The organism is Kitasatospora sp. NPDC023118 (genome assembly GCF_055560875.1).
Map to the genome: position 1 here is coordinate 1 of NZ_JBVHHW010000017.1, position 57203 is coordinate 57203.

The window sequence follows — 57203 nt, forward strand, 5'->3', positions numbered from 1 at the left end:
GCCCGCCCCCCCCCCCCCCCCCCCCCCCCCCCCCCCCCCCCCCCGCCCCCCCCCCCCCCCCCCCCCCCCCCCCCCGGGCCCCAGAAGCGGTCAACGATGTGACCCGGATCACCACCAACGGGCGATGACTCCCGAACAGCCCCCCGGTCTTCATTGCGAACCCCCGAGCAAGCCGGCTAGCCAGCCCCCAGAGGAGCACCCCCAAATGCGCATCGTGATCAGTGAGTTCATCAGCCTCGACGGCGTCGTCCAGGCCCCCGGCGCCCCGCAGGAGGACACCGACGGCGACTTCGCCCACGGCGGCTGGTCCCACCCGTTCTTCGACCCCGACACCCTCGGCCCGTACATCAACGAGGCGGTGAGCACAGCCGACGCCCTGCTCTTCGGCCGCCGCACCTGGCTGACCATGGCCGCCGCCTGGCCCGGGCGGGCCGGTGACCCGCTCGCCGACCAGATGAACTCGATCAGGAAGTACGTGGTCTCCGACACCCTCGACGAGGCCGACCTCACCTGGGCGAACTCCACCCTCGTCCCCGGCCCCGGGGCCGTCGACTGGGCGCGCCGGCAGCGCGCGGCCGACGGCCGCGACCTGCTGATCATGGGCAGTCCGACCCTCGTCCGCACCCTCCTCGCCGAGGACCTCGTGGACGAGCTGCGGCTGATGGTGATGCCCGTCCTGCTCGGCGGCGGCAAGTCGCTCTTCCCGGCCGACGGCGTGCAGCGCACCCTGGAGCTCGCCTCCACCACGATCGGCAGGACCGGCGTCCACGCGGCCACCTACCGCCGCCCCGCCAACGCCCCCGCCTAGCCCCAACGCCCCCGCACGAGAAGTCGGCCCCGCCGACTTCTCGTGCAGACCCCCGGTCGACGCCGAAGGCCGGCGCCCCAAGGGCACCGGCCTTCTCGGTGAACCAACCCGGCCGACCCGGCCTCAGGCGGCGATCCCGGCCTCCTCCACATTCTGCGCAACCGCGCTCTCCCCCACCTTCCGGTCCCGCATCACCAGCACGGCCACCAGCGCCGCCGCCAGCACCCCGATCGCGCTGACCGTGAAGGTCGTCGACATCGCCCCGGTGAACGCCTCCCGGGCGGTCCGCACCAGCCCGGCGTCCCCGTTCGCCATCGCCAGCGCCCCGGCGATGGAGTGCTTCGCCTGGTCCGGCGTCCCGGTCGGCATCCGGCTCGCGAAGCCGCTCGACAGCAGCGAGCCCAGGATCGCGATGCCGAGCGCCGTACCGGCCTGCTGGATGGTGTCGTTCAGCGCCGAGCCGACGCCCGCCCGCTCCGGCGGGATGGTCCCCATCAGCGCGCCCACCGCCGCCGGCATCGCCAGGCCCGCGCCGAGGCCGAGCAGTCCGAGCGCCGTCGCCGGGACGGCGAAGCCGGTGTCCGCCGAGACGGTGGTCAGCAGCGCGAACGAGGAGGCCATGACGAGCATCCCGGCGAGGATCAGCAGCCGGTTGCCGAGCTTCGCCGCGAGCTTGGCGCCGACCCCGTTGCCGAGCAGCGCGGCGACGGCCAGCGGCAGGAACGCGAGGCCCGCCTTGACCGGCGAGTAGCCGAGCACGAACTGCAGGTACTGGGTGAGCACCAGCAGCAGGCCGCCGTTGCCGATCTGCACCAGGGTCAGCGACAGCGAACCCCCGCTGAAATTACGGGCCTTGAAGAGCGCCAGCGGCACCATCGGCGCGGAGGTGACGTTCTCCCACACCACGAACCCGGCGAGGGCGAGGACCGCGACGACCAGGGTGACCAGCGACTGGCCGGCGAAGGCACCGTGCTGCGGGATCTCGATGATCCACCAGACCAGCGCGGTCATGCCGACGGCGGAGAGCATCGCCCCGAGCGGGTCGGGCTTCTGCCACGGGCCCTTGGACTCCGGCATCAGCAGCAGCCCGGCCAGGATCGCCAGCGCGACGACCGGCACGTTGATGAAGAAGATCGAGTGCCACGAGAAGTGGTTGATCAGCACTCCGCCCAGCACCGGGCTGCCGACCAGTCCGAGCATCGCCACCGAGCCCCATGCGGCCATCGCCTTGTTGCGCTCGTCCCCGTCGAAGACGGTGATGAGGATCGACAGCGTCGAGGGCATGATCAGCGCGCCGCCGACGCCCATCGCGATCCGCGCCGCGATGACCTCGCCGGGGCTGGTACAGAAGGTCGCCGCGAGCGACGCGGCCCCGAAGAGCAGCAGTCCGATGATCATGACCTTGCGGCGGCCGAACCGGTCGCCGAGGCTGCCCGCGGTGAGCAGCAGTCCGGCGAAGACCAGGACGTAGGAGTCGAGGATCCACTGGGTGTCCTGGGCGCCGGCGCCGAGGTCGGCGGTCATCGAGGGCACCGCGACCGTGAGGGCCATGCTGTCGACCACCAGGACGAGCGAGCTCAGGCAGAGCACGATCAGGATCCACCAGCGGTGTGGATTGCGGCTCTCGACGCGGCCCTCGGCCGAGTTGCTGGCTGCCATCGGACACCCTCCCCTTCTGCGCACACCGTTCCCCCGGTGCGCACTGCGTTCCGTCGATGCGAACACTGTACGCACAGCGGAACGATGTGCGCAACACCCGACTCCTGTACGCTCAATGCGAACGGTGTACGCATCGCGCCGCCGACCGGCGGCACGACCAGCACCGAAAGCAGCGCCCGAACACCCACGCGCCCACGCCCCCGGCGAAAGCCAGCGGAAGCAGCACAAGGGCCCAGGAAGAGGAGCCGCCCATGGCCGCCCGAACGAACCCCGTCCCGTCCGTCTGGGCCCGCCCCCAGCGCGAGCCCGAGCAGCCCGCCCTGAGCCGCGCCGCGATCGTCCGCGAGGCGGTCGTAATGCTGGACGCCGAGGGCATCGAGGCCCTGAGCATGCGCAAGCTCGCCACCCGCCTGCACGCGGGCGCGACCTCCCTCTACCGCCACGTGGCGACCAAGGACGAGTTGATGGAGCTCGCGGTGGACGAGGTCTTCGGCGAGATCACCCTCCCGCCCGCCGACAGTCCCGACTGGCGCGCCGCCGCCGTCGAGGCCGCCCAGTCCTTCCGGGCGACCACCCTGCGCCACCCCTGGCTGTCCTCGGTGCTGGGCCAGGCCGGTCTCGTCTACCTCGGCCCCCACCTGATGTCCTTCTCCGAGCGGCTGGCCGCCCTCTTCACCGCGGCCGCGTTCCCCGAGCCGGCCCGGGCGATCGAGACCCTCATCTCCTACGTCGTCGGCATGAGCACCGCCGAGGCGGCCTGGCTCACCGCCGTGGCCCGCTCCGGCGAGAGCGAGGCCGAGTTCGTCGCCCGTCTGATGCCCGCCGCCCAGCAGGCCACCGTCGGGTACGAGCACCTCAACGGCGACTCCACCGCCGCCGCCGAGGACCCGGCCACCCTTCGCGACGCCAAGTTCTGCTACGGCCTGGAGGTCGTCCTGGACGGCCTCGCCCTGCGGCTGCCCCGCTGACCCGGCGGCCCACTGGACCGGGCCGCCCGGTTCCCCGCCCTGGAACCGCCGGGGAACCCGCGGGGCGATCCGCCGAAGAGTCCTCCGAGGAGTCCACCGAGGAATCCGCGGAGGAACCCGCAAGGGACCCCGCGTAGGAGCAGCGCCGCCCTCCCGCCCCGTGAAATACCGGCGGCAGCGGGATGGGGAGCGGGCACAATGGCGTAATGAGTTGGGCCGTCCGGTGTCGGGGGGCCAGGGATTGGAGGCCCCGGGTGAGCGATCTTCCGCGCAAGGCAGTGACCCGCACGGCACGGCTCGCCGCCCTGCCGCTGGGGATAGCCGGACGCGCCACGCTCGGGCTGGGCAGGCGGATCGGCGGCCGCTCCGCCGAGGTGGTCACGGCCGAGCTCCAGCAGGCCACCGCCGACCAGTTGTTCAAGGTGCTCGGCGAACTCAAGGGCGGGGCGATGAAGTTCGGGCAGGTGCTGTCCGTCTTCGAGGCCGCGCTGCCCGAGGAGGTCGCCGGGCCGTACCGGGCCGCGCTCACCAAGCTGCAGGACGCCGCTCCCCCGATGCCCGCCGCCAAGGTGCACACCGCGCTCGCCCAGCGGCTCGGGGACGGCTGGCGCGAGCTGTTCCGGGAGTTCGACGACCGCCCGGCGGCGGCCGCCTCGATCGGCCAGGTGCACCAGGCGGTCTGGCACGACGGCAGACGGGTCGCGGTGAAGGTGCAGTACCCGGGCGCGGGCGACGCGCTGCTCGCCGACCTGTCCCAGCTGGGCCGGGTGGCCTGGCTGCTCGGTCCGCTGATCCCCGGGCTGGACGTCAAACCGCTGATCACCGAGCTGCGCGAGCGGGTCTCGGAGGAGCTGGACTACGAGCTGGAGGCGCAGGCCCAGCGCCGGCACGCGGAGGAGTTCGCGGGGGACCCGGACATTCTGGTGCCGGGTGTGGTGGCGCAGGCCGACCAGGTGCTGATCACCGAGTGGATGGACGGCACCCCACTGGCCGAGGTGATCGCGCACGGCACCCAGGAGGAGCGCGACCGCGCCGGTCAGCTGCTGGCCCGGTTCCTGTTCGCCGGCCCGTCCCGGACCGGTCTGCTGCACGCGGACCCGCACCCGGGCAACTTCCGGCTGCTGAAGGACGACGGCCCGGCGTCGGGCTGGCGGCTGGGCGTGCTGGACTTCGGCACGGTGGACCGGCTGCCGGGCGGGCTGCCCGCGCCGATCGGGGCCTCGCTGCGGATGGCGCTGGCCGGGGACGCGGCGGGCGTGCTGGAGATGCTTCGGGAGGAGGGCTTCGTGAAGCCCTCGATCCGGCTGGACCCGGACGCGGTGCTGGACTACCTGTTGCCGATCATCGAGCCGGCCGCGGTGGACAGCTTCCACTTCACCCGGGCGTGGATGCGCGCCCAGGCGGCCCGGATCGCCGATCCGCGTTCGCCCGCCTACAACCTGGGCAAGCAGCTGAACCTGCCGCCCGCGTACCTGCTGATCCACCGGGTGACGCTGAGCACCATCGGGGTGCTGTGTCAGCTGGGCGCCAAGGCGCCGTTCCGCGCCGAGATGCTTCAGTGGCTGCCCGAGTTCTCGGACGGGCCGTCTGCGGAGCCGGCCGAGCCCGTGCGGCGCGCCAAGCCCGTGCGCAAGGGCTGACCGAGGGCTCCGAACGGCCGCAGGCCGCTCCCCGTGGACGGGGGGCGGCCTGCGGCACGACAGGGGCGGTACTACGGCGGTCGGCGCTTACATCAGCGCGACGGCGAGGGCCTTGCGGGCCCGCAGCGAGGCCCGCTCGGCCCGCTGCCGGAGCCTGCGGGCCCGGATGACCCGGCTGACGAGCCGTTGGTTCTCGGCCTCGTGCAGCCTGTCTTGCATATGGGCACGGGCCAGGGATTCGTGCAGGAGTTGCATCTCGAGGATCCTGTTCTGGGTCTGGAGTTCGGTGGTCTGCTCGGCGCGGACGGTCGGATCGATGGCGGCGGGGGTCATGTGGTGGTCCTGCTCGTGGTGCGTGCTCGGGAATGGGCGGGTGCGGGCCGCTGAGTCGGCCTTGGCTGCGGCGATCCGTACGGACCGGCGGAGGGCGGTGTCCAGCGGGGGCTGCTCTCCCCGGCGGACGGCCCTGGCGTGGTCGGCGGGGTTCACGCCATGACCTCGGTCTTGCGCGGACGGCCACGCGGCCGCTTGCGGGCCACGACGACGCCCTGGACGAAGAGCTCGCCACCCCAGACGCCCCACGGCTCGCGCCGCTCCAGGGCGCCGGCCAGGCAGGCCTCCTTCACCGGGCAGGTGCCGCAGAGGGACTTCGCGTACTCGACGTCGGCGGGCGTCTCGGCGAAGAAGACCTCGGGGTCGAAGGCGCGGCAGGGGATGGGGAGACCGAGTGCCTCGGCCTGCTCGATCGAGCTGATCTGCATGGAAGGAACCTCCGGGGGGTCGGCCTGGTCGGCCTTGGTGATCTGGCTTGTCGGCGGTACGGACGGGATGGGCGGCGTGATGACCGTGGACACTGTGGGCGTCTTCCTCGTCTTCTCAGTGGTTCCGGCCCAGTGGACTGGTGGTGCTGGGCCGGAGGCCCCGGGGGGCCTGGGTGGTCTTGCGTACCGGACAAAACAGAAGGGCCGCGGATCCCGGTGTGACGGGTTCCGCGGCCCTGGAGGTGCCGACCTGAGGCTGACTCAGGCTCGTTCTCTCCAGGGTTCAGGCCCGCGGAAGGCCCGCATCCGGATGGCCTTGGCGCCGATAAAGGCGGCCATGGCCTGCTTGATCTGCTGCTCGTTCTGCTCCTGGGCGTTTCCGGCACCGATGACCTGCGCATAGCCGCCATGCATGGCGGCGGCTACGGCCGCCTTCGGTGCCTGGATCGGTCGCTCATCGCACATGGGACGCGACGCGCCGACCGACGCCCAGTCACGGGACAGACCGGCCTCGACAACGGTGCCTTCGACACTCCTGCCGCCCGTGATGCGCAGATCAGTGTGTCCAAGACCACTGACAACGGAGGCGACGGAGACACCGGTGGTGTCGAGACCCAGACCGGTTCCACCGAGCTCGGCGAGCGCCCGCAGGCGGGCGGCACGCAGGGAGGCAGCGACAACGGTCTGGCCAGTCATTTTGGTGATCATGATGTTTCCCACTGTCTTCGCCTCCTCTCGGCGTCTCGCGGAGCCTGGTTCCCCTGGCTCCGAATGTTCGGATGTCTGTCTCGGTAAAGCTGTGGGGCGAGGGGAATCGGCACAGGTGTCACCCCGTGCGACCGCGTCCCCTTGACCGCTCCGGCAGGCTATTGCGCTCCCGGTATGCCGCGCAAACTATTTTTCACGCGAGTTCCGCGGCGCGTTACACGGCACGATCGACGGCGCGATCCGCGACACGTTCCGCGGCGGCTTCGAAGTCCCCCGAGCAGTCCCCTGGACCGCGCCCGCGCCGGCTCACACCGGATCGACCGGACCGTCGTCCTCGACGCCGTCCGGATCCTCCTCGGGCTCCTCCCCCGCGCACAACGAGAGCACGGCGGCCCCGTACTTGTCCAGCTTCATGGCGCCGACCCCTGAGATCAGGGCCAGTTCCCGGCTGCTGGAGGGCACGTCCTCGGCGATCGCCATGAGCGTCGCGTCGGTGAACACCACGTAGGCCGGGGCGCCCTGCTTCCTGGCCTGCCGGGCCCGCCACTCGCGCAGCCGCTCGTACAGGCCCTCGTCCATGGAGGAGGGGCAGTCCTCGCAGCGGCGCAGCTTGCGTTCGACGGCCTCGGTGAGGGCCTTGCCGCAGACCCGGCAGGTGACCGGGCCGCGGACCCGTCGGGCGGCCGAGCGCTCGCCGGTCTCGACGCTCCCCCTTCCGCCCCGCGAGCCGGTGCGCACGCCGGGGGCGGCGGAGCCGGGGCGCAGTCCGTCGAGGAAGCGGCTGGGCTTGCGGCCGGCGCGGCCGCCCGGGGAGCGGGCGAGGGCCCAGGAGAGGCTGAGGTGTTTGCGGGCGCGGGTGACGCCGACGTAGAGGAGGCGGCGTTCCTCCTCGACCTGTTCGTCGGTCTTGGCGTAGATGATCGGCAGGGTGCCCTCGGTGAGGCCGACGAGGAAGACGGCGTCCCATTCGAGGCCCTTGGCGGCGTGCAGGGAGGCGAGGGTGACGCCTTCGACGGCGGGGGCGTGCTGGGCGGCGGCGCGGGCGTCGAGTTCGGCGACGTAGGCGGCGAGGTCGGTGGTGCGGCCGTCGGCGGTACGGGTGCGCTCGAACTCCTCGGCGAGGCGGACGAGGGCGGCGAGGGATTCCCAGCGGTCGCGGACGGCGCCGGAGCCGGCGGGGGGTTCGGGGGTGAAGCCGCGGGTAGCGAGGACGGCGCGGACCTGGCCGGCGAGGTCGGGGGCGTCGGCGGTGAGCGGGTCGGCGGCGGCGCGGGCGGCCCCGCGCAGCAGGACGCCGGCGTCGCGGACCTCGGGGCGTTCGAAGAACCGTTCGGCGCCCTTGAGCTGGTAGGGGACGCCGAGGTCGGCGAGGGCCTGTTCGTAGACCTCGGACTGGCCGTTGGTGCGGAACAGGACGGCGATCTCGCTGGCGCGCACGCCGGTGGCGAGGAGGTCCTTGATGCGGCGGGCGGTGGTCTCGGCCTCGGTGGGTTCGTCCTCGTACTCGGTGTAGACCGGCTCGGGGCCGGCTTCGCGCTGGGAGACGAGTTCAAGGCGGTGGCGGGCGGCTTCGCCGCGGGCGAGGGCGAGGAGTCCGTTGGCGAGGTGGACGACCTGGGGGGTGGAGCGGTAGTCGCGGACGAGTTTGACGACGGTGGCCTCGGGGTGGCGGCTGCGGAAGTTGAGGAGGTAGTCGGGGGTGGCGCCGGTGAAGGAGTAGATGGTCTGGCTGGCGTCGCCGACGACGCAGAGGCTGGCGCCGCCGCCGGGGCCGGTCCACTGGTCGAGCAGGCGCTGCTGGAGCGGGGAGACGTCCTGGTACTCGTCGACGGTGAAGTGCCGGTACTGGGTGCGGACCTGGTCGGCGATGTCGGGGCGGTCCTCCAGGATGGCGGCGGTGAGGAGCAGGACGTCCTCGAAGTCGATGGTGCCGCGGCGGCTCTTGGTCTCCTCGTAGACGCGGTAGACCTGGGCGGTCTCGGCGGGGTCGCGGGGGGCTTCGCGGCCGGACTTGGCGACGGCGGCGGGGTAGTCCTCGGGGCCGGTCTGGGTGACCTTGGCCCATTCGATCTCTGCGGTGAGGTCGCGCAGTTCGGTGCGCTGGACGCGCAGTCCGCAGCGGCCGGCGGCTTCGGCGACGAGCTGGACCTTGCGTTCGAGGAGCTGGGGTACGGGGCCGCCGACGGCGCGGGGCCAGAAGTACTGGAGCTGGCGCAGGGCGGCGGCGTGGAAGGTGCGGGCCTGGACGCCGTCGGCGCCGAGCTGGCGCAGGCGGCCGCGCATCTCGCCGGCGGCGCGGGCGGTGAAGGTGACGGCGAGGACCTGCGCGGGCTGGTAGACGCCGCTGCGCACGCCGTAGGCGATGCGGTGGGTGATGGCGCGGGTCTTGCCGGTGCCGGCGCCGGCGAGCACGCAGACCGGGCCCTGCAGGGCGGTGGCGACGGCGCGCTGTTCGGGGTCGAGCCCGGCGAGCACGGCGTCGGGGCCCGTGGCGGCGCCGGGGTCGGCCCAGAGGGAGCCGTGGGGGCCGTCGTAGGGGCTGCCGCTCAAGAGGTCTTCCTGCATGCGTTCCATCCTCTCAGTCCGGTGCGACAACGGGGTCGGGGTTGTCCACAGGCCCGGTGTGATCGCAGGATGATCGCTCCGCATGCCGATCGATGGCATGGCGGAATGCCCGCCGCCCGGCGGACGTTTGGTCCTGGGACCGCGTGAACCTCTCTTTCGAAGGAGCCCCCTCGATGTCCGGCACTGTGACGATGTACAGCACGACCTGGTGTGGGTACTGCAACCGCCTCAAGAGCCAGCTGGACCGTGAAGGCATCGGCTACACCGAGATCAACATCGAGGAGGACCCGGCGTCGGCGGCCTTCGTGGAGTCGGTGAACAACGGCAACCAGACGGTGCCGACGGTTCTGGTGCAGCCGGCCGGCGGCGGCGAGCGGGTCGTGATGACCAACCCGAGCCTGCTGCAGGTCAAGAAGGCCCTGGCGGCCTGATCCGCCCGGTCCCGGCCGGGTCGGCGCGCGTCACGGCGCGTCGGCCCGGGCGGGGTCGACGGGGGCGGCGGGGGCGGGCAGGGTGGTGCGCGCGCCGAGGTCGCCGATGCCGTAGACGAGCCGGCTGCGGTCGGCGGAGTAGCGGGTCTCGATGACCCGTACGGGCCCGCGCCGGTCGTAGGTGACGCGGGTCTGCACCATGAGCGGGACGCCGGGGCCGCCCTGGAACCACTGGGCCTCCTCGGGGCCGGGCATCCGGGCGACGAGGTGGTCGACGGCGCCGACCTCGGTGCGGCCGAGGGCGGCGAGGACGGCTTCGTCGCCGCCGTCGACGGGGTCGGGTTCCATCAGCGGGGTGCCGGCGGCGAGTCCGGCCCGGTAGTGGCTCTCCTCGATGGAGTAGGGCTCGCGGTCGAGCAGCCGCAGTTGGCGGCGGACCACGATGGCCTCGCCGGGGCGCAGTCCGAGGCGTTCGGCGATGTCGACGCGGGCCCGGACGATCATCATCTCGAAGTCGGTGCTGAGTTCGCGCCCGGCGTCGGCGGCTTCGCCGAGGTAGACGTCGGAGGGCGCGCCCAGGCAGTCGCGGGGCGCGGGGGCCAGGGTGGGGCCGTAGGCGTGGTGGTCGAGGACGGGGTGTTCGCGCAGGTAGGTGCCCTTGCCCTGGAGGCGGACGAGTCGGCCTTCGTTGACGAGGACGTCGACGGCGAGGCGGACGGTGTTGCGGGCGACGCCGTACTGGCGTTCCAGTTCGCTCTCGACCGGCAGGGCGGCGTCGGCGGTGAACTCGCCCTCGGCGATCCGGCGGCGCAGGTCGGCGGCGAGGCGCTGGTATTTGGGGGATTGGGCGGTGCCCCGGGGGATTGTCACCCGAGTGAATGTAGCGAGCGCGGTGACGCGGTTTCAGCCGTTTCCGGCAATGTCGTCCGCGCGGGTTGACGGTGGGGGTAAGGGAGCTTCCCGCGGTAGCAGAACGGGCCCGTCCGGCCACGAACAGTGGGTCGTGGAGGGTTCGGGAAGGGCTGGAAAAGAAAAAGAGGGGCGCGCGGCATAAGCCGCACGCCCCCTTTTGCGCAGAAGCGCACCGGGAATTCGTACAGGATTACCAGCGCGCGGTCGCCGGCAGCGGCTCCCCGTACCAGAGTTCGACCAGGTGACGGGCGATCGAGATGCCGGAGGGCGGCAGGATCTCGCCCGCGGCCATCCCGGCCCGCAGCTCCTCGCGGGAGAACCAGCGCGCCTCGGCGAGTTCCTCGCCGTCCACGGTGATCTCGGTGCCGCCGGGCAGCGCCTTGCCCGCGAAGCCGAGCATCAGGCTGGACGGGAACGGCCAGGGCTGGCTGGCGACGTAGCGGACCTCGCCGACCCGCACCCCCGCCTCCTCCTGCACCTCGCGGGCCACCGCCTGCTCGATCGACTCCCCCGGCTCGACGAAGCCGGCCAGCGTGGACCAGCGGCCCTCCGGCCACAGCGCCTGGCGGCCGAGCAGGCAGCGGTCCTGCTCGTCGGTGATCACCATGATCACCGCCGGGTCGGTGCGCGGGTAGTGCTCGGCCGCGCAGGAGGTGCAGCGCCGCACGTGCCCGGCGCCGGCCTTCTCGGTCGGGTGCCCGCAGCGCGAGCAGAAGCTGTGCAGCCGGTGCCAGTGCTCCAGCGCGACGGCGTGCACCAGCAGCCCGGCGTCCCGGTCGGACAGCAGCGCGCCGACCTCGCGCAGCCCGGCCGGGCGGGCGTCGCCGTCCAGCCGGCCGGGCAGGCTCTCGCCGGCCAGCGCGAAGTAGGAGACGCCGTCCTCGTCGGTGCCGAGGAAGTACCGGTCCCCGGTCTGCGGCGCCTCGAAGGAGGGCAGCAGCACGAGTTCGGTGCCCTGCGCGGTGTCGACGACGAAGGCCTCGCCGCCGGCGATCGGCAGCACCCGGGTGGCGGGGTGGCTCCACGCGGCCGCCAGCCAGGGCTCGTCGAACCGGTGCTCGGCCGCCCGGTCCACCCCCGACCTGGCCAGGGCCAGGGCCAGTGGGCGCTCGGTCTCAGGCACGGTGCTCACGTCGTTCCATCCCCACGTGGTGAATCATCCGGATGAGTGATCTGACTGCCATGTGCACGGACCCGTGCACCGAACGAACTCATGCGCCCGCCTCGCTTCGCTCGGCAGGGGCATTCGCCCACGCGCACCCCTCAATGGTGAGCCCGCTCCGCTCGCTCACGTGCCGGGCCGGAAGTTCTCGGCCAGGTCGCCCCACAGGTACGCGGCGGTCTCCACGCCCTTGGCCAGCAGGTCCAGCTCGACCTTCTCGTTGACCGAGTGCCAGCCGTCCGAGGGCACCGAGATGCCGAGGAACAGCACCGGGGCGCCCAGCACGTCCTGCAGGTCGGCGGCGGGACCGGAGCCGCCCTCGCGGGTGAACAGGATCCGCTGCCCGAAGGCCCGGCCCATCGCGCGCACGGTGGACTGCAGCGCCGGGTGGTCCAGCGGGGTCAGGCACGGCCGGGTCGCGCCCGGGAAGACCAGCTCGTACCGGATGCCCTCGGGCACCCGCTCGGCGACCCAGGCCCGCACCGCCTCGCGGACCTTCTCCACCTCCATCCCGGCCACCAGCCGGAAGGACAGCTTCAGGTGCGCCGAGCTCGGCACGATGGTCTTGCCGCCGGGGCCGGTGTAGCCGCCCCAGATGCCGTTGACCTCGGCGGTCGGGCGGGCCCACAGCCGCTCCAGGGTGGAGTACCCGGCCTCGCCGCGGGTGCCGTACGACTTGGCGACGCGCAGCCACTGCGCCTCGTCGAAGGGCAGTTCGGCGAACAGCTCGCGCTCGCGGTCGGTCAGCTCCACGACCCCGTCGTAGAAGCCCGGGATCGCGACCTTGCGGTCGGCGTCGTGCAGGGCGGCGGCCAACTCGGCCGCGACCTGCGCCGGGTTGGGGACGGCGCCGCCGAAGGAGCCGGAGTGGATGTCGGTGTCCGGCCCGTACAGGTCGATCTGGGCGTCGGCCAAGCCCCGCATGCCGGTGCAGACGGTCGGCGTGGTCTCGGACCACATGCCGGTGTCGGAGATGACCACCACGTCGGCGGCCAGCCGCCCGGCCTCGCGCCGGACCAGGTCGGCGAAGTGCGGCGAGCCGGACTCCTCCTCGCCCTCGATCAGCAGCTTGAGGTTGACGGCGGGCGCGGTGCGGCCGGTGGTGGCCAGGTGGGCGCGCACCCCCAGGGTGTGGAAGAACACCTGGCCCTTGTCGTCGGCGGCGCCGCGCGCGTACAGCCGCCCGCCGACCACGGTCGGGGTGAACGGCTCGGTGTCCCAGCCGTCCTCCTGAGCGGCGGGCTGCACGTCGTGGTGCCCGTAGACCAGCACGGTCGGCGCGGCCGGGTCCCCGGAGGGCCACTCGGCGAACACCGCCGGCAGGCCGTCGGTCTCCCACACCTCGGCGACCGGGAAACCGGTCTCGCGCAGCTTGGCGGCCAGCCACTCGGCGGAGCGGCGCACGTCGCCGGCCCGGTCCGGGTCGGCGGAGACCGAGGGGATGGCCAGCCACTCGGACAGGTCCGCGAGGAACGCGGCCTGGTGCTGGTCGATGAAGGAGCGGACGGCGCTGTCCGGGGTTCTCGTCATACCGACGACTGTAGTTCGCCCGTGCGGGTGCCCGCCCCGGCCGTCCGGTTGCTGCCTCCCGTCGGGGCTGTAACCTCCGTCACCCCCGCCGCCGGGAAGGGCGGACGGGGGTGACCGGAAGGACTCCCGGAGCTCAGCCCGAGCGGCGCAGCAGCGAGATCCGCGAGCGGGTGAGCAGCGCGGCCAGGCCCGCCGCGAGCAGCGGCAGCACCACGACGGTGGCGGCGATGGTGGGCCAGGGGAAGACCACGATCGATCGGTTGGCGAGTTCCGCGGCGCTCATGCCGGGGTAGTCGGCCAGGCCCTGCACCTTGCGCAGGGCCACGGCCGGTACGACGCCGCAGAGGGTGCCGAGCAAGGTGCCCATGGCGGCGATCACCCCGCACTGGAAGCCGGACAGCGAGCGCCTGATCCGGGGTTCGGCGCCGATTGCGGCGAGGGTGGTCAGGTCGCGTTGGGAGTCGGCGGCGGCCAGTCCGGTGGCGATGCCGGCCGCGCCGAGGGCGACCAGGGCGGCGAAGCCGGACAGGCCGAGGCCGATGAGTCCGGCCTTGGACTGGTAGCCGCGCTCGACGTTCAGGACGCTGTGGTCGGTGAGCTTGGCGAGCGCGCCGTCGGCCTTCTGCTGGGCGCCGTCGGAGGGCGCGGCCTCGGGCAGCCAGACCGAGCCGGCCTCCTCGCTGGTGAAACCGAGCCGGGTGGCGGTGTCCGGGCTGATCACGGCCTGGCCGTGGGCCGGCAGCGCGGCGGGGGCGAGGACGGCGTCGACGGCGACCTCGGTGTGCCTGGGCTTGTGGTTCGCGCCGGTGGTCTCGGCGGTCATCGGCTCGGTGTATTCGAGGGCGAGTTTGCCGTCCTTGATGTAGCGAGGGTCGAAGACCACGGCCTTGCCGGCGGCAAGGGCCCGGCCGGCGGCCGGGTCGGTGACGCCGTACAGGTTGCGCAGCAGGGTGGCGTCGCCGGCCGTGAGGTTGCCGTAGTGGCTGCCACCGCGGTCGCTGACCTGGCAGCGCGGGTCGGTGTTCATGAACCGCTGCACCTCGCCCGGCCCGGGCTCGGTGTCGCGGTCGAAGACCGGGCAGCGCTGTTCCTTGGGCGGCAGGACCTCGATGTAGCCGCAGGGGCCCTCGGTGCAGTCGCCCTTGTAGTTGACCCGGGAGACGTCGGCGCGCGGGCCGAGGCCGGGGATGCTGCGTTCCACGGTGTCGCGCATCTGCGGCAGCAGCTTGCCGTCGCTGCCGCTGATCCAGCCGCCGAGCATGACGGCGCCGGGGGCGCCGGCGGCGACGTAGTCGCGGCGGCCCTGCTCGTCGTAGCTGGCGAGGTAGACGCTGACGGCGACGGAGCCGGCGACGGCGGCCATCACGGCGGCGACGGCGGGGGCGGTGCGGCCGCGGTGGCGGACGGAGTCGCGCAGGGCGAGCCGGGGGCCGAGCGGGAGCCAGCGGCCGAGCCGGCCGAACAGGCCGACCAGGTAGGGGGTGAGAAGGACCATGCCGAGTTCGGCGAGGGCCGAGCCGCCGATGACGGCGAGGCTGCGGCTGGTGATGCCGCTGGCGGCGCCGAACAGGGCGAGCGCGGCGCCGCCGGCGAGCATCAGCAGGCCGAGCAGGGCGAGTTTGCGGTTCGGGGGCTTGAGCGAGTCGCGGCCGGTGAGGGCGGAGACGACGTCCTGGCGGGAGGCCTGGACGGCGGGGACGACGGCGGCGAGCAGGCCGGTGACCAGGCCGACCGTGAGCACGCCGAGCAGGTCGAGCGGCTGCAGGTTGAAGTGGCCGAAGCGGGCGCCGGAGTACTCCTCGGCCTGGGTGCGCAGCAGGGCGACCAGGCCGATGCCGAGGCCGAGGCCGGCGGCGGCGCCGGTGAGGCCGAGGACGATGCCGCCGCCGAGGACGACCGAGCGGACGTCGGCGCGTTCACCGCCTGCGGCCGCGAGCAGGCCGAGCTGCCGCCGGGAGCGCCGGGCCCCGACGGCGAAGGCGGGGCCCGCGAGGAGGACGATCTCCAGCAGGGCCATGCCGACGACGGTGCCGAGGATGACGACGGAGGTGCGGTCGAGGAGGGCGGTGCCGCCGCCGCGGTTGAGCCGGTCCATCTCGACGTAGTACGGCACGTCGGAGCGGGCGGGCGGGTCGAGGAGGACGGCGCGGGAGGTGACGGTGAAGCCGTAGCCGTTGAGTTCGGTGACCTTGGCCCAGTCGAGGGCGGTTCCGGCGGGGAGCTTGACGAGCCAGCGGTCGGGGGCGTCGTCGGCGTGGTCCTTGCCGGCTTCGCGGGCGGCGAGTTTTCCGATCAGGGTGCCGGGCCGGGTGATGAGTTCGGTGTCTTTCAGTTCGCCGGGGTATTCGACGACGGCGGTGATGGTGAAGGGGGTGGACTCCAGGCCGCGGACGGCGGTGCGGTCGCCGAGCCTGAGGCCGGAGCGCTTGAGGAACTCGCGGGTGACGGCGGCTTGTTGGTCGTTGGCGGGGGCGCTGCCCTCGACCAGGTCGACCCGGCCGTGCCAGACCGGGTCGGTCAGGTCGGCTTCGCTGGTGCGGGTGCTGAGCAGGCCCTCGGAGCTGCTGGTGGCGGTGTAGGGGCCTTGGCGTTCGGGCACCAGGGTGGCGCCGGGCGGGAGCAGCTGCTGTGCCAGCTGGGCGGGTTCGGTGTCGAGGGCGCGCTGCTGGGCGGGGGTGTACTGCGGGGTGGCGCCGTCCTTGGCGGTGTACTTGGGGTTGTCGACCATGAGGCCCTGGTCGGGGTCGGGGGCCTGTTTGACGGAGGATCCGCGGTTGTCCATAGCCAGTTCGCCTCCGGCCTGGCCCATGATCCGCACGACCTTTTCGGCGGGTTCGAGGGTGGCGCTGCGGTAGAACACGTCGGCGCCGGTGACGCCGAGGACGGGCAGGGCGACCATGGCGATGACGAGGGCGCTGCGGCCCTTGGCGCGCAGGGCGTCGCGGCGGGCGATGCGCAGGGCGACCCGCCAGGCGCTGAGCTTCACTCGTCCACCTGCTTGCTGTTGGTGGCGGCGCTGACGAGCAGGCTGGCGGCGTCCTGGCTGACGGATTCGTCGACCATGCGGCCGTCGCGCAGGAAGACCACGCGGTCGGCCCAGGCGGCGTGGCGGGCTTCGTGGGTGACCATCATGGCGGCGGCGCCGGCGTCGCAGCGGGCGCGCAGGACGGCGAGGACGGCTTCGCCGGTGGTGGAGTCGAGGGCGCCGGTGGGTTCGTCGGCGAGGACGAGGCGGCGGTCTCCGATCAGGGCGCGGGCGATGGCGACGCGCTGCTGCTGGCCGCCGGACATGTCGTCGGGGAAGCGGTCGGCGAGTTCGGGGATGCCGAGTTCCTCCAGGGCGGCGAGGGCTTCGCGGCGGGCGGCGCGGGCGGAGCGGCCGTCGAGTTCGCGCGGCAGGGCGATGTTCTCGGCGGCGGTGAGGGCCGGGATCAGGTTGTAGTCCTGGAAGACGTAGCCGACGGAGCGGCGGCGGACCTGGGCGAGTTTCTTGCGGGTGAGGGCGCCGAGGGCGACGCCTTCGACGAGGACCTGGCCGCCGGTCGGGGTGTCGAGGCCGCCGGCGAGGGTGAGCAGGGTGGATTTGCCGGAGCCGGAGGGGCCCATGACGGCGACGAACTCGCCGGGGTGGACCTTGAGGTCGACGCCGCGCAGGGCCTGGACTTCGGCGGCGCCCTGGCCGTGGACGCGGGTGACGTTCTCCAGGTGCAGCACCGGTTCCTGCCGGGGCTGTCGGGTGTGGGACATGCTTCCCCCCTTGTTCTGGGACATGGTTCCCCCGTTGTGCTGGGTGCGGGTCCGGCGCCGGGGCGCCGGCCGGTGGACTGGGCTCAGGCGCGGGTGCGGCGGCCGAGCCGGGTGGGCTTCTCGGGTGTGGTCCCGGCGTCGCGGGCGGTTTCGGCGGCGCGGGCCCGGTGGAGTTCGGCCTGCTGGGCGAGTCGGGTCTCGCAGTGGTCGAGCCAGCGGATCTCGGCTTCGGTCTGGAAGATCAGCTGGTCGAGGACGAGCAGCCAGGCGAGTTCGTTGCTCTCGGTGGGCACGGTGCCGGGTCCGGCCTCGCCGGCGAGGGCGCGCCCCTTGAGCCGGGTGTAGTCCTGCAGTGCCTTGATGCTGTGCCGGCGCTGGCCCTGGACGACGGCGGAGACGTCCACTCCGGGGACGGTGACGGCCATGGCGAGTTTGATGGCGAGTTCGTCGCGCGGGGGGTTGGTCCGGGGCACCGGGGTGTCGAACCAGGCCCGCAGTTCGGCGCGGCCGGCGTCGGTGGCGGCGTAGAACTGGTGGCCCTCCTCGTCCTCGCCGGCGGGTTCGACCAGGCCGTCGCGCTCCAGTCGGGAGAGCGTGGTGTAGACCTGCCCGACGTTGAGCGGCCAGGTGGCGCCGGTTCGGGCCTCGAACTCGGTGCGCAGTTGGTAGCCGTAGCGGGGGCCCTGGTCGAGCAGGGCGAGCAAACCGTGGCGGATGGACATACTCGGTATGTATACCCGGTATGCCCTGATGCCTCAAGCCGCGCCCCCTCGGGTACCGTCGTGCGGTGTGAGCCAGTTGCGCATCGCCACCTTCAACCTGTTGCACGGTCAGCCGCTCGCCCCGGACGGCGCGCCGCGGCCCTACCCGGCCGACGCGGGCGCCCCGTTGGCGGAGGCGGTGGCCGCGCTGGACGTCGACGTGCTGGCCCTGCAGGAAGTGGACCGGCACCAGGCCCGCTCGGGCGGCACCGACCAGGCGGCGGTGGCGGCCGCGGCCATGGACGCCGGCGACTGGCGCTTCGCCGCCGCGCTGCACGGGCGCCCGGCGCCGGTGGCGGGCTGGGTCCCGGAGCCGTCCGGGCCGAACGGGCTGCGGGTGTACGGGCCGGGCGAGGTGGGCGACGGCGCCCCGCCCTCGTACGGGACGGCGCTGCTGACCCGGCTGCCGGTGCGGCACTGGCGGGCCCGGCGGTTCGCCCCGGCGCCGTTCGGGCTGCCGCTGCGGGTGGCCGGGCGGCGCGGGCTGACCCCGGTGCCGGACGAGCCGCGGGCGGCGCTGGCGGCGGTGTTGGAGGGCGGGCGCGGGCCGTTCACGGTGGTGGCGGCGCACCTGTCCTTCGTCCCGGGCTGGAACATGGCGCAGCTGGCGGGCATCCGGCGCTGGATCGCCGACCTGCCGCAGCCGTACCTGGTGCTGGGGGACTTCAACCTGATCGGCGCGGTGCCGCGCACGGTGCTGGGCGGGGCGACGGCGCTGGGGCGCACCGCGCCCCGGGTGCGGGTGCGCGAGCTGCGGGCGGCGCGGCGGGTGCGGCCGGCGCTGGCGGAGCCGCGCCGGCGGCGGGTGCGGGAGCCGCGGGCGCGGCTGCAGGGCTGGTACGACCTGGCACGCACGCCGACCTATCCCTCGCACCGGCCGGCGGTGCAGTTCGACCACGTGCTGGCGGTCGGGGTGCCGCGCGCGGCGGTGGGCCCGGCGGCGGCGCCGCGCGCGGTGGTGTCGGACCACCGGCCGCTGGTGGTCCGGGTGTCGCTGTGAGCCGTCGTTGAGCTAGTGGGTCGTCAGGATGGCGTTCTGCTGCGGCAGCTGGTAGGCCGGGGCCGGCTGGGGGTCGTACTGCAGGAGCAGCATGGCCGCGTCGTCGCCGAGTTGGCGGCCGACGTGGCGCACCACGTCCTCGTGCAGGCGCTGCAGGACGTCGGCGGGGCGGCCGTCGGCGCAGCGCGGGAGGCGTTCGGCGAGCGGGTAGAAGGCGCCGGAGCGGTCGCGGGCCTCGATCACCCCGTCGGTGAACAGCAGGACCCGGTCGCCGCCCTGAAGCGGTACCCGGTGCACCGGGGGGTGGACGTCGGCCGGGGCGAGGACGCCCAGCGGCGGTACGGTGTCGGCGAGTTCGAGCGGGCGGACGGTGTCGCCGCGCAGCAGCAGCGGCGCGGGGTGTCCGCAGTTGACGAGTTCGGCGGTGCCGTCGGAGCCGACGCCGATCAGCACCAGGGTGACGAACTCCTCCTCGACGCCGGGGTGGTCGTTCTCGTGCAGGGCGCGGTCGAGGCTGACGGCCAGCCAGCCGGCCACCCGGTCGAGGGCGGGTTCCTGGTGGGCGGCCTCGCGGAAGGCGCCGAGGACGGCTGCGGCGGTCTCGACCGCGCCGAGGCCCTTGCCGCGGACGTCGCCGACCACGGCCCGGACGCCGTGGCGGGTGTTGACGACCTCGTACAGGTCGCCGCCGATGCGGGCGTGTGCGGCGGCGGCCTCGTAGTGGACGGCGGCGCGCATGCTGCCGACCCTCTCGGGGACGGGCCGCAGCAGGACCCGGCGGGCGATCGAGGCGACCAGCTGAGCGTCGGCGAGGGCGCGTTCCTGGCGCAGTCTCAGAGTGGCACTGACCCAGCCGATCGTGGCGACCAGCAGGATCGCGATGACGCTGGCGGCGTGCACGGACTCGCCGAGCGCGTCGCTGCGGAAGGCCATCAGGAAGGCCGCCGCCTCGGTGTACAGGCCGATGACGAGCGGGTACCAGGTGCGACGGCTGACCACGGCGGCCAGCGCGGGAACGGCGGTGAGGGCGGGCTCGACCGTCACCTCGGTGCCGCTGAGGTAGTCGAGGACGACGATCAGCGCCATGCCGATGAGGGGCAGCGCGAGCGCCGTCCTCGGCCAGGTGCCGGTCGCGCCCGGGGCGGGTCCCGGGGTCGGCCCGGTGAACCGCTCTCTGATCCATCCGGTCGCGCTCAACTTCGGTCTCTCCAGCAGAAGGCGCCGATGCCCGGGGGCACCTGCGATGATGACTGAGGGTTAGGGAACGCGGGCCTCGCTGGCGGCCGGAGCACGGGGGTTGACCGGTTACCGACCCCACAATAGGCGCGAAACGTACGCGACGCACAGGTTTCGGACGTCGACGTGATGACTTGGATGCTCTGCGTGACTCATTAGTCACTGTTCCCGATCAGGAGCCGTTCCAACTCTTTTCGGTCCGGAAGTCCTTCCGGACGGACGATCCGCCCGCTGCGGACGTACAGGAACGAAGCCGTGACCTGCTCGGGATCCACGCCCGCCTGCTCGGCCCAGGCCAGCCGGTAGACCGCGAGCTGCAGCGGGTCGGCGGTCTCCTCGCGATGGGTCTTCCAGTCCACCACTTCGTAGCGTGACGCACCACCTGATTCTGACAGTACGTCACCGTCCCGGTAGACCGCGTCGATCCGGCCGCGCACCACCCGCCCCGCCAGCACCAGCTGGAACGGCGCCTCCACCCGGTGGGGCCTGCGCTGGGCGTACGGGGTGCGCAGGAACGCCTCCTTGAGCCGCTCCAGGTCCTGCTCGTCCTCGATGCCGTCGTCGTCGGCGCCGGGCAGCGCGCCGGGCTCGATCAGCAGCAGCGGCTCGATCCGGGACTGCACCCAGGCGTGGAAGCGGGTGCCGCGCCGGGCGGCGGGCTGCGGGGGGCGCGGCATCGGGCGGGCCAGGTCGCGCGCGAAGCCGTCCGGGTCGGCGGCCAGGCGCAGCAGCTGGGTGGCGGACAGCGCGGCGGGCAGCGGCACCTCCCGGGCGGTGCGCCGGGAGCGCTCCAACTCGCCCAGCAGCGCGGTCAGGTCCCGGTCCCAGGAAGCCACCTGGCGCTGGTCCTCGGCGGACATGGGCTCGGGTCCGCCCTGAGCCGAGCCAGTCACAGTGGCGGGCCCCCCGGCGATCCGCCCGCGCACCACCGCGGCGACCCGGCGGCGGGCGTGCTGCGCGGCCGGGTCCAGCGGCAGCGGCCAGGGGCGTTCGACGGCGGCGGCCAGCGCCGGGTTCTCGGCGCCCTTGTCCGGCTGCTCGGCCCAGTGCTCGACCTCGCCGGCGCCCGGCCGCTCGCAGTGCTCGCGCAGCCGCTCCAGGAAGGCGGACGGGCCGCGGACGGTCTTCTGGCTGGGCCCCCACCAGTGGCCGGAGGCCAGCAGCAGCGCGCGGGGGCGGGTGAACGCGACGTAGCCCAGGCGCAGTTCCTCGGTGCCGGAGTGTTCGGCCAGCTCCTTCTTGAACGCGGCCATCGACTTGCCGTTCCAGCCGCCGCGCACGTCGGGCAGGGTGGCGGCGTCGCCGCGCAGGGCGTGCGGGAGCACGCGCTTGCTGCTGGTCCAGCGTTCGCGCGGGGTGCCGGACGGGAACGCCCCCTTGACCAGGCCGGGGACGGCCACCACGTCCCACTCCAGGCCCTTGGACTTGTGGGCGGTGAGCACCTTCACGGTGTCCTCGCCGCCGGGCAGGCTGCTGTCCAGGCCCCGCTCGTACTCCTGGGCGGCGCGCAGGAATCCGAGGAAGGCGGCCAGGCCCGGGTCACCGTCCAGGTCGGCGAAGGAGGCGGCGACGTCCAGGAAGGCGTGCAGGGTCTCCCGCCGCCGGGCGGCCAGCGCCTGCGGGGAGGCGGCGAGTTCGACCTCCAGGCCGGTGACGGCCAGCACCCGGTGCAGCACGTCCATCAACGGGTCGGCGAGCGAGCGGCGCAGCTCGCGCAGTTCGGCGGCGAGCCGGGCGAAGCGGACCCTCGCCTCGGCGGAGAACGGCAGGTCGTCCGGCTGGTCGCCCCCCTCACCGGGTGAGGCGGTGAGGAAGCTCTCCACCGCGTCGGCCAGCGAGACCACCTCGGTGGGGTCGGCCTCGGCGACGGCCGCGGCCAGCGCCGCCACACCCTCGGGCCGCTCGGTGCGCACCAGGTCGGCGGCGCGGCGGCCGAGCAGGGCGAGGTCGCGCGGGCCGATCCGCCAGCGCGGGCCGATCAACAGGCGCACCAGGGCGGCGTTGGCGGTCGGGTCCTGCAGCACCTCGCAGACCGCCACCAGGTCGGCCACCTCGGGCAGTTGCAGCAACCCGCCGAGGCCCACCACCTCGACCGGCACCTCGCGGGCGACCAGGGCGGCGTGGATGTCGGGGAAGGCCGCGCCGCCGCGGCACAGCACGGCGATCCGGCCGGGGGCGGTGCCGGTGCGCACCAGGTGGGCGATCGAGTCGGCGAGCCAGTCGACCTCCTCGGCGTGGGTGGGCAGCAGCGCGGCCCGCACGTAGCCGTCCTGTTCGGCGCCGGGGGCCGGGCGCAGCGCCTCGACGCCCTCGTGCATGGCGCGCAGCGGGGCGGCGAGTTCGTTGGCGAAGGCGAGCAGGCGCCCGCCGCTGCGGCGGTTCTCGCTGAGCGCGTAGCGGTCGGCGGGGCGGCCGTCGGCCTTCGGGAAGTGCCTCGGGAAGTCGTCCAGGTTGGCGACGGAGGCGCCGCGCCAGCCGTAGATGGCCTGGCAGGGGTCGCCGACGGCGGTCACCGGGTGGCCGCCGCCCCGCTGGTCGGGGCCGGCGCCGAACAGGCCGGCGAGCATGAGCCGCTGGGCGACCGAGGTGTCCTGGTACTCGTCGAGCAGGACGACCTTGAACTGGCCACGGAGCAGTTCGCCGACCTCGGGGCGCTGCTGGGCGAGGCGGGCGGCGGCGGCTATCTGGTCGCCGAAGTCCATCAGTCCGGCGGTCTGCTTGCGGCGGCGGTAGTCCTCGACCAGGCGCAGCAGTTCCAGTCGGGCGCGGGCGGTGGCGGGGACGGCGCGCAGGTCGTCGTTGCTGAGCTTGACGGTGGCGAGGGTGTCGAGCAGCTCCTCGTCGTGGGCGCGCAGGGCGGCGGGCTCGACCAGGTGTTCGGCGAGTTCGCCGTCCAGGGCGGTGAGGTCGGCGACGAGGTTGGCGAAGGTGCCGGTGAGGGCGGGGAAGGGGCCGCGGGCGGTGCGCAGCACCTTGGCGGCGAGCTGGAAGCGGGTGGCGTCGGCGAGCAGCCGCACGTCCGGTTCGATGCCGATCCGCAGGCCGTGCTCCTTGAGGAGGCGGCCGGCGAAGGCGTGGTAGGTGGAGATCTCCGGGTCGCCGAGGGGGTCGGTGTCGGCCCGGTCGGCGACCCCGGCCCGGAGCAGGTTGGCACGGACGCGTTCGGAGAGTTCGCCGGCGGCCTTGTTGGTGAAGGTGAGACCGAGGACCTCCTCGGGCCGTACGGCGCCGGAGCCGACCAGCCAGACGACCCGGGCGGCCATCACGGTGGTCTTGCCGGAGCCTGCGCCGGCCACGATCACGGCCGGTGCCAGGGGGGCGCCGATGGCCGCCATCTGCTCCCGGTTGAACGGGATGCCCAGTAGCTCCTTGAGCTGGTCGGGATGGCTGAGCACGGCGGTCACCCCGCAACCGTAACCGGAGCGGCGGACAACCTGGGATCGGGCTGCGCCCCGAGCCGAAGGGGCGCGCCGGTGTCGAAAGGGAGAAGCGACCAGCGAGGAACGAGCGCCGGAGCGCCGACCGTCGACACCGGACCCAGAGCGCCCCGGAGGCGAGCGGGCGCCTCAGAGCAGCTGTGCCCCGTCGCGCTGGGCGGAGCAGCTGCGGCGGAAGGTGCAGCGGTCGCAGCCGCCGCCGGTCTGCGGGACGAAGCGCTCGGCGAGGACCTTGCCGGCGGCCTCGGCGAGCAGGTTCTCGATCCACGGGTCGGCCTCGGGCGGCTCCTGGCGTTGCACCTTGGGGGCGTCCGGGGCGGCCTTGGCGGCGGGTTCGCGCAGGTGGACGAGTTCGGCGCCGCCGGTGGCCGGGGGGCGGGCGGTGAAGCCGGGCAGCTCGTCGAGGGCGCCGGCGCGCACGGCGAGCTGGTAGACGGCGAGCTGCTTGTGCTCGGGCAGCGACTTGTCGGTGGGTATCTGCTTGCCGGTCTTGAAGTCGACCACGTAGGCGCGCCCGGCCCGGTCCTTCTCGACCCGGTCCATGGAGCCGCGGATTCGCACCGAGACGCCGCCGACGTCGAGGGTGACGTCGAAGCCGTGCTCGGTGGCGACGACGTCGCGGCCGCGTTCCAGGACGTGCCAGTTGAGGAAGCGCTCCAGGGCGGCGCGGGCCTCGCCCTTCTCCTGCTGGGACTTCCAGGGGGCGTCGAAGGCGAGCGCGTCCCAGACGGTGTCCAGGCGTTCCATGAGGACGGCGAGGTCGGCGGGGGTGCGGCCGGAGCCGACCTCGTCGGCGAGGGCGTGCACCACGTTGCCGAAGCCCTGGGCGGCGGAGCCGGCGCCCCGGGCCTTGACCTCCTTGTCCAGGAACCACTGCAACGAGCAGTTCTCCAGCTGTTCCAGGCCGCTGCCGGACAGCCGTACGGGCAGGTCGGCGCTGCGCAGCGGTTCGGGGGCGGCGGTGGCGTCCTCCAGGCCCCACCAGCGGTCGGGGTGGGCGGCGGGCACCAGCGGCAGGCCCTCCTCGTCGGTGGCGGCGGCGAGGGTGGCGAGGCGTTCGGCGGCGGCGCGGCGCAGTTCGGGCGAGCGGGCGGGGTCGACGGTGACGGCGCGCAGTTCGGCGACCAGGGCGGCGACCGACAGCGGGCGGCGCGGGCGGTGGGTGACGTCCTCGACGGTGACCGGCGGGGTGCGGCGCAGCACCTTGCCGGTGCGCGGGTCGACGTCCTCGCGGTAGAGCTCGCGCAGGAAGCGGGAGGGCTCGTCGCCGTCGTCGGCGGGCGCCTTGACGGCGGTGACGATCAGCCGTTCCTTGGCGCGGGTGGCGGCGACGTAGAAGAGACGGCGTTCCTCGCCGAGCAGGGCGGCCGGGGAGAGCGGTTCGGCGAGGCCGTCGCGGCCGATCCGGTCGGCCTCCAGCAGGGAGCCGCGGCGGCGCAGGTCGGGCCAGAGGCCGTCCTGGACGCCGGCGACGACGACCAGGCGCCATTCCAGGCCCTTGGAGCGGTGGGCGGTCATCAGCCGGACCGCATCGGGGCGCACGGCGCGGACGGTGAGGGTGTCGGCGGCGATGTCCTGGGCTTCGAGTTCGGCGAGCAGGTCGAGGGCGCTGCGGTGGCCGGTGACCTGTTCCTCGGCGCGGGCGGCGGTCTCGAACAGGGCGCACAGCGCGTCCAGGTCGCGGTCGGCGTTGCGGCCGGCGGCGCCGCCGCGCAGGGCGGCGCGTTCCAGGCGTTCGCGCCAGCGGCGGCTGCCGTCCCACAGCTCCCACAGGGCTTCCTCGGCGGTGCAGCCGCCGGCGAGGCGTTCGCGGACCTTGCGCAGCAGGGTGCCGAGGTCGCGGGCGCGGCGGGCGGTCGCCGGGTCGAGGGCGATCAGGCGCTCGGGTTCGGCGAGGGCCTCGCGGATCAGTTCGCCGGCCGGGCGCGGGGCGGCGGCGGGGCGGCCTTCGGCGCGCAGGGCGGCGCGTTCCTCCTCGCGCAGGGCGCGGCCCAGGCGCCGCAGGTCGGAGCCGTCGAGGCCGCCGAGCGGGCCGGTGAGCAGGGCGTGGGCCAGGTCGACGGTGAGGGGGTCGGGGGTATCCGGGCCAGCGGGGTCCGGGGCGGGGGTGTCCTGTTCCGCGGAGTCCGGGTCGCCGTGCCGGTCGCGGGCGGCGGACCGGATCGCCTGTTGGGCGCAGACCCGCAGGGCGAGCAGCAGCTGGGCGACGGCGGGCTCCTCGCGCAGCGGCAGGTCGTCGCCGTCGATCTCCAGCGGGACGCCGGCCGCGCCGAGCGCCCGCCGCACGCCGGGGATGGAGCGGGCGCCGGCCCGGACGAGCACGGCCATCTCTCCCCAGGGCACGCCGTCCTCCAGGTGGGCGCGGCGCAGCAGGTCGGCGATCGAGTCGAGTTCGGCGCCGGGGGTCGGGTAGGTGTAGACCTCGACCCGGCCGCCCTCGCGGGAGGGCAGCAGGGCGCGGTGCTGGGCGAGTTTGTCGGCGGGGAGCCGGCCCATCGGCATCCGGCGGGCGAGCTCGCGGGAGGCGGCGAGCAGGACGGCGCCGGAGCGGCGGGAGACGCGCAGCACCTTGACCTCGGCGGGGCTGCCGTCGGCCTGTCGGAAGGTCTGCGGGAAATCGAGGATGCCGTTGATGTCGGCGCCGCGGAAGGCGTAGATCGACTGGTCGGGGTCGCCGACGGCGACGAGGTCGCGTCCGCCGACGGCGAGTTGGCGCAGCAGCCGGACCTGGGAGGGGTCGGTGTCCTGGTACTCGTCGACGAAGACGACCTCGTAGCGCTGCCGGAGCTCCTCGCCGACCTCAGGGCGTTCGGCGAGCAGGACGGCGCGGTGGACGAGTTCGGCGTAGTCGAGGACGCCGCGCAGGTCGAGGACGTCGAGGTAGTCGGCGAGGAAGTGCGCGGCGGCGGCCCAGTCGGGGCGCTGGACGCCCTGGGCGAAGCGTTCGAGTTCGGCCTCGCCGAGGCCGAGTTCGCGGCTGCGGGCGAGGACGGCGCGGACCTCGTCGGCGAAGCCGCGGGTGGTCAGGCAGGCCCGCAGGTCCAGCGGCCACTGGATGCGGGTACTGCCGAGCTTGGCGTCCTCGGCGCCGCCGGCGAGCAGTTCGCGGACCATGACGTCCTGCTCGGGGCCGGAGAGCAGCCGCAGCGGTTCGGCGTAGTCCTGCGGGTCCTGGTGGGCGCGCAGCAGGGCGTAGCAGAAGGAGTGGAAGGTGGTGGCCTGCGGGGCGGCGGCGGTGCCGAGGCGGCCGGACATCCGGTCGCGCAGTTCCATCGCGGCCTTGCGGCTGAAGGTGAGGACGAGGATCTTCTCGGGGTCGGTGCCGTCCTGGACGCGCCGGGCGACCGCCTCGACCAGGGTGGTGGTCTTGCCGGTGCCCGGTCCGGCGAGGACGAGCAGCGGGCCGCCGGTGTGCTCGACCACGGCGCGCTGGTAGGCGTCCAGCACGGGCGGGTCGGGCTGGACGAGCGGGCTGCGCACGAGCCGGTACGGCGAACTCATGCGCCCACCTCGCTGCGCTCGGCAAGGGCATTCGCCCACACGCGCCTTTCGATGGCTCGCTCGCTTCGCTCGCTCACGGAATATCCTGGGGTCGTACAGAGGGGCATGGCCGGGGCGGGCCCGCCGGGGCCCGCCCGTATCGAGCCTACGATCCTGCCCCGTCAATCCCGCCCGCGCGAACGATCCGGTGAAATCTGCTCGCCGTCCCAGCGGGCCCGCCTCAGGTCGACCCGGGGCGGGTCGGCGAGTTCGCGCAGCGGGGTGCCCTCCTCGCTGTAGTGGGCGAGGGCGCGGTGCTCGTGCCCTGGCAGGAAGCGGCCGTCGGCGCGGATCACCCGCCACCAGGGCACCGAGCCGCCGTACAGTGCCATCACCCGGCCGACCTGTCGGGGGCCGCCCTGGCCGAGGTACTCGGCGACGTCGCCGTAGGTCATCACCCTGCCGGGTGGAATCCGCTCGGTCAGGTCGAGCACGAGTTCGGCGAAGGGCGGTAGGGCGTCCGGGAGGCCGTCGTCTGTTACGTCCGTCACCTGCGGCATTCTTCCTTACAGGGGCGCACGCGCGGCCCCGGGTGATCGATCCGCCGCGCCCGATCCGCCCCCTGTCCAGCACAGGGGGGCGGGGCATGCCACCATCTTCGGGGCGGTGAGTGGTGATACGAGGACAAGACCAGATGACCGGGACGGCTGACGTGGGCGTGGACAGGGACTCCGACGAGTCCGGATCCGCCGTGCCCCCGGCGCCCGGCGGCGAGTCCGACGGCGGGCCCGAGCACGGGCCGACGCCGAAAGTCTCCCTGATCAAGGACCCGACGATCAAGACCCCCACGCCCGAGAAGACGCCCGAGCCGGTCGAGCGGCCCCTCGTTCCGGTGCAGCCGGCCCAGCGGGGCGAGTACCACGACCCGCTGGACGACGCCCCGCACCTGGACGTCGACGAGCCGCTGCTCGCCGCCCGCGCGCACCGCCCGTCCGACCTGATCCGCTTCCTGGCCGGCGTCTTCGGGATAGTCGCCGTCTTCGTGCTGGCGGGCATCGCCACCTCGACCACCACCGGCATCGAGCAGGACATCGCCACCAACGCGCCGCACTTCTCCGCGGTGCTGTCCACCATCACCGGCCTGGTCTCCAGCGTCGCGGTGCTCGCCGTGCCGCTGGCGTTCGCCGTCGAGCGACTGATCAAGCGCGACGGCCTGCGGGTCGCCGACGGCGTGCTCGCCTCGGTGCTGGCGTACGGCGTCTCGCTGGGCATCGACTGGTGGGTGGCGGAGGGCGCCTCCGAGCACATCCGGGACGCGCTGACCCGGCTGCCGCTGGACAGCAACAACACCCTCACCGACCCGGTGCACGGCTACCTCGCCCCGGTGATCGCCTACATGACCGCTGTCGGCATGACGAGCAGACCGCGCTGGCGGGTGGCCCTGTGGGTGGTGGTGGTCTTCAGCGGGGTCACCGAGCTGCTCGGCGACTACACCACCCCGCTGTCGCTGCTGCTGACCGTGCTGATCGGCTGGTCCGTCGCGTACGGCACCCTGTACGCGATCGGCTCCCCCAACATCCGGCCCACCGGCCAGCACCTGATGATCGGCCTGCGCAAGGTCGGCTTCACCCCGGACGGCGCCCACCGCGCCCCGGACGCCCCCGGCGGCACCCGCCGCTACTACGTCACCCAGCAGGACGGTCCGCCGCTGGACGTCCACATCATCGACCGCGAGCAGCAGGCCTCCGGCTTCTTCTACCGGGCCTGGCGCCGGCTGCGGCTGCGCTCGGTGGCGGTGCGCCGCAGCCCCCAGTCGCTGCGCCAGGCGCTGGAGCAGGAGGCCCTGATCGCGTACGCGGCGGCCGCCTCGGGCGCCCGCGCGCCGCAGCTGGTCGCCACCTCCGAGCTGGGCCCGGACGCCGCGATCCTGGTGTACGAGAACGTCGAGGGCCGCACCCTGGACGAGCTGGCCGACGAGGAGGTCACCGACGAGGTGATGGCCTCGCTGTGGCAGTCGGTGGCCGCCCTGCACGAGCGCCGGATCGCCCACCGCCGGCTCACCGGGGAGTCGCTGCTGGTGGCGGTGGACGGGAAGACGGCCTGCCTGGTCAACCTGTCCGGCGGCGACATCGCCGCCACCGACCTGACGCTGCGCATCGACGTCGCCCAGCTGCTCACCACCTTCGCGCTGCGGATCGGCCCCGAGCGGGCCGTGGCCACCGCCAACGCGGTGCTCGGGGCCGAGCGGGTCGCCCAGGCGCTGCCGCTGCTCCAGCCGGTCGGGATGAGCCGCTCCACCCGGGTCGACCTCGCCAAGCTCACCAAGGAGCGCAAGGCCGCCGCCCGGGCCAGGGCGCTGGAGCAGGTCGCGGCCGGCGAGCGCACCCAGCAGCAGGCCGAGGAGGACATCGCGGCGGCCGGCGAGGACCTGCTCAGCCGCATCCGCGGCCAGATCCTGCAGATCGCCCCCGAGGCGCCGATGGAGCCGGCCAGGCTGGAGCGGCTGAAGCCGAAGAGCCTGATCATGGTGATCGCGCTCACCTTCGCCGCCTACCTGGCGCTGACCACCATCAAGCCGGCCCAGCTCAAGCTGTCCCAGATGAACTGGGTGTGGGCGGCGGCGGCCCTGCTCGCGGCCGCGTTCAGCTACATCGCCGCCGCGATGAGCCTGACCGGCTTCGTCCCCGAGCGGCTGCCGTTCCGGCGCACCGTCGCGGCCCAGCTGGCCGGTTCCTTCGTCAAGCTGGTCGCCCCCGCCGCGATCGGCGGCATCGCGCTCAACACCCGCTACCTGCAGAAGGCCGGCATCCGCCCCGGCCAGGCGGTCGCCTCGGTGGGCGCCTCCCAGCTGGCGGGCCTGGCCGGGCACCTGCTGCTGCTGTTCAGCTTCGGCCTGATCACCGGCAGCCAGACCAACGGCGACCTCTCCGCGTCCCGCGCGGTGATCATCGGGGTGCTGACCGCCGCCGTGCTCGCCCTGGTGGTGGCCGCCGTCGCGCCGCTGCGGCGCTTCGTGCTGGGCCGGCTGCGCTCGCTGTTCTTCGGCGTGGTGCCGCGGATGCTCGACCTGATGCAGACGCCCAGCAAGCTGTTCACCGGCTTCGGCGGCATCCTGCTGCTGACCCTCTCCTTCACCGCCTGCCTGGACTTCTCGGTGCAGGCCTTCGGCGGCGACGTCAGCTTCTCGGCCGTCGCGGTGGTCTTCCTGACCGCCAACGCGGCCGGCTCGGCGATCCCCACCCCGGGCGGCATCGGCCCCGTCGAGGTCGCGCTGATCGGCGCGCTGCTCGCCGCGGGCGTGCCCCCGGCGGTCGCCACCCCGGCGGTGTTCCTCTACCGGGCGCTCACCTTCTGGCTGCCGGTGCTGCCGGGCTGGATCGCCTACAACGTGCTGCAGCGCAAGCACGCGCTCTGACGGTACGGGAGAACGCACGGGAGGACGCACGAAGGGAGGGCCCGCCGGACGGCGGGCCCTCCCTTCGCGTCAGCCTCTCAGTAGACCGGCTTGTGCGGCTCGATCTGGTTCACCCAGCCGAGCACGCCGCCGCCCAGGTGGACGGCGTTGGCGAAGCCCGCGGCCTTCACCACGGCCAGCACCTCGGCCGAGCGCACACCCGACTTGCAGTGCAGCACGATCTTCCGGTCCTGCGGCAGCTTCTCCAGCGCGTCGCCCATCAGGAACTCGTTCTTTGGGATCAGCACCGCGCCGGGGATGTTGACGATCTCGTACTCGCCGGGCTCGCGGACGTCGATGAGGTAGATGTCCTCCTTGTCGTCCTGCCACTGCTTGAGCTGCTTCGAGGTGATGGTCGAACCGGCGGCGGCGGCCTGCGCCTCCTCCGACACGACGCCGCAGAAGGCCTCGTAGTCGATCAGCTCGGTGACCGTCGGGTTCTCACCGCAGACGGCGCAGTTCGGGTCCTTGCGGACCTTCACCTGGCGGTAGTTCATCTCCAGGGCGTCGTAGATCATCAGCCGGCCGACCAGCGGGTCGCCGATGCCGGCCAGCAGCTTGATCGCCTCGGTCACCTGGATCGAGCCGATGGACGCGCACAGCACGCCCAGCACGCCGCCCTCGGCGCAGGAGGGGACCATGCCCGGCGGCGGGGCCTCCGGGTACAGGCAGCGGTAGCAGGGGCCGTGCTCGGCCCAGAACACGCTGGCCTGGCCGTCGAAGCGGTAGATCGAGCCCCACACGTACGGCTTGCCGAGCAGCACCGCGGCGTCGTTCACCAGGTAGCGGGTGGCGAAGTTGTCGGTGCCGTCCACGATCAGGTCGTAGCCGGAGAAGATCTCCATCACGTTGGAGTTGTCGAGGCGCTCCTCGTGCAGGATCACGTCGACGTAGGGGTTGATCTCCTTGACCGAGTCCCGCGCCGACTCCGCCTTGGAGCGGCCGATGTCGGCCTGGCCGTGGATGATCTGGCGCTGCAGGTTCGACTCGTCGACCACGTCGAACTCGACGATGCCCAGCGTGCCGACACCGGCGGCGGCCAGGTACATCAGCGCGGGCGAGCCCAGGCCACCGGCGCCGACGCACAGCACCTTGGCGTTCTTCAGCCGCTTCTGCCCGGCCATCCCGACGTCCGGGATGATCAGGTGGCGGGAGTACCTGCGGACCTCGTCAACGGTGAGCTCGTCGGCCGGCTCGACCAGGGGTGGCAACGACACGGGGACTCCGATGGGTGTCTTGTTCAGGTGGCCCAGGGCCGCCTCGGACGGGTTGTTGCTCCGCCACTCAGGTGGCTCTCTAGGCCAACAGTGTCATGCCCCTCCGGTATTCCGAGACAGCCCGTCCGATGGGCGAGACGGGCGGCGCCGGATCGTGGAACCGGCCGACGGGCCCCACCGGGCGCCCCTGGCCCGTGATTCCGGGCCCGGGACACCCCGGAGCGAGCTCACACCCGGCAGGCCGTCTCCAGCCAGACGTCCCCCAGCGACTCCTCCAGCGGCACCTGTGTCCGCCAGCCGAGACGGTCCCGGGCGGTGCGCACGTCCGCCTGCCGCCACGGCACCGGCTCGCCCGGGGCGGGCCGGCCCTCCGGCCGCTGGCCCTCCGCCCGGTGCCCAGGCAGGTACTGCCCTGACGGGTGGTGATGGCCGGGCAGGTGGTCGCCGCTCGGCCCGCCGGCCTGCGCGGGCAGCAGGACCTGGCGGTTCTCCTCGACGATCGACCCCTCGAAGCCCGAGGCCCGCACCAGCAGCTGGGCCGCGTCCCGGGCCCGGACGGCGTGCCCGCTGCCGATGTTGATCACCCCGGTGGCGGCCGAGACCGCCGCCGCCTGGATCGCCCGCGCGACGTCCCGCACGTCCACGAAATCCCGGTATCCGGACAGGTCCGGCATCCGCACCTGGTTCTCGTCCCGCTCCAGCGCCCGCCGCAGGCCCTCGGCGAGCCGCCCGAACAGCGAGGCGGTCGGTGCCCCCGGGCCCACCACGTCGAACACCCGCAGCACCGCCGCGTCCAGCCCGGAGGCCAGCACCAGCTCCGTCCCGGCCAGCTTGGACACCCCGTACGGGCCGACCGGCCGCGGCTCGGCCTGCTCCGAGAGCGGCACCCCGCCGGGCACCGGTCCGTACTCGGCGGCCGAGCCGACGTGCACCAGCCGGGCGGGCTCCCGGCTGCGCCGGATCGCCTCGCAGACGGTCGCGACGGCCAGCGTGTTCGACCGGATCAGGGTGCGCGAGCTGCCGTAGGTGGCGCCCGCGCAGTTGATCACCACCTGCGGCGCGACCGCGTCCAGGAAGCGGGCCAGCGCGCCCGGGCTCCCGGTGGTCAGGTCGAAGCGGATGTCGGCCGAGTCGCGCCGGCCGAGCACCGTCACCTGCAACTCCTGGTCCATCAGCAGACGATCGGTCACCCGGCGGCCGATGAAGCCGTCGGCGCCCAGCAGCAGCACCCTCATCGGGGGCGTCCTTCCACGAAGCGAGGTCGGGGACGACCTGGCGGACTGAGAACTACGAACGAACAGCGTTTTTCGAGCGTCGAGGGTCGGGGCGGCGGAGGGTCACGTCGGCGGACGGTCGGGCGTCGGGGCGTCAGCGGTGGGCGCCGGCCCGGCCGAGCCGCGCCCAGGCGTACGCCAGCAGCACCGCCGCGACCGCGCCGCCGCCCAGCAGCACGGCGGCCGGCGCGCAGCGGCCCAGGGCGAGCGGCAGCGCCGCCACGGCGGGCCCGACCAGCGCGCCCAGTGCTGCGGCCGTCGTCCGGCCGCAGCGGGCCAGCAGCACGGGCAGCACCAGCAGCAGGCCCAGCACGCCCTGCGCCGCCCACTGCGCGGGGCCCGCCCGCTCGGCGGCCAGGTGCAGCAGCCCGCCGCCGTGGCCCGGCCCGGGGCGCGGCGCCACCACGGCGAGCACCGCCAGCGCGGCGTACGTCAGCACCGCGAGCACCGCCAGGTGCAGCGCGACCGCGACCGGCAGCACCGGCCGCATCCGGGCCCGGAACTCGGCCAGCGTGCGGGCCGCCCCCAGGTGGCCGCGGCCGACCCGCCGGTACCAGCGGGCCGCCCGCTCGGCCGAGCCCGCCGACACCGCCGCGGCCAGCACCAGCGCGACGGCCAGCGGCCGGTCCCCGCCCGGTACGGCCAGCGGGAGCAGCAACAGCGCGGCCAGGCCCAGCCCGTGGCCGAGCGCGGCGGGGCGCAGCCGGGAGGAGCCGGGGAACGGGAGCGGGGCCGGGGCGGGCCCCAGGGCGTCGGGGCGGGCCGGGGCGGTCGGCGGCGGGCCGGGCTCGGCCGGGGCGGGCTCGGCAGGGGCGGTCAGCGCGGGCAGCAGCACCAGCGGTACGGCGGCGGGCAGCAGCACCGGCCAGCGGGCGCCGAGCGCGGCCACGGCGGCGCAGGGCGGCGCGGCCAGTGCGGCGGCGGTCAGGGCGGCCCGGGCAGCGGCACCGCGCCGCCCGGGCCGGGGTGGGTCCGGCGCGGCGGGCGGGCGGCGGGGCACCCGGGCGTACAGCTCCTCGGCGAGCGAGAACAGGTCGGCGTGCCGGCAGCGGGCGGCGGCGTCCGGGCCGAGTCCGGCCTCCTCCAGCCCGGCGGCGATCTCCAGCGGGTCGACGGCGCGCTCGCACAGCTCCCGGTGCTCGGCCATCACCTCGCGCACCGGGTCGACGCTGCCCGCCGCCGCGCCGCCGGACATCAGACGGCCTCCGCGAGCGCTTCGGCGCGCCCCTGCCCGCCGGGGTCGTCGTCGCGCTCCCGTCGGGCGGCGGCGCAGGGCAGTGCGGCGAGGTGGGCACCGCGGGGGTGCCGGGCGGCGGGCTGCTCCGGGGTGCCGGGGTCCTCGCCGCCGCCGTCCGGGGCCCCGCCGTGGCCCGGGCGCGGGCCGTCGGTGAGCCAGTACTCGGCGGGGCGGGCGAACGGGCGCGGTGCCCGGCCGTCCTCGCCGCCGTCGCCGCCGGGGAAGGCCGGGTACTGGGAGACCAGTTCCAGGTAGATCTCCCGGAAGGCGCCGATCACCGGCTCGACGGCGAAGCGTTCCTGCGCCCGCAGCCGCCCGGCCAGCCCGAGCCGGGCCCGCCGCTCCGCGTCGCGCAGCAGCGTCAGGCAGGCCCCGGCCAGGGCGCGCGGGTCTCGGGCGGGCACCAGCAGCCCGGTCGGGCCGACCACCTCACGGGCCACCCCGACGTCGGTGGTCACCACGGCCCGGCCGCTCAGCATGGCGTCCGCGAGCAGTCCGGGGCCGCGCTGGGAGAGCGCCGTGAAGACGGCCACCGTGCCGTCCTCCCAGGCCCGGGCGAGGGAGCCGGGCCGTCCGGCGAAGTCCACCGCCCCGGTGATGCCCAGCCGCTCGGCGACCGCCGCGCAGTGCGCCCGGTAGCCGGGGGCCGCCTCCTCGCCGTGGATCACCAGGCGGGCCTCGGGCAGTTCGGCGCGGACCCGGGCGAAGGCGTGCAGCATCAGTTCGGGGTCGCGGCCCGGTTCCAGTGCGCCCGCCCACACCAGGGTGGGCCGCTCGGGCTCGGGCCCGGCCGCCGGGCGGTCCACGGCCGGGGTGCCCTCGTACACCACCCGGGTGCGCGCCGGGTCGGCCCCGCAGCGGCGCTGCCACTGCTGGTCGTGGGCGCTGCCCGGGGTGAGTATCGCGGCCTGCCGGTAGGTCTCCTCGGTGAGGGCCCGGAAGAAGGCCAGCAGCAGCGCCCGTACCGGCCATCGGTACGGCGCCTCGCGGTAGCCGAGGTACTGCTCGCGCAGGTGCAGGCCGTGCTCGGTGACGACGAACGGCACCCCGTGCAGGTGCCGGGCGACCAGGGCGGGCAGTGCGGCGGGGCCGCCGCCGACGACGTGGCACAGGTCGACCCCGCCCAGTCCCCCGGGTCCGGTGCCGTACCAGGGCGCGGACAGCGGCCGCAGGCACTGCTCCAGCAGGTCCGCGGCGACCAGGACGTCACACACCAGCGGCCGCCCGGCGGAGGCGTCCGCGCCGGGCAGCCGCCAGGTCCGTTCCAGGACCCGCCGGGCGTGCGCGGAGGCGAGGAAGGCGGGCAGCGTGCCGTCCTCCCCGGCCAGTGCCGCCAGCCGGTACAGCCCGGCGCCGAAGCCGGCCCGCTGCCCGGGCAGCACGAGCGCCCGCACCAGCTCCTCGTACGCTCCGGCGTATTGGCGTCTGCGCCGCGCGCCCGGCGCCCGGCCGCGCGGTCGGCGCCCCCACAGCGCGAGGTCGCGCGCCCCGCGCCAGGCGGGCGGGAGCCGCTCGGCGGCGCCCGGGACAGGCCCCGTGCGCTCGGGGCCGGTCAGCAGGTACAGCTCGAACCGGTGCTCCGGCAGGCCCTCGGCCAGCCGGTCGCACCAGGCTCCGGCACCACGCCGGGGATGCGGACGGGCACCCTCGGTGAGCAGGGCGACGCGCACGGAAGACCTCCTTCTGCCTCGGAGCGGGGCGGTGACGGCAGCCCTCGGTCAGGGCCGGCCGTCCCCTCGCACCCCTGGGACGCCCCTCGGGAAGGGGCCACGGGAGCCGCGGGGCCGTACGCCGGGACCCTTTCTCGGGCCGACCGCCGTGTGCTCCGGCGTCAGCGGCCCTCCCCCACACCTGTTCGGTCCGGCAGCAGAAAGGTAGGACCGGCCCGGGGCGATCCATCGGTCACATGCCTGGCTGCCACCTGAACGAGTGAACCGCCGTGACCTTGCCCCGAACCGGGCCGTTAGCGGGCGCTATACGCGGGCGTCGTCCGCGGGGCGCCCGGTGCGCCGTGGTCAGCGGCCGGCGTGCGCGATCAGCTCGCGGACGGCGCGGGCGACCGCGTCGGGGTGCTCCATCATCGCCACGTGCCCGGACTCCGGCAGCACCAGCAGCCGGGCGTCCGGGAAGGCCGCGCAGGCGCGGCGGGCCGAGCGGTAGGCGACCAGCTTGTCGCGCAGCCCGTACACCAGCAGCACCGGCGCCTGGACCTGCTCGGCCTGCCGCCACAGCGCCTGGTCGCCGCGCTCGGTGTACGCCGAGACGATGCCGCGGGCGGAGCCGATCAGCGCCTGCATCGCGTGCGGCACCTCCAGTCGGCGCCGGTACTCGGCCACCGCCTCGGCCCGGGCGGCCGGGCTCAGGGCGGCCGGGTCGCCGTATACCAGCCGCAGCAGGTCCTCGGTGGCGGCCTCGACGTCGCGCCGGCCCGCGGGCAGCCTGCGCAGCAGCGCGGGTACGCCGGGCAGGGCGAGCAGGCCGGTGGGCCAGGCGGAGCGCTGCGGGGGCAGTTCGGGCAGGGCGGGCGAGACCAGGGTGAGACTGCGGACCAGGTCGGGGCGCAGGGCGGCGAGCCGGACGGCGACGGCGCCGCCGAGCGAGTTGCCGAACAGGTGGACCGGTCCGCGCCCGGTCGCCTCCAGGTACCCGATGACGGCGCGGACGTGGCCGGAGACGCTGAGGTTGCCGTCGGTGGGCGGGGTGGAGCGGCCGAAGCCGGGCAGGTCGACGGCCTCGCCGTCGACGAGGCCGCCGAGGCGGTCCATGAGGGCGGTCCAGTTGGCGGCCGAGCCGCCGAGGCCGTGCACGAAGAGCCCGGGTTCGCGCCCGTCGGGGCCCGCTTCGTCGGCGGGGCGGTGCACCGCGAGCACCGCGCCGGGGACCTCGACCGTACGTACCTGCTGCTCAGTGCTGCTCATGGTGGACGATGGTATTGAGCCCCGGCCGGGGGCGGTGTGGGGCGGTCCGGCCGTTCCACCCCTCGTCACACCACTGCCGACGCCGAGGTCAGCGCCGTATTGTGGGCTCGTGACAAGGAGGCCGGGCAGCTTTTCTCGCCTTCGCCGAACGCGGGCGCGGTTACCGAAAAGTAGAATCGGCCCTCTTGCCAGCCCCGAACAACCCGAAGTGAGGAGCGCCGTGACGGCCATCCAGGAGGCGCAGGAGCGCCCGCGCGGTGCCCGCCTGCCGCGAAGCGCCCGCCGTGAACAACTGCTCGGTGCCGCCCAGGAGGTGTTCGTCGCGCAGGGCTACCACGCGGCCGCCATGGACGACATCGCCGACCGCGCCGGGGTCAGCAAGCCGGTGCTCTACCAGCACTTCCCCGGGAAGCTGGAGCTGTACCTGGCGCTGCTGGACAAGCACTGCGACGCCCTGGTCGAGTCGACCCGCGAGGCACTCGGGACGACCACCGACAACAAGCTACGGGTGGCCGCGACGATGGAGGCGTACTTCAACTACGTCTCCAGCGAGTCGGGCGCGTTCCGGCTGGTCTTCGAGTCGGACCTGACCAACGAGCCGGCCGTGCGCGAGCGGGTCGAGCGGGCCTCCGAGGCGAGCGCGACGCTGGTCAGCCAGGTGATCCAGGAGGACACCGACCTGCCGGAGTCGGAGTCCAAGCTGCTGGCCGCCGGGGTCTGCGGCCTGGCCCAGATCACCGCCCGCTACTGGCTCTCGCAGGGTCTGGAGATCCCGCGCGACGAGGCGGTCCGGCTGGTCGCCAGCCTGGCCTGGCGCGGGCTGAAGGGCTTCCCGATGCACCCGGGCGATCAGGCCGGGGAGGGCTCCGCTCAGCGGTGACTATCCGCTGACCTTCGCCTGGGCGGTGATCGGGTGCTCTATGGTGAAGCCGTACGGCGCGGTCGCCGCGAACGCCTGTTCCGGGCGGTCCGGTGCCGCGCGTGGAGGCTGCAACCCCGGAGGGACGGAAGCCGTGGAGGTCAAGATCGGCGTGCAGAACGCGCCGCGCGAGATCGTGATCGAGAGCTCGCAGACTGCCGATGAGGTCGAGAGCGCGGTCGCGAAGGCGCTGGAGGGCTCCACCAAGCTCTTCTCGCTGACCGACGAGCACGGCCGCCGCGTCATCGTCCCGGCCGAGCGCCTGGCGTACGTGGAGATCGGCGAGCAGGCCGCCCGCAAGGTCGGCTTCGGCACCCTCTGAGGCGCCGTCCGAAGCTCGTTCCCGGTGCCCCGTTCCCCTCAGGGAGCGGGGCACCGGCGCGTGTACGGAGGGGTGGGGCCGGGTACGCCGACTGGTGCGGCACCGCTGCCGCACGCCCGTCCCGGGGAGGCTGCCTTGCTGGTCGAGTCGATCGCCTTCGCCCTCGTCGGCCTGGTCGCGGGCGCGGCCGCGCTGCTGGGCCTGCCCGGGTACTTCCGGGCGTCCCGTCCGCTGGTCGCCGGCACGGCGCCGGCGGCGGCGCTGCTCGGCGGGGTGGTCGCGCACTTCTGCCTGGACGGGCGCTACCCGGTGGTCGCGGTGGCCTTCTCGGCGCTGGCCGCGGGGGTGCTCACCTCGCTGCTGGCCCGGCCGGACCTGGCCGCCGGCCGGGCACCGGCGCACCGGCACCACCCGCACCGGTCCGGTGCCCACCGCACGCCGCGGCGGCACCGGCCGGCCTGACGCCGCTCAGGAGGCGAGGCCGAGCGCGGCCATCCGCCTGGTGTGCGCCTCGGTGATCCGGTTGAACATCTTGCCGACCTCGACCAGGTCGAAGCCCTGCACATGGACGCCGCCGACCAGCAGGTTGGACAGCGCGTCCCGCTCGGCGACCACCCGCTGGGCCTGGCTGAGCGCCTCGCCCATCAGCCGCCGGCCCCACAGGGCGAGCCGTCCGCCGGCCCGCGGGTCGGCCTCGATGGCCTGGCGGACCTTGTCGACGGCGAACTGGGCGTGGCCGGTGTCGGACATGACGCCGAGGACCAGCTCGCGGGTGTCGTCGTCCAGCCGGACGGCCACCTCGCGGTAGAAGTCGGTCGCGATGGCGTCGCCGACGTAGGCCTTGACCAGGCCCTCCAGCCAGTCCGAGGGCGCGGTCATCCGGTGGAACAGCTCCAGCGGCTCGACGAAGGGGCGCATGGCCTCCTGCGGGTCGGCACCGATCTCGGCGAGCCGGTCGTGCAGCCGCTGGTAGTGCTGGAACTCGGAGGAGGCCATCCGGGCCAGAGCCGCCTTGTCGGCGAGGTCGGGTGCCAGCTTGGCGTCCTCGGCGAGCCGCTCGAAGGCGCTCAGCTCGCCGTACGCGAGCGCGCCGAGCAGGTCCAGCACCGCCGCGCGGTAGGCCGGCTCGGCCGAGCACGTGGCCCAGTCGCCGATCGAGCCGGCCGCGCCGTCCTGCGTCTCACCATGGGTCTCCATGACCCGCCACCTTAGTCCCGCTCCGGCGCCCGCCCCACCACCCGGCGCTACCGGGTGACCGCCCGGAGTGCCCGGTCACGGGCCGGTCCCCCGGGGCAATGTCAGACGCGTCACGTGTTCGAGTCGTCGCCTGACTGTATGGTGGTACGGAGCCCCGTCGTGCTCGCACGGTGTCACCGCCGTCTCGGTGGCCCGCGCAAGCCCGCTCCGTAGCGGCACCGTCCCCTCGGACGTGTCCGCACCGGAGGCACGGGTACTCACGTACGCGGATGCCCGGTCGGAGAGCCGATCGGCTCCGACCATGGCTTGGACTTCAAGCCTTGGCACCGCATCAGTGGCCGAGCGAGGGCCGCCGAGACCACGCCCCCTGGCGGAGGTCCCGCGCAGGTCCCTCACGGGAACCCTCCCCGACGCCGCCGGCGACGCGCCCCGCACCGGGCCGCGCGCACCGGCCGGCCGCAGGGACCGGCGCGGTTGTGCGTCCGCGCAGCTGTAATCAGGGCCGCCCAGGCCCGTACGCAGCCGCGCGGCTGCCCGCCCGCCGCTCGCTCTCGGCCCCTCCGAAAACGGAAGAGGCAGCACCCTGTCCACCACCGCTGAACCCATCAAGACGACGTTCCGGGACCTGGGGATCCTCCCGGAGACCGCCGAGGCACTCGAGTCCGTCGGCATCGTCCATCCCTTCCCGATCCAGGAGATGACCCTCCCGGTCGCGCTGACCGGCCACGACGTCATCGGCCAGGCCAAGACCGGCACCGGCAAGACCCTCGGCTTCGGCCTCCCGCTGATCGAGCGGGTCGTCGTGCGCGCCGACGTTGACGCCGACCGGGCCACCGAGGAGCAGCTCTCCGAATTCCCGCAGGCGCTGATCGTCGTCCCGACGCGTGAGCTCTGCACCCAGGTCACCAACGACCTGCAGACCGCCGGCAAGGTCCGCGACGTGCGGGTCCTGGCCGTCTACGGCGGCCGGGCGTACGAGCCGCAGGTCGAGGCGCTCGCCAAGGGCGTCGACATCGTGGTCGGCACCCCCGGCCGACTGCTGGACCTGGCCGGGCAGAGGAAGCTCAACCTGTCCAAGGTCCGCGCGCTGGTCCTGGACGAGGCCGACGAGATGCTCGACCTCGGCTTCCTGCCGGACGTCGAGAAGATCATCACCATGCTGCCGGCCAAGCGGCAGACGCTGCTGTTCTCGGCCACCATGCCGGGCCAGGTGATCAGCCTCGCCCGCCGGTACATGAGCCAGCCGACCCACATCCGGGCCACCGCCCCGGACGACACCGGCTCGACCGTCGCCAACATCGAGCAGCACATCTTCCGTGCGCACTCGCTGGACAAGGTCGAGACGGTCTCGCGCATCCTCCAGGCCGACGGCCGCGGGCTGGCGATGATCTTCTGCCGCACCAAGCGCACCGCGGCCGACGTCTCCGACCAGCTGACCCAGCGCGGCTTCGCGGCCGGCGCGGTCCACGGCGACCTCGGCCAGGGCGCCCGCGAGCAGGCCCTGCGGGCCTTCCGCAACGGCAAGGTCGACGTGCTGGTCTGCACCGACGTCGCGGCCCGCGGCATCGACGTCGAGGGCGTCACCCACGTCATCAACTACCAGTGCCCCGAGGACGAGAAGACCTACCTGCACCGGATCGGCCGCACCGGCCGGGCCGGCGCCTCCGGTACGGCCGTCACCCTGGTCGACTGGGACGACATCCCGCGCTGGCAGCTGATCAACAAGGCGCTGGACCTGCCGTTCAACGAGCCGGAGGAGACCTACTCCACCTCGCCGCACCTGTACGAGCTGCTGAAGATCGCGCCGGGCACCAAGGGGGTGCTGCCGCGCTCGGAGCGCACCCGGGCCGGGCTCGGCGCGGAGGAGATCGAGGACCTCGGCGAGACCGGCGGACGCGGTTCCCGCCCCGGCCGCGGCGGGCGGAGCGGCCCGGGCCGCGCCGCCGTCGAGACCCCGGCGGAGGAGAAGCCGCGCCGCACCCGTGAGCGCCGCCGCACCCGCCGCGGCTCGGAGGTCGGCGCCGAGGGCGAGGCCGCCGCTGCCGCTCCGGTGACCGAGAGGGCCCCGGCCGTCGAGGGCGCCGAGGGCGAGGCCGCGCCGCGCCGTCGCCGCCGCCGTTCGCGCGGTGGCGCCGCCGTGGCCGAGGCCGCCGTGGCGGCGACCGGGGCCGTGGTCGAGGCGGCTCCGGCCGTCGAGACCGTCGCCGAGCCGGTCGTCGAGCCGGTCGTCGAGGAGAAGCCGCGCCGCACCCGGACCCGCAAGCCGAAGGCGGAGGCCGTCGAGGCCGTCGTCGAGGCCGTCGTCGAGGCCCCGGTCGAGGCCGCCCCGGCCGAGAAGCCGGCGACCCGCACCCGGGCCCGCAAGCCCAAGGCCGAGGCCGTCGAGGCGGCGACCGAGGCCCCGGTCGAGGAGAAGCCCGCCCCCCGGACCCGCACCCGCAAGCCGAAGGCCGAGGCCGTCGAGGCCGTCGTCGGGGCGCCGGTCGAGGCCGCCGCCGAGGCGCCGGGCGAGAAGCCCGCGGCCCGTACCCGGACCCGCAAGCCCAAGGCCGTCGCGGAGACCGCCCCGCAGGCCCCGGTCACCGAGACCCCCGCCGAGGTGCCGGCCCCGCGCAAGCGCACCCGCACCCGCAAGGCCGCGGCCACCCCGGAGAGCTGACACCTCCCACCCCGAGGGGGCGGGCGGAGCCGTAACGGCCCCGCCCGCCCCCTCGGGCATTCCCACCCACCACCGCGGGGCGACAACCCGCGGCGCGCCGTCGGCGTCCGGGCTGGTGGGAGTGGGTGTCACGACCCCCTAAGCTCGGAGGGTCGGCCTGTCGCGGGAGGGAAGCTGCCCATGAGTACTCCGCCGTTCCTGACCCTGCCCGGTTGTGCCCGGGCGGAGCGCGTGGTGACCGCGCGCGGGGAGTTCGCGGCGTTGCGGGCGGAGCCGGACGGGCCTGCGCGGGGGTCGGCCTTGCTGGTGCCGGGGTTCACGGGCAGCAAGGAGGACTTCATCGGGCTGCTGGAGCCGCTGGCGGCGGCCGGGTACCGGGTGACGGCCGTGGACCAGCGGGGGCAGTACGAGACCGGCGGGCCGGACGAGGCGGCCGCGTACAAGCTCTCGGCGCTGGGCGCGGACGTGCGGGCGCTGACCGAGGTGCTGGCGGCCGAGGACGGGCCGGTGCACCTGCTAGGGCACTCCTTCGGCGGTCAGGTGGTGCGGGAGGCCGTGATCGCGGCCGCCGCGGCGGGGCCGCTGCCCTGGCGTTCGCTGACCTTGATGGCCACCGGGCCGGGGGCGATCGACCCGGCCGAGGCGGCCCGGACCAAGCTGCTGCTGGACGCCCTGCCGGTGCTGACCCTGGAGGAGATCTGGCAGGTCATGCGGCAGATGGACGAGAGCGGCGACACGCCCAAGCCCGTCCTGGAGCCGGAGGTCACGGAGTTCCTGCACCGCCGCTGGGTGGCGAACGTGCCGCAGGCGCTGGCCGTGTTCGGCAGGCACCTGGTGGCCGCGCCGGACCGGGTGGACGAGTTGGCGGCGGTGGCCGCCGGGGCGCTGCCGGTGCTGGTGCTGTCCGGGGTGCGGGACTACGCCTGGCCGGTGCCGGAGCAGTCCCGGATGGCGGAGCGGCTGGGCGCCCGCCGGGTGGTCGTCGCGGACGCGGGCCACTCCCCCAACGCCGAGCAGCCGGCCGTCACGGCCGAGGCGCTGGCGGCGTTCTGGGCCTGAGCCGCAGCCGCGGCCTGCGCTGGGCCCCGCCCGGCACCCTTACCGGAGTGGTCTGAACCACTTCTGGAAGTCCGACCGTCCTCAGCGCGGGACAAAATTCGTTAGTTACGGTAATCTTTGATTCTGTCCGGGACTCATCGCCGACCCGCACGCGGTTGCCGATCAGGCGAAACCTGGACGTTACGGACGGGCAACGGCCCAGTAGCACCGCCACGACACCGTGGTTGCACGAGGCATTGGACGCACCAGGCAAGTAGGGGGAGCCCTTGCCGCAGCAGACCGCCGCACGTACGACGCGATCGGTCCGGCCGTACCGCCGGATCCGCAAGACCCCGAAAGGGCTGATACCGACTCAGCCGCAATCGCCCCGCCCCGCGGGGCCAGGAAAGGAGACGCCCATGACCAAGCCCATGCGCTTCGAGATCCTCCGACTGGACGACACCGACGGCTCCGCCACCGACCGCCTGATCGCCGACGCCGAGACCGTCCGCGAGTACGTCGAGGCCGCCGCCCGCACCGGCGAGCGCCTGCTCATCCGCCCGTGCCCGACCGTCTGACCAGGCGCGGCGCCTCCGACCGGGAGCCCTCACCCGCCGCCGACGAGCCTGGCGCGTCCGATCCGGACGTTCCGATACCCGACTGACGCCCTGTCACCGCATTCGACGATGACGGGGCGTCAGCGCGTCCGGGGCCTGACCCGCACGACGTTTGCCGCCGTCCGCGACGGGACATCCCCCAACGGGAACCGCCTGAGCCGCGCCCACCCCGTGACCGCCGGGAGTCCGCCACCGACAGGTGCCGCCGAGCCGTCCGTACGGGTGATCGTCCTTGACGCGGCGGTCCGGAGGGAGGAGCGTTGTCGGCTATGAGGGGCGAGCCAAGCTGCCCGAGGTGCGCCGGTCGGGTCCGCGCCCCCGGTCTGTTCTCAGACACCTGGCAGTGCAACCGGCACGGAGCCGTGCACCCGATGCAGCCCGTGCTGCCCCCGAGTGTGGAAGCCCTGGGCGTGGCCGTCGCCCGCTCACAGGTCCCGGTCTGGCTGCCCTGGCCGCTCCCGGTCGGCTGGCTCTACACCGGCATCGGCCACGTCGGCGACGACGTCTCGGGCGCCCGCGCCACCGCCGTCGCCTGCTCCGGTCCGGCGCCGCTCGGCGGCTTCGGCGAGCTGGTGCTGGTCGCCGAGGAGCTGGGCGTCGGGCTCGGCGCACGCTACGCCGGACTGCCCGGGCCGGACCCGGGCGACTCGGTCGGCCTCTACAAGCCCGCCGACGCCAAGCTGATGGCCGCCGGGCGCCCCACCCCGATGTTCCACGTCCCGGACGCCCCGGCCGACCGCGCGGTGTTCGTCGGCGAGGCCCGCGGGCTCTGGCTCTGGGCGATCGCCTGGCCCGAGCAGTCCGCCCTGGTGATGTACGACGAGCTGGTGCTCACCGACCTGCGCGAGGCCGGCGCCGAGCTGGACCTGCTGCCCTGTGGGGCCCTCTCCCCCCGTCTGTTCGGCTGAACGCCTGAGCGGCCTATCCTGGGCGGCACCCACGAGCCTCCAGGAGTCCGCCCCGTGCGCATCGACCTGCACGCCCACAGCAACGCCTCCGACGGCACCGACAGCCCGGCCGAGCTGGTCGCCGCGGCGGTCGCCGCCGGCCTCGACGTGGTGGCGCTCACCGACCACGACACCGTCGCCGGCCACACCGAGGCCGCCGGGGCGGTGCGCGCGCTGCCGGAGGGTACCCGGCTGACCGTCGTCCCGGGCGCCGAACTGTCCTGCGCGGTGGGCGACATCAGCATGCACCTGCTGGCGTACCTGTTCGACCCGCAGGAGCCGGAGTTCGCGCGCGAGCGGGAGCTGGTGCGCACCGACCGGTTCCGGCGCGGGCGGGCGATCGTCGAGCGCTGCCGCGAGCTCGGCGCGGACATCAGCTGGGAACAGGTGCAGCGGATCGCCGGGGCCGGCTCGGTCGGGCGGCCGCACATCGCCAGTGCGCTGGTCGAGGCGGGCGTGGTGGCCACCGTCTCGGACGCCTTCACCCCGGACTGGCTGGCCAACGGCGGCCGGGCGGACGTGCGCAAGCACGAGACCGACCCGGTGGAGGCGGTCCGGCTGGTCCGGGCGGCCGGCGGGGTGCCGGTCTTCGCCCACCCCGGCGCGGTCAAGCGCGGCCGGACGGTCTCGGACCAGGTGATCGCCGACCTCGCGGCGGCCGGGCTGGCCGCGCTGGAGGTCGACCACACCGACCACGACGAGGAGACCCGGCAGCGGCTGCGCGGCCTGGCGGGCGAGCTGGGCCTGCTGGTCACCGGCTCCAGCGATTACCACGGCAGCCGCAAGACCGTCCGGCTCGGCGAGCACACCACCGACCCGGCGGTGTACGAGGCGCTGCTGGCGCAGGCGACCGGGGCCAAGCCGATCGAGCGCTGAGCCGGTCCGGCGCGCTACGCCGAGCCGATCGGCCGCACGAGTAGCCGTACGGGTAACCGTACGAGTAGCCGTACGAGCGGCTGGCACTCCCCGGCCGCACTCCGGCGTACGGGGGCGCGGCACGGGCACGCACAGCAGCCCGCACGCCCCCTACGTCCCTACGCCCCGCCTGAGCGGCCGTCAGTCCAGCCGGACGCCGCGCCGGTCCGGGTCCCTCAGGTCGGTGCCCTGGTCCAGCCAGCGCTCCTGGAGCGCGGCCGCGCCGTGCACCCGCTTCCAGCCCGCCTCGTTGGGCGTCATCGGCAGCAGCGGCAGGAAGCGCACCGGCTCGGCGGGTTCGGCCAGTTCGAGGTCCTCGACCAGGCCGCCCGGCTCGGCGGCCAGCACCGAGGTGAAGGGGGCGCCGTCCCACAGCGGGGCACCGAGGTCCAGCGAGCCGCCCGGGGCCACCACCAGGCCCTCGACCTGCGGGGTCGCGGCGAAGGTGGCGAGGCTGCGCAGCACGCTGTCGTGCCCGCCGCGCACGGTCAGCACCAGTTCGACCCGGGGGCCGCGCAGCTGGTCGGCGACCAGCGCGGTCGGGTCGGCCATCGGCGCGGCGGCCATCCCGAGCGTGGTGTAGCGGACCAGGCCCTCGGCGTCCGGGCCGAAGCGCAGCACCTCGATCCGGTCGGCTCCGAGGAAGGTGACGGCGGCGCGGCCGCTCGGCTCGCCGAAGGTGGAGATCAGCCGGGCCTCGACGGCGGCCAGCACCGCCTCCCGGGTGAGCTCCGGGGAGCTGCCGCCGTGGGGGTCGCCGAAGGACGGGAAGTCATGGGCCATGCCGGTGAGCGTAACCCGCCGGGTCGCGCGGGCAGCGCGGGGGCGGCGGGCCGGGCGGCGGGCGGGGCGGGCCCGTCAAGGGCCCGTAGAGGACGGGGAAATCCCTCGGCGCCGATGTCCGGTCAGATGTTAGGGTGAGCGACTGGCCACCGGGATCGTTCGTCCCGGGGCGGCGGCGCGAAGGAGGTGGTTGCGGTGGATACCGGCCGACCATGCAGTACCGGCAGCTCTGCCCGGCCCCGACTTCCCCGCATCCCTCGCCTCGCAGGCCGTAGCGGCTGATCCAGCCGTAGTGGCCCCGGGCGCGGACCGACGGCGGACGGACCGGCCGGGAGAGCACCCTCATCCCCTTCACCGGTGTTCCTCGCCGTCGCACCACGGCCCTGCTTTCCCGCGTTCTCCGTGCCGCCGTGCGACGGCTCCTGCCCCAGGGAGCCTGCCATGTCGATGATCAACAGCCTGCGCGCCGCCGTCCGCACCAACCGTCGTCGGGGCGTCTCCGGTCCGTACGACGCCGTGCCGGAAGGCAGCGGCTCGGCGGTCGTGGACTGCGCGGTCTACCAGCACGGCCGGCGCAACGGCGAGACCTGCAGCCCGCGCGAGGCCGCCCGCCGGGTCAAGGCGGCGCACCAATTCCCGGACAGCGCAGGCTCGTTCAGCTGGATCGGGCTGCACGAGCCGACCGAGGCGGAGTTCGAGGGCATCGCCCAGCGCTTCGGCCTGCACCCGCTCGCGGTGGAGGACGCGGTGCACGCCCACCAGCGGCCTAAGGTGGAACGCTACGACGACGTCCTCTTCGCCGTCTTCAAGACCATCCGCTACGTCGAGCACGACCAGCTCACGCCCACCAGCGAGGTGGTGGAGACCGGCGAGCTGATGGTGTTCGCCGGGCGGGACTTCGTGATCACCGTCCGGCACGGCGGCCACGGTTCGCTGCAGGAGCTGCGGCACCGGCTGGAGGCGGACGCGGACGAGTCCGGGCTGCTCGCCAAGGGGCCGTCCGCGGTGCTGCACGCGATCGCCGACCACGTGGTGGACAACTACCTGCTGGTCGCCGAGCGGCTGCAGAACGACGTGGACGAGATCGAGTACGGCGTCTTCTCGGCCAAGGGCGGGCGCAGCGCCGATGTCGGCCGGGTCTACCAACTCAAGCGCGAGGTGCTGGAGTTCAAGCGCGCGGTGGCGCCGCTGCTGCGTCCGATGCAGCAGTTGTCGGAGCCGTCGCAGGGCCTGGTGGACCCGGACATCCAGAAGTACTTCCGGGACGTCGCGGACCACCTGGCCCGGGTGACCGAGCAGGTGCACGGTTTCGACGAGCTGCTGAACTCGCTGCTGCAGGCGAACCTGGCGCAGGTGTCGGTGGCGCAGAACGAGGACATGCGGAAGATCACCGCCTGGGCGGCGATCTTCGCGGTGCCCACCATGATCACCGGCGTGTACGGGATGAACTTCGACTACATGCCGGAGCTGCACAACCCGTACGGCTATCCGACGGTGCTCGGCGCGGTCACGCTGATCTGCGTGGGGATGTACCGGGGCTTCCGCCGCAACGGCTGGCTCTAAGGGCGTGTCCGACGATTCCCGCCGGGCGCGCGAATCGTCGGACACGCCCTGGCCCGCTACCTGCGTCCGCCGCGGGCGACCAGGACCAGTCCGAGCAGGATCAGCACCACCGCCGGGTAGGCGGCCGCCGGGGGCCACTGGCCGAGCCAGAGGGCGGCGATCAGGGCGGCGCCCGGGGTCTCCAGCAGGATCGCGGTGGAGGTGACGGACGGGCCGAGGTTGCGCACCACCCGGTTGCTGAGCGAGTGCCCGAGCAGCTGAGCGGCGACCATCAGCAGCACGATCTGCCACCAGGCCCCGGCCGACCAGCCGGACAGCGGCGTCCCGGCGGCCAGGCAGATGGCCAGCAGGCCGACCGCCGTGGTGGTGTAGCAGACCAGGGTGTACCCGGTGGTGCTGACGGTCTTGCGGACCTCGGCGCCGAGCAGCATGTACCCGGCCGCGGCGAGTCCGGCGGCCAGGGCGAGGGCGTCGCCGAGCAGGGCGCGCGGGGAGAGCGAGAGGTCCACGCCGGTGAGCACCAGCACGCCGGCGAAGGCGACGACGGTGCCGAGCCAGACCATGCGGGGGGCGCGGACGCCGAACAGCCGCATCAGCAGGATGGTCCACAGCGGGGTGGTGGTGACCAGGGCGGTGGCGGAGGCCACCGAGGTCATCCGCAGGCTGGGCATCCAGAGCGCGAAGTGGACGGCGAGCAGCGCGCCGGCGGCGATCGCGAGCAGCAGCGCCCGACGGCCGATGCCGCGCAGTTCGGCGCGGTGGCGCAGCAGCGCGTAGGGGCCGAGGACGCCGACGGACATGACGTTGCGCCAGAGGGCGATCGCCAGGGCGGGCGCGGCGGTGGCGCTGATCAGCGGGCCGGAGAACGAGATGCCGGCGATGGAGACGGCGAGCAGCAGCAGGTCGAGGGTGGGGAGCGGGTGCGCGGGCCGCGGGTCGGCGGCGGCGGGGATGGCAGGGGCGGTCGCGGGCCGGGCGGCGGGCACGGCGCTCCTTCGCTGGTCACGGTGGTTGGGCGCTCATACGGTAAGGCCCGTGGCTTCGCAATGGAACTGTCGCCCGGAGGCTGAGACATCCGGTGGACAGGAGCTGAGACGTCTGGTGGACAGGAAGGGACGGCGGCGGGGGCGAAGCCGTACGCTGTCCGCCATGGACCGTACGCCCGCCGCCTCGACCGCCGACGACTTCCTCGACCAGGCCCTGCTGGAGGAGGCCGCGAAGAAGTCCGGTCTGCTCTGGGTGCGCGCGGACGGCCAGGAGCAGGCCCGTCCGCTCTGGCACGCCTGGCACGACGGTGCGGTGGTGGTGGTCGGCGGGGGCGGCGAGCAGCCGCTGCACGGTCTGGAGGCCGGCTCCCGGGCCGTGGTCACGGTGCGCAGCAAGGACAAGGGCGGTCGGCTGACCGGCTGGGGCGCCAGGGTGGTGGAGCTGGCGCCGGACAGCGAGGCCTGGCGGGGCGCCGTGGAGGAGCTCAAGGGCAAGCGGCTGAACGCGCCCGACACCGACGCCATCGCCGAGCGCTGGGCCCGGGAGTGCCGGGTGCTGCGGCTGGAACCGGTCGGCGCGCTCAGTGAACGCCCGGGCGCGATGCCGGAGGACTCGCACGCGGCCCGGCCGATGCCCACCCCGGCCACCACCCGCCGCCCGATCCCGGCCGGACTGCCCAAGCTGCTGTTCAAGCGCCGCTGAGGGCTGCCCGAGCCGTAAGGAGGAGTTGGCGTCCACGGCTCCTGCGGCCGCTACCGTGCCACAGCGGGCCCGGCCCCCGGCACGCGGGTAGCCTTGGGCCGCGGGTGTGCTCGGCGCACCCTTGCCGAGGCGTCGAGCGATCAGAGGGAGTCCATGGCAGGGCCAGGAACCCGGGTCTTCATCTCCCATCTCTCCGCCATCGCGGTCTTCGACCCGAACGGCGACCAGGTTGGGCGGGTCCGGGACGTGGTGGTCTCGCTGCGGCTCGGCGGCCGCCCGCCGCGGGTGCTCGGCCTGGTGGTCGAGGTCGTCGGCCGGCGCCGGATCTTCCTGCCGATGACCAGGGTGACCAGCCTGGAGTCCGGCCAGGTGCTCACCACCGGCCTGATCAACCTGCGGCGCTTCGAGCAGCGCCCGGCCGAGACCCTGGTTCTCGCCGAGCTGCTGGACCGTACCGTCACCTGGACCAAGACCGGTGAGGACGTCACCGTGCTGGACATCGGCATGGTGCAGGCCCGCCTGCGCGAGTGGGAGATCAGCAAGGTCTTCGTCCAGGTCGGCCGGGCCGGCCGGCTGCGCAAGGGCAAGGGCGAGCGGCTCACCCTGGACTGGCAGGACGTCACCGGCTTCTCGCAGCCCGAGCAGGACCAGGGCGCGGCCAACCTGCTCGCCACCTTCGAACAGCTGCGCCCGGCCGACCTGGCCAGCGTGATGCACCACCTGTCCGCCAAGCGCCGCGCCGAGGTGGCCGCCGCGCTGCCGGACGAGCGGCTCGCGGACGTCATGGAGGAGCTGCCCGAGGACGACCAGGTCGAGATCATCGGCAAGCTGAAGGACGAGCGCGCCGCCGACGTCCTGGAGGCGATGGACCCGGACGACGCCGCCGACCTGCTGTCCGAGCTGCCCGGCGACGAGGCCGAGCGGCTGCTCCAGCTGATGGAGCCGGACGAGGCCGCGCCGGTGCGCCGCCTGCTGTCGTACGAGGAGGACACCGCCGGTGGTCTGATGACCACCGAGCCGATCGTGCTGGAGCCGGACGCGACGGTCGCCGAGGCGCTGGCGCGGATCCGGATCAGCGACCACAAGCCCGCGCTGGCCGCCCAGATCTTCGTCTGCCGCCCGCCGAACGAGACCCCGACCGGCCGCTACCTGGGCACCGTGCACTTCCAGCGGCTGCTGCGCGAACCCCCGTACGTCCTGGTCGGCTCGCTGGTCGACGACGACCTGGACCCGCTGCCGCCGGACACCCCGCTGTCGCTGGTCACCAGCTACCTGGCGACCTACAACCTGGTGTCCGCGCCGGTCGTGGACGAGGCGGACCACCTGCTGGGCGCGGTGACCGTCGACGACGTGCTCGACCACCTGCTGCCCGAGGACTGGCGCGACGCCGCGCTGCAGGCCCGCGACGACGAGAGCGAGGAGATGGCCGATGGACGGTGACCGCAACGGACGGCTGGACGACTCCGCGCGCCGGCGCCTGCAGCGCGAACTGCGGGAGCTGCGCCAGCTGCGCGAGCTGCGCACCCGCGAGGGCGGCGGCCGGCTGGAGACCGTCCCGATCACCGGTTCCGGCCGCACCCGGCTCGACCAGCCGCGCACCGCTCGGCCCGGCCTGCTCTCGCTGCCGTCCTACGACCCCGAGGCCTTCGGCGTGCTGTCGGAGCGGATCGCCCGCTTCCTCGGCACCGGGCGGTTCATCGTCTGGATGACGGTGGTGGTCGTCATCTGGATAGGGTGGAACTCCCTGCTGCCGGCCACCGTGCGCTTCGACGAGTACCCGTTCATCTTCCTGACCCTGGCGCTGTCGCTGCAGGCCTCCTACGCGGCGCCGCTGATCCTGCTGGCGCAGAACCGCCAGGACAACCGGGACCGGGTCAACATGGAGCAGGACCGGGCCCGCAGCGACCGCAACATCGCCGACACCGAGTACCTGGCCCGCGAGGTCGCCGCGCTGCGGCACGGGCTCGGCGAGGTCGCCACCCGGGACTTCATTCGGTTCGAGCTCCAGTCCCTGCTCAAGGAGATGGACGAACGCCGGGACGCCTCCGGGACGTTGTGACCGGCGGCACGCTACCGGCCGGTTAAGCAGTTCGCCCGGAGCCGTACCATCAAGGCATGGCCAACGAGACAGAGGTCGCTGCCGGCGTCACGGAGGAGTCCGTGCGCGAGGCCCTGGCGACCGTCAACGACCCGGAGATCAACCGCCCGATCACCGAGATCGGCATGGTGAAATCGGTCGAGATCGCCGAGGGGGGCGCGGTGCGCGTCGCGGTCTACCTGACCGTCTCCGGCTGTCCGATGCGCGACACCATCGTCACCCGGGTCCGCGAGGCGGTCGGCAGGGTGCCGGGCGTGACCGGCATCGAGGTCGAGCTCGACGTGATGAGCGACGAGCAGCGCAAGGAGCTCTCCCAGCTGCTGCGCGGCGGCGCCCCCGAGCGGGAGATCCCGTTCGCCAAGCCGGGCACGCTGACCCGCGTCTACGCCGTCGCCTCCGGCAAGGGCGGCGTCGGCAAGTCCTCCGTGACGGTCAACCTGGCCGCCGCGATGGCCGCGGACGGCCTGAAGGTCGCCGTGGTGGACGCCGACATCTACGGCCACAGCGTGCCGCGCATGCTGGGTGTCGAGGGCCGGCCGACCCAGGTCCAGGACATGATCATGCCGCCGCAGGCGAACGGCGTGAAGGTCATCTCGATCGGGATGTTCACCCCGGGCAACGCCCCGGTGGTCTGGCGCGGCCCGATGCTGCACCGCGCGCTGCAGCAGTTCCTCGCCGACGTGTGGTGGGGCGACCTGGACGTGCTGCTGCTGGACCTGCCGCCCGGCACCGGCGACATCGCGATCTCGGTGGCCCAGCTGATCCCCAACGCGGAGATCCTGATCGTCACCACCCCGCAGATGGCCGCCGCCGAGGTGGCCGAGCGGGCCGGCACCATCGCGGTGCAGACCCACCAGAAGATCGTCGGCGTGATCGAGAACATGTCCGGCATGCCGTGCCCGCACTGCGACGAGATGATCGACGTCTTCGGCACCGGCGGTGGCCAGACCGTCGCGGACGCGCTCACCCGCACCGTCGGCGCGACCGTCCCGGTGCTCGGCTCGATCCCGATCGACGTGCGGCTGCGCGAGGGCGGCGACGACGGCCGCCCGGTCGTGCTCGCCGCCCCCGACTCCCCGGCCGGCGCCGCCCTGCGTGCCGTGGCCGGCAAGCTCGGCGGCCGCCAGCGCGGCCTGTCGGGCATGTCGCTCGGGCTGACGCCCAAGAACAAGTTCTGACAGAGCGACCCCCGCCCCGAGCCGAAGGGGCGGGCCGGTGCCGAAAGGAAGAAGGGCCAAGCCGCCGACGAAGGAGGTGGCGCAGTGCCCGCCGACCGTCGGCACCGGGCCAAGAGCGCCCCGGAGGCGAGCGGGCGACTAACAGGGGCCGGGCGGTTTTCCGCCCGGCCCCTCGTCGTGTCCGCGGGCCCTACGGCCGGGTGTAGCCGCCCAGGTCGGGGACGGTGGCGAAGCCGACGCCGTAGGCGCTGACGCCGCGGCCGAAGGCGCCGAGGAGGACGCCGGGGGCCTCGCCCGCGAGCACCCAGCCGTACTCGGACTCGCGGTAGCGGAAGGGCTGCGGCAGGCCGTTGACCGGCAGGCTGAGGGGGGACCAGCCGGGGCCGGCCAGGTCGTCGGCGAGGTCCCACGCCAGGCTGCTCTGCTGGTCCAGCCAGTCCTGGCGCAGCACGCGGTCGAGCTGGCCGGGCCAGGTCGCGGCGAGCAGGCCGGAGCCGGCCAGCCATGCGGCGGAGGAGGCGGAGGTCGCCTCCAGGGTGCCGGTGTTGTCGGCGCTGCGGCGGCTGTCGCGGCGGGCCACGGTGACCACGACCGCGAACTTGCGCATGTCGCGCGGCTCGTGCTGCTTGGCCGGCTCGTCGCCGTGGCCGAGGGTGCCGTAGTCGACGCTGCCGGCCGCCCCGCCGCGGGGGCCGCTGGCGCCGGCCTGCATCAGGTAGCGGCGGCCGGTCCAGCCGTCGTCCAGGCCGTACCAGGGGAAGTCCGCGGACAGGTAGGGCACCAGCGGATCCGCCGGGCCGGCCTGCCCGCCGACCACCGGGCCGCCGGCCGTGGCCGTCGCCCCTCCCGCCTGACTCGTCGCGTCCATCCCCGGGCCTCCTCAAACGCACGTATGCCTGCCGTGGCGCGCTCCCATGGTGGCGCACCTCGGCGTTCCCGGGGGCCGTTCCTGGTCCGCGCAAGCGCGGATGTGACGGACGGCTCAGCGGGAACAATCAGCACAATAGCGGCGAGGATGCCGCCGCCCCGCTCAGCCGGACGGCCGGGCGGGGCGGTGGCGTCGTGTTCCCGCGGGATGCGCGCAGGCTCGATCAGGTCGCGTCGGGGTCGAACGGGGGCCGCTCGCCGGGCTGCAGCGGGGCTCCGGCGGAGGCGGGCGCCGGGGCGGCCTTGTCGAAACTCACGTTGCCCGCCCGGCCGTTCACCGGTACCGCGGGCTTGTCGTCCAGGACGGAGCGGATGTCGAGCGAGTCCTTCATGTCCTTGAGGCCCAGCGGGTCCTCCTCGCCGCCCATGAGCTGCTTGCGGACGAAGGTCTTGGGGTTCAGGTCCTCGAACTCGAAGTCCTTGAACTCGGGGCCCAGCTCGCTGCGGATGTCCTCCTTCGCGTTGTCGGCGAAGGAGCGGACCTTGCGGATGAAGCCCATGGTGTCCTGGATCAGCTTCGGCAGCTTGTCAGGGCCGAAGATGATGATCGCCATCACGATCAGGGTCAGGATCTCCAGCCCGCCTACGTCGCTGAACACCTTTGCTCCCTAGCTCGCCGGACGACGGTTCCTCCAGAGTAATGGCCACCGGCGGGTCCCTGGTCCACGCTGCGATGAAGCCGTGGTAAAGACCAGCCGGTGGCCGGGCCCGAAGGCGGGGTGTCCGCTTAGCGGATCTGCTGGCGCAGGGCCGCGATGCCGCCCGGGTAGCGCTCCGGCGAGGAGGAGGGGCTCGCCTCACGGGTGGCGGCGACCGGGCGGGCCGGGAAGTCCACCGGGACCTGCGCGGTCATCGGGACCAGGCCGCCGCGGCCGGTGGTGCCGCCGCCGATCGGGCTGACGGTGGTGCCGTGCTGGTCCTCGCCCTGGGCGAGGCCGCCGACGCCGCCGAGCGTCACCGCGGCGACCGAGAAGGCGCCCGCGGCGGCGAAGACCAGGCGGCGGCCGCGCGCGGCGGGGCGGACGGCGGCGGCCGGCAGCGGCCGGGCGGAGGTGCGGTCGGGGCCGTCGGCGGAGTCCGGACGGCCGGTGCGCCGGCCCATCAGCGGCCGCAGCACCGAGCCGCGGCCGAAGGCGCGCGGATCGACCCCGGGCACCGGGCTGTCGGCGCCGAGCGCGCCCGCGCCGAAGGAGGCGCCGGCACCGCGGCCGAAGGAGCCGCCGGTGAGCCGGCTGCCGCCGAGCGTGCCGGTGGCGCCGACCCCGCCGCCGGGCAGGTCGTCGTCGTCGCGCCGGCCGCTCTGGCCCGGCCAGCCGCCGTCCACCGGGCCGTCCTCGGGCAGGTTGCCGACGGCCATCAGCCGGGCCATCAACGAGGAGGAGGGGCCGGGGGTGTCGGTGCGGGTCAGCAGGTGCTTCACGGCACGGCCCTCGTCGGCCTCGGCCAGGCACTGGGGGCAGGTGGCCAGGTGGGCCTGGACCCGCTCGCGCGAGTCGTGGCCGAGTTCGCCGTCCAGGAATCCGGACAGGCGCTCACCGAGGTGGTGTTCCTCGGCGGCGGGCTCGACGGGGCGTACGGGCACGGCACGCAGCTCCGTGTCGCCCGGCAGCGGGACAGCGGTCGGCAGCGGCTCACCGGGGTCGTCACCGCCCCGGCGGCCCAGCGCCCAGCTCCGCCAGGTCTGGGGCCGGTCGGACGCCTCCGACCGTTCCGGACCGGACCGGCTGGTTCCGCTCACGATCGCCTCCGTCCGCGCCCGCCCGGTGCGGCCGCGGGATCCGCGGCGACGGCGCCGACCGGCATCGGCTCCTCCGAGCCGCCGCGGCGCTCACGGCCGGGAGCCTGGCCGGGGGCACGGTGCTTGAGCGCGGCGCGCAGGTGCGAGCGGCCGCGGTGGATGCGGCTGCGGACGGTGCCGAGCTTGACGCCCAGCGTGGCGGCGATCTCCTCGTAGGACAGGCCCTCGATGTCGCAGAGCACCACGGCGGCGCGGAACTCCGGGGCCAGGGTGTCCAGGGCGTGCTGCACGTCGGCGTCGAAGTGGGTGTCGCTGAAGTGCTGGGCCGGGCTGGGCTCGCGGGAGGCGAGCCGCTCGGCCGCGTCCTCGCCGAGCGCGTCGAAGCGGATGCGCTGGCGGCGGCGGACCATGTCCAGGAACAGGTTGGTGGTGATCCGGTGCAGCCAGCCCTCGAACGTGCCGGGGGTGTAGGTGGACAGCGAACGGAACACTCGGACGAAGACCTCCTGGGTGAGGTCCTCGGCGTCGTGCTGGTTGCCCGTCAGACGGTACGCGAGGCGATAGACGCGGGCGCTGTGCGCCTCGACGATCTCCTCCCAGGTGGGCGGAGTCCAGCTCTGCGCGTCGGGGCCCTCGGCGAAGGTCGCGAGGGCGGGGGCCTCGGTGGTGCCGGCGGCCGGCGTCGCGGCGGCGGGCTGGTCCAGGTCGGAGTGCGCAGGCTGGTTCATCACGGGCTTCGGCGTGCGGGCCGACGCGGTGCCGCGGAAGTGCCGCCGCACGGGGACGTCGCCCTCGGCCACACCTCCTCGGTCGGCTCTTCTGCCCAGCAGGGCCACCACCATATCCACCTCACCCGTCAAGCCCGGATAAAAGTGCCCGGGAGGTCTTCCGTACCCGGTCCTCAGTGACAACGGCCCGCCGCCGTACGCGGTTCCCGCCCGGCCAGTAATCTGTGGCAGGAAATATCGACATCCCCCGGCACCGGGCCGCCACCCGGGGCTCCGAAAGAGGCAGCCATCAGCGAGTTCGGGCCCGCGCGCGCGGCCCTCGCCGACACCTACGTGGGCGAGGACGCGGTGCTGACCTACGCCCGGGCGCAGTCCGCGCGGACCGGGATACGGGCCATCGGGCCGAGCGGCGGGGCGTGCCTGCGGCTGCTGGCCGCCGCGCTGGACGCCAAGGCGGTGGCCGAGATCGGCACCGGCACAGGTGTGTCAGGCGTCTACCTGCTGCGCGGGATGCGGCCAGACGGCGTGCTCACCACGGTGGACTCCGAGCCGGTGCGCCAGCAGCTGGCCCGCGAGGCGTACCAGGCGGCCGGGTTCGCGGCCAACCGCTCGCGGTTCATACCGGGCCGGGCGCTGGAGGTACTGCCCCGGCTCGCCGACGGCCAGTACGACCTGGTGTTCTGCGACGGCGATCCGGCCGAGTCCCGGGAGTACCTGCTGGAGGCGCTGCGGCTGCTGCGGCCGGGCGGGATGGTCTGCTTCGAGGGGGTCTTCCAGGAGGGCCGGCTGGCCGAGCCGGAGCTGCAGGACCCGCAGACCGGCGCAGTGCGGGACCTGGTCCGGGACGTGCGGGAGAGCGAGGCGCTGCTGCCCGCGCTGCTGCCGGTCTCGGACGGGCTGCTCTGCGCCGTCAAGCGCTAGGGCCCGCCTGCCTGCCCCGGAGACCGCGCGGGCCCGGGCCGACGTGACGTCGTACCCGG

Annotated in this window: 47 protein-coding genes; 20 read left to right on the forward strand and 27 right to left on the reverse strand. The window is 74.2% G+C overall.

The genetic code is table 11. From position 1 onward, the window contains the following. Positions 1 to 205: 205 nt before the first annotated feature. Positions 206 to 808: a dihydrofolate reductase family protein gene (locus ACZ3UD_RS22415; RefSeq protein WP_465590335.1), complete on the forward strand. Its 603-nt coding sequence runs from the start codon at positions 206 to 208 to the stop codon at positions 806 to 808. Positions 809 to 931: 123 nt separating this feature from the next. Here ACZ3UD_RS22415 and ACZ3UD_RS22420 read toward each other — a convergent pair whose 3' ends face one another. Further along, positions 932 to 2467, reverse strand: a complete 1536-nt coding sequence (locus ACZ3UD_RS22420) for an MFS transporter (protein ID WP_465590338.1) — start codon at positions 2465 to 2467, stop codon at positions 932 to 934. Positions 2468 to 2718: 251 nt separating this feature from the next. On the opposite strand from ACZ3UD_RS22420, the gene ACZ3UD_RS22425 reads away from it, so the two are divergent. Together ACZ3UD_RS22425 and ACZ3UD_RS22430 are read left to right on the forward strand one after the other, a co-directional pair. Further along, entirely contained in the window at positions 2719 to 3435 is a 717-nt protein-coding gene (locus ACZ3UD_RS22425; RefSeq protein WP_465590341.1) for a TetR/AcrR family transcriptional regulator, read from the forward strand. A gap of 254 nt (positions 3436 to 3689) precedes the next feature. Beyond that, complete coding sequence (locus ACZ3UD_RS22430; RefSeq protein WP_465590344.1) at positions 3690 to 5075, forward strand: ABC1 kinase family protein; 1386 nt, start codon at positions 3690 to 3692, stop codon at positions 5073 to 5075. An 87-nt stretch (positions 5076 to 5162) separates the two neighbouring features. Here the strand turns inward: ACZ3UD_RS22430 and ACZ3UD_RS22435 are convergent, their stop codons facing one another. From ACZ3UD_RS22435 to ACZ3UD_RS22450, 4 genes are all read right to left on the reverse strand, one after another. Then, complete coding sequence (locus ACZ3UD_RS22435) at positions 5163 to 5408, reverse strand: hypothetical protein (RefSeq protein WP_465590773.1); 246 nt, start codon at positions 5406 to 5408, stop codon at positions 5163 to 5165. Positions 5409 to 5560: 152 nt separating this feature from the next. Beyond that, positions 5561 to 5929, reverse strand: a complete 369-nt coding sequence (locus ACZ3UD_RS22440) for a WhiB family transcriptional regulator (protein ID WP_380615870.1) — start codon at positions 5927 to 5929, stop codon at positions 5561 to 5563. Between the two features lie 168 nt (positions 5930 to 6097). Continuing rightward, positions 6098 to 6556 (reverse strand): hypothetical protein, encoded by a 459-nt coding sequence (locus ACZ3UD_RS22445; RefSeq protein ID WP_465590347.1) that lies wholly within the window; start codon positions 6554 to 6556, stop codon positions 6098 to 6100. Positions 6557 to 6850: 294 nt separating this feature from the next. Then, the gene (locus tag ACZ3UD_RS22450) at positions 6851 to 9118 is read right to left on the reverse strand and encodes an ATP-dependent DNA helicase UvrD2 (RefSeq protein WP_465590350.1); all 2268 of its coding nucleotides are present in this window, start codon (positions 9116 to 9118) and stop codon (positions 6851 to 6853) included. Positions 9119 to 9282: 164 nt separating this feature from the next. Here ACZ3UD_RS22450 and ACZ3UD_RS22455 point away from each other — a divergent pair, with 164 nt between their 5' ends. Then, positions 9283 to 9540 carry a mycoredoxin gene (locus tag ACZ3UD_RS22455; protein WP_465590353.1) on the forward strand — a complete coding sequence of 86 codons (258 nt, stop codon included), beginning with the start codon at positions 9283 to 9285 and terminating at the stop codon, positions 9538 to 9540. Between the two features lie 30 nt (positions 9541 to 9570). Here ACZ3UD_RS22455 and ACZ3UD_RS22460 read toward each other — a convergent pair whose 3' ends face one another. The 6 genes from ACZ3UD_RS22460 to ACZ3UD_RS22485 all read right to left on the reverse strand — a co-directional run bounded on the left by ACZ3UD_RS22460 (position 9571) and on the right by ACZ3UD_RS22485 (position 17613). After that, a complete protein-coding gene (locus tag ACZ3UD_RS22460) occupies positions 9571 to 10410 on the reverse strand; it encodes a GntR family transcriptional regulator (RefSeq protein WP_465590356.1) in 840 nt (279 codons plus the stop codon). A gap of 232 nt (positions 10411 to 10642) precedes the next feature. Then, the gene (nudC, locus tag ACZ3UD_RS22465; RefSeq protein ID WP_387628221.1) at positions 10643 to 11584 is read right to left on the reverse strand and encodes an NAD(+) diphosphatase; all 942 of its coding nucleotides are present in this window, start codon (positions 11582 to 11584) and stop codon (positions 10643 to 10645) included. A gap of 156 nt (positions 11585 to 11740) precedes the next feature. Continuing rightward, positions 11741 to 13144, reverse strand: a complete 1404-nt coding sequence (locus ACZ3UD_RS22470) for a dipeptidase (RefSeq protein ID WP_465590359.1) — start codon at positions 13142 to 13144, stop codon at positions 11741 to 11743. 133 nt (positions 13145 to 13277) lie between these two features. Next, entirely contained in the window at positions 13278 to 16130 is a 2853-nt protein-coding gene (locus ACZ3UD_RS22475; RefSeq protein ID WP_465590362.1) for an ABC transporter permease, read from the reverse strand. Beyond that, positions 16127 to 16891: an ABC transporter ATP-binding protein gene (locus ACZ3UD_RS22480; protein ID WP_465590364.1), complete on the reverse strand. Its 765-nt coding sequence runs from the start codon at positions 16889 to 16891 to the stop codon at positions 16127 to 16129. Before ACZ3UD_RS22480 ends, ACZ3UD_RS22475 begins: the two co-directional genes overlap by 4 nt. A gap of 83 nt (positions 16892 to 16974) precedes the next feature. After that, complete coding sequence (locus tag ACZ3UD_RS22485) at positions 16975 to 17613, reverse strand: PadR family transcriptional regulator (RefSeq protein WP_465590367.1); 639 nt, start codon at positions 17611 to 17613, stop codon at positions 16975 to 16977. A gap of 67 nt (positions 17614 to 17680) precedes the next feature. Here ACZ3UD_RS22485 and ACZ3UD_RS22490 point away from each other — a divergent pair, with 67 nt between their 5' ends. Beyond that, on the forward strand, positions 17681 to 18652 hold the full coding sequence (locus ACZ3UD_RS22490) for an endonuclease/exonuclease/phosphatase family protein (protein ID WP_465590369.1): 972 nt from the start codon (positions 17681 to 17683) through the stop codon (positions 18650 to 18652). Between the two features lie 12 nt (positions 18653 to 18664). Here ACZ3UD_RS22490 and ACZ3UD_RS22495 read toward each other — a convergent pair whose 3' ends face one another. The 4 genes from ACZ3UD_RS22495 to ACZ3UD_RS22510 form a co-directional block, all read right to left on the reverse strand. Beyond that, positions 18665 to 19849, reverse strand: a complete 1185-nt coding sequence (locus tag ACZ3UD_RS22495; RefSeq protein ID WP_465590372.1) for a PP2C family protein-serine/threonine phosphatase — start codon at positions 19847 to 19849, stop codon at positions 18665 to 18667. Positions 19850 to 20043: 194 nt separating this feature from the next. Next, positions 20044 to 23292, reverse strand: a complete 3249-nt coding sequence (locus ACZ3UD_RS22500; RefSeq protein WP_465590375.1) for a UvrD-helicase domain-containing protein — start codon at positions 23290 to 23292, stop codon at positions 20044 to 20046. 162 nt (positions 23293 to 23454) lie between these two features. Next, a complete protein-coding gene (locus ACZ3UD_RS22505; protein WP_465590378.1) occupies positions 23455 to 26826 on the reverse strand; it encodes an ATP-dependent helicase in 3372 nt (1123 codons plus the stop codon). 161 nt (positions 26827 to 26987) lie between these two features. Next, on the reverse strand, positions 26988 to 27365 hold the full coding sequence (locus ACZ3UD_RS22510) for an MGMT family protein (RefSeq protein WP_465590381.1): 378 nt from the start codon (positions 27363 to 27365) through the stop codon (positions 26988 to 26990). Between the two features lie 134 nt (positions 27366 to 27499). Between ACZ3UD_RS22510 and ACZ3UD_RS22515 the strand changes: the two genes are divergently transcribed. Next, a complete protein-coding gene (locus ACZ3UD_RS22515; RefSeq protein WP_465590384.1) occupies positions 27500 to 30220 on the forward strand; it encodes a flippase-like domain-containing protein in 2721 nt (906 codons plus the stop codon). A 77-nt stretch (positions 30221 to 30297) separates the two neighbouring features. On the opposite strand, the gene moeZ is transcribed toward ACZ3UD_RS22515, so the two are convergent. The 5 genes from moeZ to ACZ3UD_RS22540 form a co-directional block, all read right to left on the reverse strand. After that, a complete protein-coding gene (gene moeZ, locus ACZ3UD_RS22520; protein WP_465590387.1) occupies positions 30298 to 31476 on the reverse strand; it encodes an adenylyltransferase/sulfurtransferase MoeZ in 1179 nt (392 codons plus the stop codon). A gap of 227 nt (positions 31477 to 31703) precedes the next feature. Beyond that, the gene (locus ACZ3UD_RS22525; protein WP_465590389.1) at positions 31704 to 32711 is read right to left on the reverse strand and encodes an NAD-dependent epimerase/dehydratase family protein; all 1008 of its coding nucleotides are present in this window, start codon (positions 32709 to 32711) and stop codon (positions 31704 to 31706) included. Positions 32712 to 32844: 133 nt separating this feature from the next. After that, the gene (locus ACZ3UD_RS22530; protein WP_465590392.1) at positions 32845 to 33945 is read right to left on the reverse strand and encodes a hypothetical protein; all 1101 of its coding nucleotides are present in this window, start codon (positions 33943 to 33945) and stop codon (positions 32845 to 32847) included. Then, positions 33945 to 35657, reverse strand: a complete 1713-nt coding sequence (locus tag ACZ3UD_RS22535; RefSeq protein WP_465590395.1) for a DUF3492 domain-containing protein — start codon at positions 35655 to 35657, stop codon at positions 33945 to 33947. The genes ACZ3UD_RS22530 and ACZ3UD_RS22535 overlap by 1 nt, the downstream gene beginning before the upstream one ends. 345 nt (positions 35658 to 36002) lie before the next feature. Continuing rightward, complete coding sequence (locus tag ACZ3UD_RS22540; RefSeq protein WP_465590398.1) at positions 36003 to 36905, reverse strand: alpha/beta fold hydrolase; 903 nt, start codon at positions 36903 to 36905, stop codon at positions 36003 to 36005. 220 nt (positions 36906 to 37125) lie between these two features. Between ACZ3UD_RS22540 and ACZ3UD_RS22545 the strand changes: the two genes are divergently transcribed. From ACZ3UD_RS22545 to ACZ3UD_RS22555, 3 genes are all read left to right on the forward strand, one after another. Next, the gene (locus tag ACZ3UD_RS22545) at positions 37126 to 37785 is read left to right on the forward strand and encodes a TetR/AcrR family transcriptional regulator (protein ID WP_380615582.1); all 660 of its coding nucleotides are present in this window, start codon (positions 37126 to 37128) and stop codon (positions 37783 to 37785) included. A 133-nt stretch (positions 37786 to 37918) separates the two neighbouring features. Further along, the gene (locus ACZ3UD_RS22550) at positions 37919 to 38146 is read left to right on the forward strand and encodes a DUF3107 domain-containing protein (RefSeq protein ID WP_270144341.1); all 228 of its coding nucleotides are present in this window, start codon (positions 37919 to 37921) and stop codon (positions 38144 to 38146) included. A 135-nt stretch (positions 38147 to 38281) separates the two neighbouring features. Beyond that, positions 38282 to 38608, forward strand: coding sequence for a hypothetical protein (locus tag ACZ3UD_RS22555; RefSeq protein ID WP_465590402.1), 327 nt, complete (start codon positions 38282 to 38284; stop codon positions 38606 to 38608). Between the two features lie 6 nt (positions 38609 to 38614). Here the strand turns inward: ACZ3UD_RS22555 and ACZ3UD_RS22560 are convergent, their stop codons facing one another. Next, positions 38615 to 39343 (reverse strand): ferritin-like fold-containing protein, encoded by a 729-nt coding sequence (locus ACZ3UD_RS22560; RefSeq protein WP_465590405.1) that lies wholly within the window; start codon positions 39341 to 39343, stop codon positions 38615 to 38617. A gap of 697 nt (positions 39344 to 40040) precedes the next feature. Between ACZ3UD_RS22560 and ACZ3UD_RS22565 the strand changes: the two genes are divergently transcribed. From ACZ3UD_RS22565 to ACZ3UD_RS22585, 5 genes are all read left to right on the forward strand, one after another. Then, positions 40041 to 42002 (forward strand): DEAD/DEAH box helicase, encoded by a 1962-nt coding sequence (locus ACZ3UD_RS22565; RefSeq protein ID WP_465590408.1) that lies wholly within the window; start codon positions 40041 to 40043, stop codon positions 42000 to 42002. A 180-nt stretch (positions 42003 to 42182) separates the two neighbouring features. After that, positions 42183 to 43061 carry an alpha/beta fold hydrolase gene (locus ACZ3UD_RS22570; protein WP_465590411.1) on the forward strand — a complete coding sequence of 293 codons (879 nt, stop codon included), beginning with the start codon at positions 42183 to 42185 and terminating at the stop codon, positions 43059 to 43061. A 398-nt stretch (positions 43062 to 43459) separates the two neighbouring features. Next, on the forward strand, positions 43460 to 43618 hold the full coding sequence (locus tag ACZ3UD_RS22575) for a hypothetical protein (protein ID WP_380615731.1): 159 nt from the start codon (positions 43460 to 43462) through the stop codon (positions 43616 to 43618). Between the two features lie 308 nt (positions 43619 to 43926). Further along, the gene (locus tag ACZ3UD_RS22580) at positions 43927 to 44565 is read left to right on the forward strand and encodes a DUF6758 family protein (RefSeq protein ID WP_465590414.1); all 639 of its coding nucleotides are present in this window, start codon (positions 43927 to 43929) and stop codon (positions 44563 to 44565) included. Positions 44566 to 44619: 54 nt separating this feature from the next. Then, on the forward strand, positions 44620 to 45480 hold the full coding sequence (locus tag ACZ3UD_RS22585) for a PHP domain-containing protein (protein ID WP_465590418.1): 861 nt from the start codon (positions 44620 to 44622) through the stop codon (positions 45478 to 45480). A gap of 180 nt (positions 45481 to 45660) precedes the next feature. On the opposite strand, the gene ACZ3UD_RS22590 is transcribed toward ACZ3UD_RS22585, so the two are convergent. Continuing rightward, positions 45661 to 46302 carry a suppressor of fused domain protein gene (locus ACZ3UD_RS22590; protein ID WP_402942255.1) on the reverse strand — a complete coding sequence of 214 codons (642 nt, stop codon included), beginning with the start codon at positions 46300 to 46302 and terminating at the stop codon, positions 45661 to 45663. A 441-nt stretch (positions 46303 to 46743) separates the two neighbouring features. Here ACZ3UD_RS22590 and corA point away from each other — a divergent pair, with 441 nt between their 5' ends. Beyond that, positions 46744 to 47865, forward strand: a complete 1122-nt coding sequence (gene corA, locus ACZ3UD_RS22595) for a magnesium/cobalt transporter CorA (protein ID WP_465590422.1) — start codon at positions 46744 to 46746, stop codon at positions 47863 to 47865. Positions 47866 to 47921: 56 nt separating this feature from the next. On the opposite strand, the gene ACZ3UD_RS22600 is transcribed toward corA, so the two are convergent. After that, a complete protein-coding gene (locus ACZ3UD_RS22600) occupies positions 47922 to 48851 on the reverse strand; it encodes a DMT family transporter (protein WP_465590425.1) in 930 nt (309 codons plus the stop codon). A gap of 163 nt (positions 48852 to 49014) precedes the next feature. Here ACZ3UD_RS22600 and ACZ3UD_RS22605 point away from each other — a divergent pair, with 163 nt between their 5' ends. The 4 genes from ACZ3UD_RS22605 (at position 49015) to ACZ3UD_RS22620 (ending at position 52830) form a co-directional block, all read left to right on the forward strand. Then, complete coding sequence (locus tag ACZ3UD_RS22605) at positions 49015 to 49554, forward strand: pyridoxamine 5'-phosphate oxidase family protein (protein WP_465590428.1); 540 nt, start codon at positions 49015 to 49017, stop codon at positions 49552 to 49554. Between the two features lie 153 nt (positions 49555 to 49707). Then, the gene (locus ACZ3UD_RS22610) at positions 49708 to 50994 is read left to right on the forward strand and encodes a magnesium transporter MgtE N-terminal domain-containing protein (protein ID WP_465590431.1); all 1287 of its coding nucleotides are present in this window, start codon (positions 49708 to 49710) and stop codon (positions 50992 to 50994) included. Next, positions 50984 to 51613, forward strand: a complete 630-nt coding sequence (locus ACZ3UD_RS22615; protein WP_465590434.1) for a DUF1003 domain-containing protein — start codon at positions 50984 to 50986, stop codon at positions 51611 to 51613. Before ACZ3UD_RS22610 ends, ACZ3UD_RS22615 begins: the two co-directional genes overlap by 11 nt. Positions 51614 to 51669: 56 nt before the next feature. After that, on the forward strand, positions 51670 to 52830 hold the full coding sequence (locus ACZ3UD_RS22620; RefSeq protein WP_465590437.1) for an Mrp/NBP35 family ATP-binding protein: 1161 nt from the start codon (positions 51670 to 51672) through the stop codon (positions 52828 to 52830). A gap of 190 nt (positions 52831 to 53020) precedes the next feature. Here the strand turns inward: ACZ3UD_RS22620 and ACZ3UD_RS22625 are convergent, their stop codons facing one another. The 4 genes from ACZ3UD_RS22625 to sigE all read right to left on the reverse strand — a co-directional run bounded on the left by ACZ3UD_RS22625 (position 53021) and on the right by sigE (position 56337). Then, positions 53021 to 53698: a hypothetical protein gene (locus ACZ3UD_RS22625; protein WP_465590440.1), complete on the reverse strand. Its 678-nt coding sequence runs from the start codon at positions 53696 to 53698 to the stop codon at positions 53021 to 53023. 223 nt (positions 53699 to 53921) lie between these two features. Beyond that, the gene (locus tag ACZ3UD_RS22630) at positions 53922 to 54356 is read right to left on the reverse strand and encodes a sec-independent translocase (protein ID WP_465590442.1); all 435 of its coding nucleotides are present in this window, start codon (positions 54354 to 54356) and stop codon (positions 53922 to 53924) included. Positions 54357 to 54484: 128 nt separating this feature from the next. Further along, positions 54485 to 55495 (reverse strand): zf-HC2 domain-containing protein, encoded by a 1011-nt coding sequence (locus ACZ3UD_RS22635; protein WP_465590445.1) that lies wholly within the window; start codon positions 55493 to 55495, stop codon positions 54485 to 54487. Continuing rightward, a complete protein-coding gene (gene sigE / locus ACZ3UD_RS22640) occupies positions 55492 to 56337 on the reverse strand; it encodes an RNA polymerase sigma factor SigE (RefSeq protein WP_465590448.1) in 846 nt (281 codons plus the stop codon). Before sigE ends, ACZ3UD_RS22635 begins: the two co-directional genes overlap by 4 nt. A gap of 174 nt (positions 56338 to 56511) precedes the next feature. Between sigE and ACZ3UD_RS22645 the strand changes: the two genes are divergently transcribed. Next, the gene (locus ACZ3UD_RS22645) at positions 56512 to 57144 is read left to right on the forward strand and encodes an O-methyltransferase (protein WP_380615729.1); all 633 of its coding nucleotides are present in this window, start codon (positions 56512 to 56514) and stop codon (positions 57142 to 57144) included. Positions 57145 to 57203 lie beyond the last annotated feature (59 nt).

Bases quoted from the DNA above. Each gene is read 5' to 3' on its own strand.
- ACZ3UD_RS22415 (WP_465590335.1), top strand. From the start codon at position 206: ATGCGCATCGTGATCAGTGAGTTCATCAGCCTCGACGGCGTCGTCCAG.
- ACZ3UD_RS22420 (WP_465590338.1), bottom strand. From the start codon at position 2,467: ATGGCAGCCAGCAACTCGGCCGAGGGCCGCGTCGAGAGCCGCAATCCA.
- ACZ3UD_RS22425 (WP_465590341.1), top strand. From the start codon at position 2,719: ATGGCCGCCCGAACGAACCCCGTCCCGTCCGTCTGGGCCCGCCCCCAG.
- ACZ3UD_RS22435 (WP_465590773.1), bottom strand. From the start codon at position 5,408: ATGACCCCCGCCGCCATCGATCCGACCGTCCGCGCCGAGCAGACCACC.
- ACZ3UD_RS22450 (WP_465590350.1), bottom strand. From the start codon at position 9,118: ATGGAACGCATGCAGGAAGACCTCTTGAGCGGCAGCCCCTACGACGGC.
- ACZ3UD_RS22455 (WP_465590353.1), top strand. From the start codon at position 9,283: ATGTCCGGCACTGTGACGATGTACAGCACGACCTGGTGTGGGTACTGC.
- ACZ3UD_RS22470 (WP_465590359.1), bottom strand. From the start codon at position 13,144: ATGACGAGAACCCCGGACAGCGCCGTCCGCTCCTTCATCGACCAGCAC.
- ACZ3UD_RS22480 (WP_465590364.1), bottom strand. From the start codon at position 16,891: ATGTCCCACACCCGACAGCCCCGGCAGGAACCGGTGCTGCACCTGGAG.
- ACZ3UD_RS22485 (WP_465590367.1), bottom strand. From the start codon at position 17,613: ATGTCCATCCGCCACGGTTTGCTCGCCCTGCTCGACCAGGGCCCCCGC.
- ACZ3UD_RS22505 (WP_465590378.1), bottom strand. From the start codon at position 26,826: ATGAGTTCGCCGTACCGGCTCGTGCGCAGCCCGCTCGTCCAGCCCGAC.
- ACZ3UD_RS22510 (WP_465590381.1), bottom strand. From the start codon at position 27,365: ATGCCGCAGGTGACGGACGTAACAGACGACGGCCTCCCGGACGCCCTA.
- ACZ3UD_RS22515 (WP_465590384.1), top strand. From the start codon at position 27,500: ATGACCGGGACGGCTGACGTGGGCGTGGACAGGGACTCCGACGAGTCC.
- ACZ3UD_RS22525 (WP_465590389.1), bottom strand. From the start codon at position 32,711: ATGAGGGTGCTGCTGCTGGGCGCCGACGGCTTCATCGGCCGCCGGGTG.
- ACZ3UD_RS22530 (WP_465590392.1), bottom strand. From the start codon at position 33,945: ATGTCCGGCGGCGCGGCGGCGGGCAGCGTCGACCCGGTGCGCGAGGTG.
- ACZ3UD_RS22540 (WP_465590398.1), bottom strand. From the start codon at position 36,905: ATGAGCAGCACTGAGCAGCAGGTACGTACGGTCGAGGTCCCCGGCGCG.
- ACZ3UD_RS22560 (WP_465590405.1), bottom strand. From the start codon at position 39,343: ATGGAGACCCATGGTGAGACGCAGGACGGCGCGGCCGGCTCGATCGGC.
- ACZ3UD_RS22565 (WP_465590408.1), top strand. From the start codon at position 40,041: ATGACCCTCCCGGTCGCGCTGACCGGCCACGACGTCATCGGCCAGGCC.
- ACZ3UD_RS22570 (WP_465590411.1), top strand. From the start codon at position 42,183: ATGAGTACTCCGCCGTTCCTGACCCTGCCCGGTTGTGCCCGGGCGGAG.
- ACZ3UD_RS22575 (WP_380615731.1), top strand. From the start codon at position 43,460: ATGACCAAGCCCATGCGCTTCGAGATCCTCCGACTGGACGACACCGAC.
- ACZ3UD_RS22580 (WP_465590414.1), top strand. From the start codon at position 43,927: ATGAGGGGCGAGCCAAGCTGCCCGAGGTGCGCCGGTCGGGTCCGCGCC.
- ACZ3UD_RS22590 (WP_402942255.1), bottom strand. From the start codon at position 46,302: ATGGCCCATGACTTCCCGTCCTTCGGCGACCCCCACGGCGGCAGCTCC.
- corA (WP_465590422.1), top strand. From the start codon at position 46,744: ATGTCGATGATCAACAGCCTGCGCGCCGCCGTCCGCACCAACCGTCGT.
- ACZ3UD_RS22605 (WP_465590428.1), top strand. From the start codon at position 49,015: ATGGACCGTACGCCCGCCGCCTCGACCGCCGACGACTTCCTCGACCAG.
- ACZ3UD_RS22610 (WP_465590431.1), top strand. From the start codon at position 49,708: ATGGCAGGGCCAGGAACCCGGGTCTTCATCTCCCATCTCTCCGCCATC.
- ACZ3UD_RS22615 (WP_465590434.1), top strand. From the start codon at position 50,984: ATGGACGGTGACCGCAACGGACGGCTGGACGACTCCGCGCGCCGGCGC.
- ACZ3UD_RS22620 (WP_465590437.1), top strand. From the start codon at position 51,670: ATGGCCAACGAGACAGAGGTCGCTGCCGGCGTCACGGAGGAGTCCGTG.
- ACZ3UD_RS22625 (WP_465590440.1), bottom strand. From the start codon at position 53,698: ATGGACGCGACGAGTCAGGCGGGAGGGGCGACGGCCACGGCCGGCGGC.
- sigE (WP_465590448.1), bottom strand. From the start codon at position 56,337: ATGGTGGTGGCCCTGCTGGGCAGAAGAGCCGACCGAGGAGGTGTGGCC.